A 57,671-nucleotide genomic window follows, 5' to 3' on the forward strand; every position below is an offset into this window, starting at 1 on the left:
GCCCAGCTTGGCAAGGGATTTCATATTCGCCAGCAATTCTTTGACTTCCAGCGGTGTTAATACCGCTGAAGGCTCGTCCAATATGATGATATCTGCACCCTGATGCAGCACCTTGAGAATTTCCACACGCTGCTGCAAGCCGAGAGGACACTCGGATACTTTTTTCCACGGGTCAACCGGCATGCCATATTTCCTGCCTAGTTCGTTCACCTGAGCGGCTGCCTGTTTACGGTCAAACACGCCCGCTGCCGCCGGCTCGCGGCCAATGACAATGTTTTCGGCCACCGTAAAGGAAGGAAACAGCATGAAATGCTGATGCACCATGCCAATGCCGCTTGCCATGGCCTGAGACGGGGTGGCGAAGCTCACCTCGCGCCCGCGGACTTTGATCGTACCTGACGTTGGCTGCTCCATTCCGTAGAGCATGCGCATCAGGGTTGTTTTACCCGCTCCATTCTCACCAACAAGGGCATGAATCTCTCCCTCACGCAAATTAAAACGGATATCCCGATTGGCGGTGAAGCCGCCGTATTTCTTCGTAATCTGATCCATCTCCAACAGCATATCTCGCGTTCGCTCCTCTCGGTCGATATAAGTTCAACTAAAGATATTACACTGGCCACTACGATGACAGAACAACCTTCAGATCACTGTTATCCCCAGATTTTTTGATTCCTTTTTAAAAGGGAAAATCCGCAGATAAACACGAACGCTCCGCTTCTTCAGGTTTTTTCTGTCCTCTGCCGTTGTCTTGTAAACTAGTTGAACATATATAGGTTATTTAATAGCAGCAAAACCGGCTGCCTGATCGGGCAGCCGGCTGATCATTACAATTCCATGAAACAATCAATGCTATTGTTGCAATGGATCTTTCACAACGATTTTGCCGGATACGATATCATCCTTGATTGCTTTCACCTTGTCGATAACCTCTTGTCCAACAAAATCACTCAGTGCGGACTCGCTATCACGTGTAACGAAAGTCAAACCAACACCATCTTCTTTCAGGCCGTAGTTTACAGCGCCTGCTTGGAAGTTTCCTTCCACAAAATCTTTCACGGTTTGATAAGCAACCGTATCTGTTGATTTCAATTGGGATAATACGATATGTTCCGGATCTTCAACGGTACGGTCTGTATCCTGGCCGGAAGTATAGAAGCCTTTTTCCTTCGCTGCTTCAAATACGCCAAGGTCGCCTACAGCAGATGCACCAGCGATGAAGTCAGCACCTTTGCCGAATTGAACCAAAGCCAGCTCTTTCGCCTTGGCTACGTCATTGAATCCACCAACGTAGTTTACGAGGAATTCTGCATCCGGATTAACGGATTCCAGACCTGCTTTGAAACCTTCGGTATATTTCTTAATCAATGGAACGTCCATCGCTGCGATCATGCCGACTTTATCCGTTTTGGTGGACAGTCCGGCAGCCGCACCAAGCAGGTACGCTCCTTCATATTCACGGAAACCAACGCTGCGTACGTTCGGCAGATCAACCGTTGTATCCACGATGGCAAAGGACTTGTCCGGATTCTCGGCAGCCACCTTTTTCAGTGCATCTTCTGCCTGGAATGTTGCCGTAATAATTAGATCATAGTTCTCCGCAACCGCAGCACGCAGATTTTGCTCAAATGCTGCCGGGTCTGTGGATTCAATCGTTTTGGTATCTACCTTAAACTCTTCACCTGCTTTTTTGAAACCTTCATCCATTTGTACAAAGAACGGGTTTACCCCGATTTTTTCAGGAAGTACGAGTGCCATGCGCAGTGATTTTTCACTTTCGCCACCTTGGGCCGATTGTTCGTCTTTGGAAGCCGAAGTCCCACAAGCCGCCAACAAAACTGCCAACATGATGATCGATAAGACGAACGATAAGCCTCTTTTCATTTTGAAAATTCCCCTTTTCCACATTCTTTTTTTATATCCTAGCGGATACTGTCGATCCTTGTCAATAAATCTTTGAGCACAAAGACTCAAATTAAATATAATTGTTTATTTGCATGCCGGGATGCTCTGGAAAGCGCTTTATAACAGGCTTTTTTCCGTTGACATGAAGAGCTTCTCCATGCTAAAGTCAATCCAATTATTAAATCCTTATCGGTTTTGTCAGAATTATAGCGCAAACCACTTCATTTTCCAACCACATATTAAGGAGGCTATTCATTTGAAAAAGATCACCCAGTTCACACTGGCGGCCCTGCTCGCCGCTCCGGTTACCATCGGAAGCCTCAGCTTGCCTGCTTCTGCTTCCGCAGCATCTGCTTCACCCGTCACACCATCTGTATCACAGACTGCAAAAGCAACCGTATCTCCAACTCCATCTGTATACACCGAGAGTGCGGCTGATTACGCCCAGTTTCTGCAAGCCAAGTACGGCATCCAATTGCCGCAGCAGTTAACCAAGGGTGATTTCATTCAGGCCATAGCAGCCATTATTGAAGGGGAGCAAGCTGCTGAAGCTTCGGAAGAAACCAGTGACAGTCAGACCAAGGTTCCTGCCTTTACCGATCTGAGCTCGGGAGATTCAACTTATGATGCAGCTGTTACCTTACATAACAATGGTGTCCTGTCCGGAACGGAAGTTCGTGCTGATGACAACCTAAGCACCTATGCTGCCGTATTCATCGCCGTCAAGGCAGCGGGATTCAAGGAACTTGCGTATACATACCCTGAAGAAAAAACAACAAAGGCTCTCACCAAGCTCGGCATTAGCCCCGGCCGCTTCCAAGGCCAAGCTGCTCAGGAGCTCGCTGCCGCCATTGATACCGGCCTGATTCCGGAAAGTCTGTACCCTGCTCTGCGCAAGGGCGGCGCGGCAAGTTCCGATTTTGCCAACATCCTGCTTGGACGGGTATTGACCAGTCAGGGGAAATACAAGCATGAGATTGGGCGCTCTGGCGATGCCGATATCTATTCGAAACTATATGCCGCTTATCGCACAGCGGATCTGATTGAAGCACCAGAATTAAGAGAGATTGTGGATCAGGCGCTCCGGGATGACCTCGTTACAGGTTACAACCTGAAGGACAGCCGCTTCGATTCCAACTTTATTGATGAGCTGACTCTGACTTACGGACATGACGACATCAAACACGCCGTACAATTGATCGGTCTGCTTCGGAGCGAGGGCATTGACGCCGATGTGCAATTCCAGCCGAAGACATCTGCCTTCATTTATCTGAAGGAATGGGGCGAGCCCAGAGAAACACCGGATTACAAAGTAACCCAAATTGAGAACGGCAATTATATTGCTTATGCCAAGGAATATGACATTCAATTTGAATTCAACAACACGGCGGACAAAACCCGCTTCAACGACATTATTCTAAAGTACGCCAAAAAGAACAGTGACGATGCCTCTGCTCTCATTCATGCCTCTTGGTGGCAGCCGCTGTATTATTCACCGACAGCTATTCAGGACTATCCCGTTATTACCAACAACAAAATCTCACTCGGCAACTATTATGCACAATCCTTCTCATTGAAGGAGAATGCCTCAGCAATCCAGCAAGGTTTCCGGAAACTTGCTCCCAACGCCGACATTACCCGTTACAACTTCTGGGTGGATCAGCCATTCTTCAATTATCTGAACGGGGAATCGGAGTAATAGAATTAGCTTCACCTTAAATATTCTCGTATTTTGGCGTATAAACAGCCATTTTTACCGAACTTCACGATGAAATTCATCCGTTGTTTCGTAAAGATGGCTTTTCGTTTATTTTTTTGCAAAATTCTTCTTAAAAATCAACATCTCTTTGAAGGATTTACCAGTAAAAGGTCGAATAACATAGGTACAACAATAAGAGACCGCAATCAAACATAACTGTATGACAGGAGTTAATCATGGTATATGACGGCATTCTGCTCGGTTTGATCATTGGACTGTTCCGGGGCGGGTACCGGTATGGTCTCCATCAGTTCGCAACACTTCAACTTCGCGGCGGGTGGATTTTTCCCCTTTTACTGCTTGCCCAGTTCCTTATCTTTTTCTTGCAGGAGAGACTGGACTGGATTGCATCCATTAATGGGTACCTTTTTGCGGCAGTTTACGTCACAGGTCTCGCCTTTTTGTGGCTGAACCGACATCACCGAGGTTTTACGCTGATCTGGATCGGCGTGTTCCTCAATTTTATCGTCATGGCGGTGAATGGTGGACGCATGCCTGTTTCCGTGGAGGCTTCCGCTGTACTTGGACCTTATTATGTGGACATGCTTCGCGAAGGTGGAGCGGTATCGAAACACTATATGATGGATGCATCTACCCACCTTTCCTTCCTGGGCGATATCATCCCGCTCTCCAGCCCCTACCCGCGGACCCAGGTGATCAGCATCGGCGATGTGGTCATGAACATTGGTATATTCCTGTTTATCCAGTACATGATGGTGAATCGTTCCGGCAAGGCTGTACCGCCAGCGGCATCCATCCGGCCTGAAGAGATAAGGACAGACTCCAAGGAAGGGAGGTCTTTTCCATGAAAAAATTCGAAGGCATTAAATATTCCCGAATCGTCATCAATGCAATCATCGTAGCTTCTGTCGTTGTCGCGTTGACTTCGGGATACAAGCTGGGCGGCTAGTACATACTCGCCAACCAAGACAAACAGGCTGCCAGCGGCCTGTTTTTTCTTTCTGGATTTTTGCGAAGTAACTTGTTATGTTATACATCTATATAGTACAAACCGATATCTATACATCAAGAGCCGACTAAACCAAGCAGGAGAATTTTTATGAACTTTATTCGTAACCTTATCCATAAAGCAGACCGAAGCAGCATGTACGTTGTTTTGCTGAGCTGCGCAGGCATCGGTATTTTTCTGTATATGAACAAGTTATCTTACCTGCACCTCTCCACGGGGGAATGGGTTATGGTCTATACGATGCTGGGTGCTGCGCTGATCCTGGATTACTTCACCTTCCAGATTCCTCCCAAAGGCAATCAGCAGTCCATGGACTCTTCCGTGTATCTTGCCTGTATCTTCATGTTCGGCGGCGCGTTCAGCCTGTCTGTGCTGTTACCGGTTTCCCTCATTTTGTTAATCAAGGATCGCAAGCTTGCCTGGTGGAAACACATCGTTAATTTCAGCATCTACAGTCTTATGATAGCCGGAGCAGCTTCCGTATTCATATGGACCGGCGGTGTTCCGGGCACACTCGATGGGTATAACCTGCTGCCTTATTTTGCGGCACTCGCAGCATACTTCATCATTAATACGATCACGCTCGGCTTGTTCTTTCATTTCTCCACCAAGGATGCCCTGCAGCAGATGAAGCGTGCCTTCGTGACCGAGTCGCTGCTCGTGTATCTATGTACACTCATACTGGCACTGGTATTGACCATACTGGTCATCCATAACGGCATTCTGGGCCTGCTGCTCTATCTGAGTCTCAGCATTCTGTTATCCCATGCATTCAAACAGTTGTTCCTGATGTATCAGAGCATTGAAGAAAAAGCGAATACGGATCAGCGAACCGGCTTGTTCAACCACAGCCATTTCGAAAACATGCTGGAGAATGAACTGGCGGCTGCCCGTGCTGGAGGAACCCCGCTATCGCTGGGACTGATTGATATTGATGATTTCAAAAAGTATAATGACCGCTTCGGTCACCTGCAGGGCGACAGTCTGCTCGCTCTTCTGGGAGACTTCCTCAACCGCAAGACGGAAGGCACGCAGGTTACCGCGTTTCGTTACGGCGGTGAAGAGTTCACGCTGCTCATGCCAGGCATGGAGCTGGACGAGGCTTATACATTTATGAACAGGCTGCGTAAGCAGCTGAATGATACCCCTTTTGAAGGAGTCGAGGTATTTCCGCACGGCTGCCTCTCCTTCTCCGCTGGTGTAGCGCGATATCAGGTGGATATGTATAACAAATCACAACTCGTGGATCAAGCGGACAAAGCACTCTATTATGCCAAAAAACAGGGCAAAAACAACGTGCACCGTCATGGCAGCAATGACGGCATGGAGCATGAGATTGATCTGGTACAGGATGTGCGGGATATCGAGCAGCAGCTCAACCTGTTCAGATACAAGGATATCGATACATTTAAGCACTCCAAAAGAGTGTACAAATATGCCCTCGACCTTAGCGAGCAGCTGGAGCTCGACAACGTGGAGAAACGGCGGTTTGTACTGGGTGCACTGATCCATGATATCGGTAAACTTGAAATTCCGTGGTCCATCCTGAACAAAAAGGAAAAGCTTACTGCGGAGGAATGGGAAACGATCAAGGGACATGTCACCTGGGGCAAAAAAATGGTGATGACCAACGAACGTTTCACGGATCTGATCCCGTATATTGAATTGCATCATGAGCGGTTTGACGGCAAAGGATATCCCTACGGTTTAAGAGATCGTGAAATTCCCCGCTTGTGCCGAATGCTGACGGTCATTGATTCATTCGATGCGATGACCACCGAACGACCGTATCAGAAAACCAAAACCGTGGATGAAGCGATCAACGAACTTCGGGCATGTTCGGGTTCCCAATTTGACCCTGAGCTGGCGGAGCTTTTCATCCGTTACATTCAGAAGAAGACGGCGCAGCAGCTGCTATCCTAACGTTTACCTAACTACAAAATCCCTAAATAACGCCAAAGCGCTACCCCCGGTCCATTGGGGATAGCGCCATTTTCATTTTATCGTTGGATAAATCATTGAAATCCCGAGCGGTTCCTGAACCGATTCCAATTAACGAGCAGTATTCAGTTCATGTGAAGTTTGATGCAGCTCTTTGATCATCTGCTGCAAAAACATGTTATCCTGGCGACTGATTCCGTGCTGATTGTCCTGAAGAAGCATTTGATGAATATTCTTCTTGAGCAACTCACTACGACGTTCCAATACCTCTTGATTCATGTTGTTGCGTTCACTCCTTAACATGGTTTGTCATAAATTCACGTTCTATATAAGTATAAAGAACCTTCCTCCTCAGGGAAAACGGGCACAGCTCCCCTCTCCCTCATACATCAAGCCTCACACTCCGTGACATTCTGTCACGACATGTCGTTCTTAGATATCCTTCTATATACTCCCTGATCCACCCACAAATCCTTCGAGACCTACAGACTAGGTGCCGGGGACAGGTTGGGTTATAATGGGGCATAGATTCGCACAAAGAGTCGATATCAAAGGAGTTCTGGATGCATGTCCTACAAACAAATCAAGTGGATGATCCTGCTGATCCCCACATTAACCGTTGGTCTATGGGAATACATACGTCACCAATTTTTGATGCCCTATCTCTCCATGGATGCGGGAAATTGGCTGACTCCCGTTATCGTATACCTCGTTAGCGTCACCTTGCTGAGCCGTCTGTTCAAGATGCTGGAAGGCGCAAGAGCAGCGCTGGAACAGGAACGCGCCTCCAAGGCCGCTCTTGAGGCGCGCGACCAGCTGGCTCGCGAGCTTCATGACGGCATTGCCCAATCGCTCTTTCTTCTGTCTGTCAAAACCGATAAGGCCGAGCGTGGATTGGCCGGCAGCGGCCACGAGCATGAAATCCAGGAAATTCGCAAGACCGTGCATGAAGTAAATGCCTATGTCAGGCAGGCCATCGCACAGCTGCGATATGTCCCCGGGAATGCTGCCGTGCTCACAGGGGCCTCTCTACATGAGCAGGCCGAATCATTAATTCAGGAAACTGTACCGGGAGCCCGGATCCATTGGGACCTGGATAGTACCTTTTTTTCACCCAAAGAACAAGTTGAGCTCCTTGCCTGTATTCGAGAAGGCTTAATTAACGTACGTAAACACGCCCAGGCCACCGATGTGCGGGTGGAGGCAGAGGGCAACCCCCTCTCCTGGTCTGTTTGCATTCAGGATAACGGAGTAGGAGTCAGTGGCGATCCGATGCATCTTAAGGACCGGTATGGATTACGGATTACGAAGGAACGGGCCATTCAGATGGGCTGGTCCTTTACTTTGGATTCCAAACCCGGCTTAACAAGAATGACGATTGGTAAGGGGGACGTTTAACATGGAACATGTACGTGTACTGGTTGTCGATGACCACGCCCATGCGCGTGAAGCGATATGCAGCATTCTATCGGAAGACCGTCTGTTTGAAGTGATTGGTACGGCATCGAATGGACAGGAAGCACTGGAGCTGACCGAACAGTGGATGCCTGATCTCATCCTGATGGACGTGCAGATGCCCGATATGGATGGATTGGAGGCTACCCGGCTCATCAAGCTGCGTTTCCCTTACGTTATCATCGTTATGGTGACGGTCTCGGACGATGTAACATATCTGTTCGAGGCACTGAAGCAAGGGGCACAAGGGTATTTGCTCAAAAACCTGTCTCCCTCCACATGGCTTGAATATCTGCGCGCCATTGTGTCAGATGATGCACCGCTCAGCAAGGAACTGGCGTACCGGATACTGCAGGAGTTCCCTGCGCCACGCAGTGAAGATGTGCCGAATAACCCGCTAACTACGCGGGAATTGGAGATCCTTCAATGGGTATCAGCAGGTTATACGAACCGCGAAATTGCTGACCAGCTAGGTATTTCCGATCAAACGGTAAAGAACCATCTCAAAAATATTTTGCAGAAGCTGCAGCTCGAAAATCGGGTTCAACTGACCCGCTATGCACTCGAAAGCGGCCTCGCTGGACGCAAACTGCGCAAGTAGCAAGCATTCATGCTTTTGTCACAATTCATGGAATATAATCGTTTTTTTATAGCCCGATGTAGTCATACGCCGTTATTTTGGACAAAGTTATAATGGTATAGATTGTTATCGGCATCCGAAGAATAACTACAATTCTATAACCCGAGGGTGATGTTTTTTTGAGTTTAGGAAGTTTTACGATGAGATTGGGCAAACGGCACTGGGCCGTAATGGTCTCTCTCCTGCTTCTGTGTTGTCTTGTTATGCCGCAATGGGCATCAGCTCATGCTTATATTGTTAAGGCTTCGCCAGGGGAGAACGAGCAGGTGGCCACTGCTCCAGAGCGTTTGACGCTGGAGTTTAATGAATCGTTGCAGACGGCCTTTTATGATATTAAAATTACCGCCCCTGACGGTACACAGGCCGATGACGGCAATGTACGGATAGATGCAGAGCGTCCCCACGTTCTTGAAACGGGACTGCGCACCGGACTTGGCAACGGTACATATGCCGTCAGCTGGAAAGCTGTATCGGCTGATGGTCATCCCATTCAGGGAGCCTATGTGTTCCATATCGGTGAACCCTCCGGTTCACCTGCTGGTTTGGCAGATCTGACATCCGGCACAAGTCAGACTGGCGGACCGATCAAGTGGATCCTGTCCCTGACCGATTGGATCCAGTATCTTGGATTATCTGTCATCCTGGGCACGCTGGCCTTTCTGCTCTTCCGGATCGCTCCGGCATCCATGGCAAGAGAACCCATGGAAGTGCCCGGCAGTTATAAGCTGTTATGGATCAGCTATGCAGCAGCTTCTGTCGCAGCGATTATCAGTTTGCCGCTGAATACCCTATACGAGTCAGGGGTGTCTATCACCGAATTCAGCTGGGCTTTGATGGGCAGTGCCTTGAAGCTGACGTCCTTTGGCCTAATCTGGATGGCACAGATGCTCATTCTGATGCTGCTTGCAGTCACGATCCTGTCTGGATATGACCGGGATCGTTCTTTGAAGGTTCGCATCTGGTCATCTTACGGTTCACTGCTCCTCGTGCTCGGTTGGCTGCTAACGCATGCCATGACAGGCCACCCTGCCGCAGCCGAGCAGCGTGTGCTCGCCATAACCATGGACTATGTTCACCTGATTGGAGCTGCGTTCTGGATTGGTGCCCTGACGGCTATGGCGGTTTGTCTGCCTCCACTCGCAGATAAACTTCCGCCAAAAGTACGAGGAGAAGTGTACTGGGGAGCCATCCGTCGTTTCACTGCTTGGGGCATTGGCGCCGTTGCCGCTCTTGTTGCTACAGGGATCTATAGCAGTCTGGTCATTTTACCCGAACCTGCACTGACATCCCTGTTCACCACAGCATACGGTTACGTGCTGATCGCGAAGATCATCCTGCTGCTGGTAATGATCGGATTCGCTTGGCGTCATGCCCGCACGGCCAGGCACGGAAAAGGCAACCGTCTGGCAGGCAGTCTTAAGGCAGAACTGGCTGCAGGTGCCGTTGTTCTGGCTCTGGCCGCCATTCTTACCCACCTGTCCCCCGGACAACCTGAGGCTGCTGGCCCTTACAAGGAAGTACAGACAATGGAGGATGGCTCAGCGATCACACTCCAGGTCAGTCCGAATGTAACGGGCGAGAATCAGTTTGAGGTTGGCGTAAAGGGACCTGACGGCAGCATTGTGAATGATCTGGAACAGATCACATTAACGCTGACTCATCTGGATATGGATATGGGTATCTATGAAGTCACCATTCCGAAAAATGATACCGGAGTCTACCAGGCTGAAGAATACATCTCCATGCCTGGACGATGGAGCATTAAGGTTCACCTGCTGACCCGGTCACTGGATTCGCTGGACGCCGAGTTCGAGATCGACACAGCCAATCCATAGTTTCAAAACATTGAGAGGGGTAATTTATCTTGAAAAAAACATCCTGGACTTCCAAACTTACATCCACTATAGCGGCTGGTGCTGCAGCGCTCATGCTGTTCGCCGGCTTCGCAAGTGCCCACGTTACAGTCAGCCCGTCGGCGGCACAGACCAGCGCATGGCAAACGTACACAATCAAAATTCCTTCGGAGAAGGACCTCCCGACAACCAAAATTACGATGAAGGTTCCGGAAGGTGTGGCGTTCAAGCAATATCAGCCACTGGCTGGGTGGAAAATCACAACAGAGAAAAACAGCTCCAACGAAGTGACATCGATTACTTGGGAAGTGGATGGCGATAACGAAGGTATCCTCGCTGGACAATTCCAACAATTTAACTTTGTTGCGCAGAATCCGGATACAGAAACTGAAGTAGCGTGGGATGCATTCCAATATTATAGCGATGGCAGCATTGTAGAATGGACAGGCCAGCCGAGTGACAGCACACCTCACAGTATTACGGCCATTAGTGAAGATCCTGCAGCGGCAGGCAATCAGTCCGCAGCGGGCGGTCACGATAGTGCAGGTACATCCGGAAATGCAAACGATAACGAAGCCACCGCTGGAGACAATAATGCTACCAAGGCTGACGATGATACCACCCTCGGCGATGCATTGAACGACACGGTTACAGGTGAGCCAAATAATACCGATAGTGATCCAGGTACATTGAAGCTGCAACAGGCCACGCTGATCGTATCCATTCTGGCACTGATCATGTCCTTCCTGGGCATCGCGCTCGCTACACGCCGCAAAAAGAGATAATACTTAGTCTTTATATATCTTTGAATGTAACAAAGGAGCCTTGGCATATCTGCCAAGGCTCCTTTTGCAAGGATTTGGACGCTGCTTCCGCTCTCTCTAGGGAAAGTTCAACGTTCCTGGTCCGTTTGAATCATGATCTCAATGTATTGCAGCAAGCTCTTCTTCTGCTGTTCAATCGAATGGATCCGACTGGACAGCCCTGCGAAGAATCCTTCGATCTGCTGCCTGGTGTAGTCGGCCGATTGTCCCTTCCAGTCATTCAGCCGCGCGTACAGGGCCCTGGCTTCCTGCTCATCTGCCTGCAGCTGGGCCAACAGCCGTGTCAGTTCTTTCTCCGCAATCCGAAGATCATTCAGTTCCACCAGCAATTGTCCGCTCACGCCTATCCCCTCCCCTTATGTACGTGTCATCATCGATCTGTCAGCAGTACCTGTTTCTAATTAAAATGAACCGGACTCTCATCAGCCTGGCGGAAAGCATCTGCCTTTTGATCAATGAAGTCGAGGAATTGACTCGTATGCTTCATATGCCATGTACTCAATTCATTAATGGACGCATCGAGCTGGGTCACAATGGGCTCCAATCGGCGACTCCGGCTTGTATGCAGATATTGAGCCATGCGGCTTCGAACCTGATTCAGCTCTGCATTGCACTGCTGTGCATTCTGCTTCCACCGGGAAGCGACGCTTTTCAGTTCTTCCGGCGTTACCTGAATCAGACCGGAAGCGGCTCCCGCAGCTCCCCCGCCCGCTCCTGTTTTCGATAAAACAGGCCCCAGGTTTTTGCTGTACCCACTCAAGTGGTCCATCAGCCGTGGGGAATAACCAATTCTCTCACCGGTGATTGGATCGTACAGATCGTTGGAGATATAGCCATTTTTGAAATTATATTGATCAAGGCTGTGATAGTTTTCACCGCCAAATGAATTCTTGGCTTTGTCTATGACGCTAACACCATCGTTTGCTGAAGCATAGTCGGAATTGATGTAATAGGTTGTTCCCACATGCCGATCATATCCGCCCAGCGTACCACTAGCCACCAGATCGCCAGGATGCGCATAGTTCGTGATCTGGCCATCGAATTTACCCGCTTCAGCCTGCCGACGCACCTCTGGGGTCAAGTTACCCATAACGGATGGGGCACTGAATGTCACGGCAGGAATGCCCGTGTAAGCAGACGCATACTGTGCATTCCCTCCACCAAGGGAATGTCCAGTCATCGAGAAGTTCAGGTCCTTATGCTTATCCTGCATATGATTGGCATAGTTCTCGGCCTGATACATCTGGTTGGCCCAACCTGTTGGAGACACCGTTTTTTCAATATCTTTTACCCGATCGCCAGCCCAGTTCTCAACATCCCGCACTCTGTCTCCGGCCCAATCTTCAACTTTGGAAACACCGGTAAAGTCCTTGACGTTTTCAACGCCTTTATCAAGCCATTCCGGCGTAAGATTATCGACAAATTTGCTGGTCTCCTGCTGACCCTTGCGAATTAATTCCCCGCCCCCAATCCGTCCATCCATGACAAAATCGGGAACAGATCTGTCCAAGGACGCACTTCCCTCTGTACCGCGGTATGAGATTACTGCCTCTTTGGTCTCGGGGTTATAGAATGTCACGGCGTCAAAGCCGGACAATTTGTTGCTTTCAGTCCCTTCAAGCACTTCCCATCCAGGAAGTTCGGTTAATTTATCACCCGTTTTTTGGTCCTGGTAGGCTAAGTCGGATAGCGTTTTATACGTTTCGTCATCAATATTCGGCGGTTTGCTCAACAACTACACCTCCTGTATTTATTTGGCGTACGGGTCATGCCCTTTCGCTTTGATTGCTTCCTCAATCTCCGGGCTTATGACCAGATTTTTGGTAATTTTCTTTTTATAATCATATGATATGCCGAAACTTTGATCTTCATGGTCCTTCACATGCCCTTTCAGACCAATCTGGGACACAGCCATTTCAGGCAAAAGTTCTTTGCTTGTAATCACCACATCCAGTTCAAATTTCTGTTTAAAGTGCTGAACCACACTTGCTTCTGCCTCTTGGAACAACGCTTGTTTCTCGCTTTCCTTCATATTCCCGCAGCCTCCCAAAATTAAAGTCAACATGATGATGAGTGCAATGAAACCTTTAAGCCCTCCTGTACGTTGAATACCAATCCCCCCTTGATCATAAGCAGCAATTCAGGTCCGCCCTATTCTTTTGTTAAGTGAATCATAGTACAAAATCAACATGCCCACATCGGCTCGTGGCATCGTTTTTATATAACTTTCTTCCTAAATGGTTCCATTAAAGTATTCGGGTTACATTACCCAATTTCCTGATTTTTGCAACAATCATTTATCATTTGCATAGATACGCAAAAAAAAGAGCCTACTCATTAAAAAGCGGCCCTACAACTTGGTATGCATATAATCTTATTCCAGTACCATCCTTAATGCAGTCAGCGCAATACCGATGACGAATCCGGTCACAGCACCGTTGATCCGAATCCATTGCAGATCCTGACCTACCTTGTCCTCAATTAACGAGATCAATGAGGCATTATCCATTTTATCAACATTTTCACGAACCAGGTTACCGATCTTGGAATGGTTTTTCTCAAGCAGCGTTGTTACGCCTTCCACAATCTTGGCGTTCATGCCTTCCAGCAATGCATCGTCTGAACGCAAATCGGATAATACCCGTTCGATTGAAGGAAGAGCATATGTCTCCACATACTTCCCATCTTCCATAGCAGCGAGTGCTCTCTCCCTCAGTTGGGTGAGCTTGTTCAGCACGGTTTCTTCGGCATTCCAGCTGCCCAGTATGCTGTCCTTCAACCCGTTGATTCCATCCTGTACACTCTCGCTCATGGCAAGACGTACCGCTTGGGTTCGAACCAAACCTAATACTTTATACCGGAGGGCACTTCCCTCACGCTTCATATCTTCCACTTGGTCAAACAGATATCCCTGCAAAATGCTGCCAAGTCTCTCTTCATTCATATAACCAAGGAAAGCGTTCATGGCAAATTGCATTAAGCCATTCATCTGAATGCCACTAATCGCCTTCATGCCACTCTCACCCAAAAAGGTGATGGTCTCCGGCTTCACCAGCCACTCTTCCGCCTGTTTCAACCCGTAGTCCAGTGCTTTCGCATCATATCCGCGATCGCTCAACTGAATGGACGCCCGTTCCAGGATGGGTCCAAGATCGAAGGCGCCGGCTTGTGATTTGATCTCGCTCGCAACCAGTGGCGCAATCTGCTCCAGAGGCAGGCCTGCCAGGATCCGTTTGCACAGCATATCAATCATCGTTTTAACGCCATCATTGTGAAGTTCCCGCGACATGATATCCAGAAGGGTTTCCGCTGCTTTAAAGCTCGCAATCTTTTCGGTAATGCTTTCTTTATTCAGCAGATTGTTCTCCACCGCAAAGACGAGACCCTCAGTCATTTTGTCCCGGTTCTTCGGCAGCAATGCTGTATGGGGTATCGGAATGCCGAGCGGATGACGGAATAATGCCGTTACAGCGAACCAATCGGCAAGTCCACCTACCAATCCCGCTTCAAATGAACCCACCAGCAGTTTGCCTACGACACTGCCCTGAAACGGCAATGATGCGGCAAAGCCCGCTCCCATTACCACGAGAGACCAGGCTGCTGCTTTTTTGGTTTGTTTAGGTTTAGCCATCACACTTGCTCCTTTATCGTTAATCACACGTCTGAACCCCACCGGACTCATTCGTGCATATCCGTTCTATTTTCAAATGTATTTTATCAAAACTCTTTTATAGCAAGAAGCCTGTGCTTCCATATCCCGTATACTTCATCTTATCACCCACAAGCACCAAAACCAAACCTCTGCCTGCCAAAAAAGAGCAAAAGAAATTCTTTTTCCATAAAAGTGACGTCTATCTTTTTCCATTCCCTAAAACCTTTTAGTATAATCAGGGAAGATGGCCTTTGAATTACGATTGGCCGCCTGGCAGCAGGGTAATTACATATGGAATTCAATGATGGAACAGAGGAGGAATTTCGGAACATGAAAAACGTGCAGGACACAACGACACTCTATAACGGAGTCAAAATGCCTTGGCTGGGTTTTGGCGTATTCAAGGTCAAAGACGGAGAAGAAGTGGTTGAAGCCGTCAAAACAGCCATTCAGGCAGGGTATCGCAGCATTGATACAGCCAAGGCGTATAACAACGAAACAGGTGTAGCCCAAGGTATTCGTGAATCCGGAGTGGCCCGCGAGGATCTGTTCATTACCACCAAAGTATGGAACAGCGACCAAGGGTATGAATCCACATTGGCCGCCTTTGAAGCCAGTATGCAGCGACTCGAACTCGAATATCTCGACCTCTATCTGATTCATTGGCCAGTCAAAGGCAAGTATAAGGATACATGGAGAGCGCTGGAGAAACTGTACAAGGAAGGACGCATTCGCGCCATCGGTGTGAGCAACTTCCAGATTCACCACTTGGAAGATCTGATGATGGATGCCACCATTAAGCCAGCTGTGAATCAGGTTGAGCTGCATCCTCTGCTGATCCAATCGGAGCTGCGAGACTACTGCAGTAAACACCAGATCCAGATTGAAGCCTGGTCTCCACTCGGCCAAGGGAACCTGCTGGAGCACCCGCTTCTCCAGGATATCGCAGCCAAGTATGGCAAATCTCCGGCACAGGTCATTTTGCGCTGGGATCTGCAGAACGGCATCGTGACTATACCGAAATCCGTTACACCGCAGCGTATTCGAGACAACGCTGATTTATACGATTTTGAACTGACTGCCGAAGAAGTCGAATTAATCAATGGACTGAACGAAAACAAACGCTTTGGTTCCGATCCTGATAACTTTAACTTCTAGAAGCATGTACAAGGATACTTGCTTGATGAAGTTCTGGAAAATCAAAAAATCCCGGTTCGGATGCTGTATCCGAACCGGGATTTTGCCATTCATTCGTTGTCAGATTAACCTTTGGAGACCAGCTTGAAATCATCATAGTGGAAACCTGGCGCAACCACACACGTTACCAGCACAGGTTCGTCTCCCAGCGGACGCGCTGTTTGCCATACACCCGCTGGAACAAGCACCTGCGGTGATTGCCCTGCAGCGAGATCCATGCCAAGCACGAGCACTTCCTCATCCCCTGGGTTCTCCCCTTTGCCACCCAGTTTCAATTCAATTGGACTGCCGCTGTGCCACAGCCACAGCTCATCGGACAGGACCGTGTGCCACTCGGAAATTTCATGCGAGTGCAGCAGAAAATAGGTCGAGCTTGCAGAGAATCTTGGGCCCGAATATGCTTCCGGCAGAACGGATTGCGGAATCTGATAAGAAGCCTTCCATACTTCCTTATACCAACCGCCTTCAACGTGAGGCTGCATATCCAGCGCAGCAACCAGAGGCGATAATTCATGTGTCGTCATAACCAGTTCCTTCCTTCCAAATCATATTGGAGACCCCCTATCCAGAGTTTGGCCTCACTCTCCCTACTGTAAAACATCGTTGGTCGTTTGTCACCCTTGAGACCTTTTCATCCCTTTTGTACTCATCATTTGATAGCGTTTACAACAAACTGGATTTTCCGTTATGATATGGATATAAACGTAAAGCAGCCGAAGCAGAGAGGAGTTTGATTATGAGCATTATAGAGGATCGAATCGGACCCAAATATCGCATTGGAGAAAATTCGTTCACCATCGAACATATGCGCAGACATGATGGCAGCGCCATGCCTCAGCCTCACGCTCATCCGTTTTACGAACTGTATTATCTGCTTGAGGGGGAACGGGTGTATTCCATGAATGGTCAGCTCCTGACCGCCAGCAAGGGTGATCTGATTCTCATTAATCCGCATGATGTACATATAACCTCCAGAGGAAACAGGCCCGGATTTGAACGAATCCTCATCGGGTTCTCACCTTCATTTGCCACCGGGATGGAACTCGGCGTGTGTGGTCTGCTCCCATTTGAACGATCAAGGCTCCTTCACTTTCCTGAAACAGAGCAGCAGGAGATGGAACGGATGCTGTGGCAGATGCTGCGTGAATGCAAGGAGCGCCGCCCGCACTATGAAATGGTTGTACGAAGCCTGCTCGCCCAGCTCCTGATTCACATCCATCGGGTGGAGGAGAATAACCGCCTGGTGTCACCCGGCCCCATTCATCCGATGCAGGACAAAATCAGCGAGATTGCCTCTTACGTAAATAGACATTATAACGAACCCCTTACACTTGAAGATGCAGCAGCCCGCTTTTATATCAGTCCATCCTATTTGAGCCGGATGTTCAGTCGGTTTACCGGATTTCGATTCAGCGAATATTTGCGGGTGGTGCGGGTTCGGGAAGCACAGAGGCGTTTGCTGTCCACTCAGGAGCGGGTGCAGTTGATTGCGGAGAAGGTCGGGTTTGAGCACACGGCTCATTTTAACAAAACATTCAAACAGGTTACAGGAACCACCCCTCTGCGCTATCGCAAAGAGCATCGATGATCAGGAACCCATCTTGGCTTCTTCGAGCCGGATTTAAGGCAGAAATATAGGTAGTGGATAGGAAGCCGTGTGGGTAGCCATGCTCAAAAGACTGCGTATCCCTATATCGAAGAAAAATCAGGATTACTGGATATACGGCTACGCCACTGCGGCTGAATTTGAATCATTATAATCGTTCGTTCCTATCGGTGTATGTCAGGGCCTGTTATCTCCGGATGAGCACACCGCTTCTCACCTCAGGTCCGATGGAAATCTGACGTCCCTCTTCATCTGCATCATCTTCCCGGCACACAATCCCGGCAGACTCATGCCCGGTTACAATCAAAAGCCGTCCATCCGCGCCCCTGCCCCGAATTCCTTCTACTTCTGCTCCCCTGCATTGATGCAGATGGATCAGTGAACCTTCGGTAATCTGGGCGTTTAACCCGGCAATTCTCAGGTGCTTCGCATGAGCACAATGTACCCCGTTTCGCGCAGTGACGTTATACCCCTCAATGATCAAACCGTCCAAAGGCATCTCGGGCAGGCCACTTACCAATAAAGCTGTGTCCGCACCTGCACAGACAACATCCGATATGCGAATACCCCTGAACACCGGCGTCTCTTCGCTAATCTCCTGAAACAGATCGCTGCCGCGGGCCGAGCCCTCCAGATTTGCATAGAAAAAGGAAAACGAAATGGCCTCCATAATGATATCTTTCATATAGATGCGCTGTATCTCAATATCTTCGACAACTCCGCCTCGCCCGCGCGCACTCTTGAATCGGAGCCCAATGTCCGTTCCGATAAACGTACAATCCGACACTCTGACATGCCGCACACCCCCAGACATCTCGCTGCCAATCACGAACCCGCCATGTCCGTGATACACCGTACAGTCCCGAATGGTAATATATTCGGATGGCAGACCGAGTTCGCGGCCTTCGGCATCCTTGCCGGATTTCAGGCAGATGGCGTCATCCCCCACATCGAACACACTGCGTTCCACGACAACATAACGGCATGATTCAATATCCAATCCATCCCCATTCTGAGAAAACCACGGATTTCGTACACTCACGTTGCGTATAGTAACATGCTCCGATGCCCAAGGATGCAGATTCCATGCAGGCGAATTCTGAAATGTCGGGCCGTCCAAAAGTACCCGCTTGCATCTGCGCAAACTAACCATGTTCGGCCGTAAAAAGTCTCTGACTCCTTCGTAAGCTGTAAGCTCACGCACCTGCTCCATGTGCAGACGACTCGCTATAGCACCACCTTCGAGAGCCGAAGCAGAAGGCCACCAGATTTCTTCATTTCCGTCTCCGTCTGAACGCTCTACTACTCCACCAGAAGCAACCAATCGATTCCACTGCGAAGTGGTCATCTTGGATCGCTTGACCGGACGCCATGCTTCACCGCTGCCATCCCATATTCCTTCACCTGTAATCGCAATGTCCTCGAGAAGCTCGCCATCGATTGGAGATTGGCACCTCACCACCTGCCAACCCTCAAAGCTTGATGCAATCAGAGGATAATGCTCAAAATGGCGACTAAACGTAACCAATGCTCCAGCCTCTGTATGAAGCTCGGTGCGGCTGCGCAGCACAATCGGACCTGTCAGCCAGACACCCGCCGGGATGATAATTCGACCGCCCCCCGCTTCCGCGCAAGCCGCTATAGCAAGCCTGAACACCTCGGTATTGTCCGTCACGCCGTCTCCTTTTGCTCCATAGTCCGTAATCCGAAAATCTCGAGCAGGAATGACAGGCAGAGCAACCTCATAGGCTTTCATATCCGATTGGAGACCTTCTCCTGTACTTAATGGGGAGTAGTATGTACTCATCGTTCAGAACATCCTCTCTTCTCTATAATTGGGATTGAACTATGATTGATAATTCATAATTTCCATAAATGTGCATTATCCCCATCATATCAACGCGATCTGGTCCAAGGTTGCGCTTTTTTGCCATGTAGAGTTGGAACTTGAGGTTATATGCTCCATTACCTTGGACATATGATGGGTATCAACATCAGTATACTCTATACATCTATTCCAATGGTTGTAAATCAACTAGGATATTCGATTCATTTTTCTGTCAGGATTCGTCACAAACCACTCAATAATATAACAAATACATAACACAAATTCTGGCTACAGCCCTACTTAACCCCATACTTATGTCATGTTTTATCACAAACCAATTGCCATAAGCAGGATGACTATGTATGATTAAATAACTAGTTTCAATTTATTCCTTATTATTCCTTCTCAAACAAGCGCTCGTAGAAAGGATGGGGTGTACTCTTGATTGAATTTAGGGGTGTGCAGAAGCACTTTGGTCATTTTCATGTTCTCAAAGACATTCATCTTCACATTGAAGAAGGAGAGGTCGTTGTCATTATCGGCCCTTCCGGCTCCGGCAAAAGTACGCTGCTCCGTTGTATTAACCGTTTGGAGACCATCACAGAAGGCGAGCTAGTCGTCAGCGGTGTCCCTTTACATCAGAAAAAGGTGGACATCAACCTCTTCCGCCGCGACATTGGTATGGTGTTCCAACATTTCAATCTCTACCCTCACAAAAAAGTCATTGATAACATTACGCTTGCACCTGTCAAGGTGCGTAAACAACCCAAAGAACAGGCAGCCGCCACAGCAATGAAATACTTGACCCGGGTGGGCATTGCCGATAAGGCAGACAGTTATCCCTCCCAGTTGTCCGGTGGACAGCAGCAGCGGGTAGCCATCGCGAGAGGGCTCGCCATGGAGCCCAAAATCATGCTTTTTGACGAACCGACCTCTGCGCTTGATCCCGAGATGATCGGGGAAGTTCTGGATGTCATGCGCTCCCTTGCTCATAACGGAATGACCATGGTTGTTGTCACCCATGAAATGGGATTTGCCCGTGAAGTTGCAGACCGGGTTATCTTCATGGACGAAGGCCGAATCGTGGAAGAGGCCGCTGCCGCCGAATTTTTCGATAACCCGCGAGAAGAGCGGGCACAGCAGTTCCTGAGCCGCCTGATTCATCATTGAGAATTATAGAATATTCCATTTTGAAAGGGGTCTTTATTCATGAAGAATGTATTGAAGTGGCCGGCATTTATCCTTGTGTTGATTCTCTCGGTGGTCTTGTCCGGCTGTAGTACGGGAGAGGAAACAACCAACAGTAGTGGTGGTGGTGGTGAGAATGCTGCTGCCAAAGGAACGATTGAGCAGATCAAGGAGCGCGGCAAACTGATTGCCGGGGTTAAATACGATACAAAGCTCTTTGGCTTGAAAGACCCGGCAAGCGGTGAGGTAGAAGGATTCGACATTGATATCGCCAAAGCACTCGCCAAAGAGATCCTTGGAGACGAAACCAAGGTCGAGCTGAAAGAAGTCACATCCAAAACCCGTATTCCCATGCTGCAAAACGGTGATATTGACATCATCATTGCGACGATGACCATCACCGACGAGCGCAAGGAGCAAGTGGACTTCAGTGACGTTTACTTCGAGGCGGGGCAGTCCCTGCTTGTAAAAAACGATAGTGCGATTACCGGACTGGAGAGTTTGGGAGGTGTGAAGGTGCTTGCCGTTAAGGGCTCAACCTCTGCACAAAATATCCGTGAGAAAGCCCCTGATGCTGAGGTACTCGAATTCGATAACTACCAGGATGCCTTCACTGCGCTCAAAGCAGGTAAAGGTGAGGCACTGACCACGGATAACATCATCCTGATCGGCATGCAGCAAACGGACAACAACTACAAACTGGTGGGCGGCAATTTTACCAGTGAACCTTATGGAATGGCGATTCGCAAAGGCGACTCTGCCTTCGTAGAAGAAGTGAACAGCCTGCTTAAAAGTATGAAAGACAGCGGCGAATACGATACGTTGCATGAGAAATGGCTTGGCAGCAAGCCCGAGTAACCTCGATTAATGATGAGCAAGCGGCGGTTTCATCTGTAAGGAGTCGGATCATCGTCACAGCATAAATCGCTGCTTCGCCATCTGGAGAACGGAGGCTTCGCCTATATGGGCAAATTGGATTTCGATGTACTGTTCAATCATTCAGACCGTTTCTTGGAAGGATTCCTCAATACGATTCAGGTAAGCATCATGGCCTTGATCGGCAGCTTTATACTTGGAGCAATCATGGCGATCTTCCGGATTTCTCCGATCAAACCGCTGAACTGGATAGGTACGGCTTTTGTGGAGTTCATCCGGAACATCCCTCTCCTGCTGGTCGTGTTTTTCTTCTACCTTGGACTCCCTGCACTCGGCATTTCACTGGATGGGTTTGTCTCGGGTACGCTGGGCCTGACCATCTATACGGCAGCTTTTATTGCTGAAGCCATCCGTGCAGGCATTCAGACCGTACCCCGGGGACAGCTGGAAGCTGCGAGGTCTTCCGGTCTTTCCTACGTACAGGCCATGAACCTGGTCATTTTGCCGCAGGCAATTAAGATTGTACTGCCATCGATCGGCAATCAATTTATCAATTTGGTCAAAAACTCATCCATTCTCGCGGTTGTTGCCGGCATGGATTTGATGTATTTTGCCGACCTGGTCAATTCAGATACGTTCCAGCCGCTGAGTGTATACACCATTGTTGCGCTGTTCTATCTGGTGCTGACGCTGCCACTCAGTTTCCTCGTTCATTATTTGGAACGCAGATTCGGACAGAGTGACGCCGAGGCACGCAGTACCAAGGGCAAGCCGAAGAAAAACAAACCAGCAGGACAGGTTACGATGTAATATCAGCCAACTATTCAGCCATTGTTCCACTCACAGAAGGAGGTCGATGTACGATGGACTTTAGCGGGGCCTATGCCTGGCCCAACCTTCGTTTCCTGCTGCACGGATTTCTGATCACCCTGCAAGTCGCAGGGCTGTCGATCGTTTTCAGCTTTGTCCTCGGCACCGTGCTGGGTACCGTCCGCTATACCCGTATTCCGGTCCTGTCTCAGATCGTTGCGGTTATCGTGGATACGATTCGAAATCTGCCGCTGCTGCTGATCATTTTCTTCATTCATATTGTACTGCCTCAGCTAGGGATTAAAATGTCTGTCTTCTGGTCCACTGTTGTTGGACTGAGTCTGTTCGAAGGCGCCATGATCGCAGAAATCGTCCGTAGCGGTCTCAAATCGGTTGAGCGCGGCCAGGTGGAAGCTGCCCGTTCTTCCGGCCTGAGTTACATGCAAACACTGGGCGGCATCATTATGCCGCAGGCTCTCCGCCGTATGTCACCACCGATGGTTAGCCAGTTCATCTCACTCTTGAAGGATACGTCACTGGCAATCATCATCTCACTGCCTGAGCTGATGCACAACGTGCAGATCCTTGGCGGCCAGAGCTTCGATTATGTCATCCCCGCTCTGCTGCTCGCAGCCGTATTGTATTTTGCCATCAACTACACGCTGTCTATCGTAGCCCGGCGCCTTGAGGCAAGGATGAATTAATGCGCTCGACTTGGTGACAGCACACATAAAGAGTCCAGATAAACACACCTCTGTGTCGATCTGGACTCTTTATTATTCGTATTGTTTCGAACTCAAATCGCTGCTCCGTTTCGCCGTAGTTCCTTCTGCAGCAACGTAACCGGAAGTGACAGCGGCTCAAGCTGCATTTGCACTGCCAATGCAGCCGAAGTTCCAGCGGCCTCCCCCGTTGCCATACAGCTAGGAGTCAGCCTTGTCGTAGCATGAGCCTCATGCGTGGTGGAGATGCAGCGTCCTGCTGCCAGCAGATTGCGGATATTGCTGGAGATCAGACAGCGGTATGGGATGTCGTACGCCCCATCTCCTTCAATAAATGCAGCCACCACGCCTTGGCCTGAAGGATCATGTATATCAACGGGATAACCACTTCTGGCGATGACATCGTCAAACTTCCGCCCCGCAACCACATCCTCCCTCGTCAAAGAATAATGCCCAATGATCCGTCTGGATTCACGTATACCAATCTGGGGAGCTACTGCGGATATGGAAGCCCGTTCGAATCCAGGCACATCACGCTGCAAAAACTCGGCAATCAGGAGTACCTGCTTCCTGCCTTCCTGTTCAGCAGAGGTCAGATCCTCTGCATCGGTAGCATCCAATCCCTGAACCCTGGTGCAGTTAATCAACACTTCATCTTCAGCCGGCCCGGTAAAAAATAACACCTGATCGCGGTTAATCGGAACACCCGCCTTCTGCCATTGCGAATAAAAACCACTCACCCCGGTTAACGGAATACGATCCAGCTCTGCGAAAGGTGTCTTGGCGTAGAAATCTTCCGGGTGCTCCATAATATACTGCTTTACTCGCTCAAGGTTTACGCCACGCATCCGAAATTTCATGGTCATGGGCTGGGACTGATGATCTCCATCCCGACCCTTCGCAACAGCAGCGCCAGCAAGATAAGCTGCATCCGCGTCGCCACTGGTATCGACAAATATTTTTGCCTTAAGCTCCATTCGGCCCGACTTGTTTGTCAATCGGACCGCCTCCACCCGATTATCCAGAACAATCACTTCATCCATGAAGCTGTGCAACAGCAGCCGAACGCCTGCCTCTTGAAGCATATCGGCCGCAATAACTTGATAAATGGCCGGATGGTATGGTGTAACGGTATGCACGAACCCAACTGTATCTCGGAGATGCCCTGGAGAGCCACCTCGCTCCTTCAGTCGGTCAACGATCTCCTGGGCAATGCCTCTGATTACCTGTTCACCGCTCTCCGTGTGGAAAGTCATCCAAGGATAGACCATGGCGGCGGTCGACATTCCGCCAACGAACCCATATCGCTCTATCAGCACCGTACGCACACCCTGTCGCCCGGCAGCAATGGCCGCCGCAATGCCCGCGGGTCCGCCTCCCACAATAACAACATCGGCTTGCTCACTCTTCATGCTTATCCGTTTGCTCATGTTCCACTCCTCCTCTCATCGATTAGCCGCCTATTCTTTCAGCCCTGTCATTGCAACACCCTCAATGAATCGCCGCTGCGCAATGAAGAATATAACCAGAAGTGGTACGGTTGCCATAACGGTGGCGCTCATCAGATAATGCCATGCTGTACCCACTTCATCCGTGAACAGGGACAACCCTAGCGGCAGTGTCATCAACTCTCGCGAGTTAATGAAAATCAGCGGATCAAAAAACTCATTCCAAATGGTCACAAAGGTAAAGATCGTTAGAGTCGCCATGCCGGGTTTGGCAATGGGCAGCATAATCCGCGCATATATCCGGAATCGGTTGCAGCCATCAATCATCGCTGCTTCCTCCAGTTCGGTGGGGACTGTAATAAAGAACTGCCGCATCACAAAGATGCCGAATACGCCACCTGCCCCGAAGATGGGAAGTAAAATCAGCGGGAGATGTGTATCAATCCAGCCCAGCTGCCGCATGAACAAAAACATCGGAATTGCCGTCACCTCGTGGGGAATCATCATGGCGCTCAGCAGGATAAGGAACACCACGTTGCGGCCCTTGAATGGAATCTTGGCAAATGCATATCCGGCAAGGGAAGCAAAAAACACTGTACCCAGCACGACCACAACAGCAATATACACACTATTAAGATAGAATCGATGAAACGGAATCAATCGAAAAACATCGATGTAATTCTGAAATCGGAATGGTTCCGGTATCCACTGCGGTGGATACGTGAATATGCTCTGGGGCTCCTTGAATGACGTAGATATCATCCAGATAAACGGCACAATCATAATCAGCGAAATCAGGCTCAGCAACAAATACGTACCAATCGCACCCCCTGCTGTCCGCACAGACGGCTTAGGCATCGCCTTCATTGAATACCCACCTCTTTCGAAGCTGCCATTGCAGCAGCGTCAGGATCAGTACGATAGCAAACAGTACATACGCCAATGCGGAGGCGTAACCAAACTGAAACAGCTTGAACGCTTTTTCCCATATATAGTAGACCAGCACCTTGGTGCTATTGCTCGGACCTCCCTGTGTCATCACATAAATCTGCCCGAACACTTTGAGCGAGCCGATGACCGTCATCACCATGGTCAAAAACACGGTTGGCGTAATCATTGGAAGCGTCACATGGAAAAAAGCCCTCCGCCTGCCTGCACCGTCCAGTGTGGCCGCCTCGTACAATGATCGCGGCACCTGCTGAATGGCGGCTATGAACAATACCATATTCAGGCCAACATTTTTAAGCACACTGGTTACAATAACCGCGGGCATCGCCAGATCCTGATTGTAAAGCCAAGCCGGTCCCTTGATGCCCATCATCATCAGAAGCTGATTGATCAGTCCCGACTCGGTTGCATACATAAGCTTCCATACAATTGCCCACACAATAAGGGAAGTCATAACCGGAACGAAGATGGCTGTACGGAATATTCCGATGCCCCGCAAACTTTTGGATAGCAGCAAAGCGAGCAGCAGTGCCAGTATAATATTCAGCGGAACAAGTCCGGCTGTGAAATAAACCGTGTTTCCCAGTACCCTCCAAAACATTTTATCTGTCATGATCTCGCGGTAGTTATCCAGCCCAATAAAGTGATGATCCCCAAGCAGCGGCCAGTCGGTCAGACTCATATATAACGCGAGGCCCATTGGAAAGAGCAGCAGCAAGGTAAAACCAAGGACCATTGGAGATATAAACAGCCATCCTGCAATCTGGGCCTCTCTTGCGAGCGGTCCTCTTCCTGAATGCTTGCGTGATTTGGTCAACTCTGGCCCTCCTCTTCTCATCCGTCTTCCTTCTACTTCAGTTTCTCCATGGCATTGCGAAACCCGCTAACGGCTTTTCGCAGCTCTTCCTCCGTTTTACCTGTTACGACTGCCCCAAGCATAATCGCCTTAATCCCGGTATCGTGCAGCACCGGCACATCCTCCTGTACCAGTCCCCGCTGGGAAGGGACCAACACGGGAAGCTGTGTTTGCATCACTAACCGGCGATACCGAAGGATATCTGAGAAGCTTAGCGGTGTGCCGTACTCCTCTCCGGGGACAATGGATGCTTCCAACGCGGTAAAACCATAATGAGCTGCCTCACTAACCAGGGAAGGGTCGTAGTGTTCATTGATGGCAAATGTTTTATCCAGACCGAGCTCACCCAACATGAAAGACGGTAAATGATGAGCATATATGGAATAGAAATCAAAACCCAGACCGGAAAGCTTTCCCACATCTTCCTGTCGTGTCCCATCAATGGTACCCGAAGGAACCACCCCAAGCGGACCGGTAAATTGGGATCGGATTGCACGAAAGGTATCGATATATTCATCCAGCGGACCAAAATGGTTTCCACTGGCGCGGTGTCCGACATTGTAATGTACTTTTAGCGCGTCGGCACCTTCTTCAATCGCTGCCTTGGCCAGTGCTGTATCGTTCGCGGGCAGGCTGACGACAAGCAGCATGCGTTGTCCGTTCAGTGCCTCCTTCAATTGCCCCATACCCTTACCTCCTGTATTTATGCCATTACTTATTATTGCAGCAGACCCTGAATCTCTTCCTGCATCTGCTTCAAATTATCCTGAGATGTGGCTAAACGGGCGAATAAACGATCGAAACCTTGCAGCACCGCATTATCGATATCTTGCCAGCGAATATGGCCCGGTATCAAGCGTGCTTTTGGCATTTCATCAATCACTGCCTGAACAATATGTTCCTTGCTTGGATTATTCGGCTGGTTAATGAAAGCATCCGAATTCAGTACAGAGGTGCGCGGAGGGACAAAGTAAGTTGCTGTTGCCTGAATTCCCTGCTCACTGGCGAAAAATTTCAGCAATTTCTTCGCTTCTTCCGGATGCTTGCTATCGTTGAACATGGCATATCCCGCTTGGCCCAGCATGGGCACACTACCCTGTGATCCTGAAGGCATCGGCGCGATACTCCATTCGAAATCCGTAATGTCTCTTGCTTTGGACACATAACTGTAGTTGTCGAAGAACATACCCACATTGCCCGCATCAAAGCTGACCTGCTCACCCGCCTTCGGATGCGATTCATCTGTAAACATCATGCGTTCCAGTAAATCAAAGGTTTGCACACCATACGGATCATTCCAGGTGAACTGACTCATCTCCTCATCGAAAGGCCCGCTGCCATAGGACCAGGAATAGGAGGAAAGAACAGCCCAAGTCTTCCAATCACGAAAAAAGTTGGCACCGTAGATTCGGTTTGTCGCTTCCTTGCTGGTAATTGTTTTGGCTGTCTCTTCAAATCGTTCCCACGTCCATTGTCCTTGTGCAGCAAGTGTGTTAGGGTCGGTCAGGCCAGCCTTGTCGAACAGAGATTTGTTGTAGAACATGACCACCGGAGGCGTGGAGAACGGCAAGCCAAGCAGTTGATCACCGTCCCGAAACAGATCCAGCGTACTAGAAATATAATCATTCAGCTTGAATCCTGCATCATCCTTGAATTCGGATACGTCTGCCAGAATGTGATTGGATTTGAATTGTGGAACCATCCGCTCAGAGACCCAGGCGATATCCGGAAGCGAGCCGCCAGCGGCAAGCACAGAAATTTTTTGCTGGTATTCCGCAAAGGGTACGGATTCCATCGTCACCTTGATACCCGGATTTTCCTGTGTGAAGCTATCTATCAGCTTGTTATACACGTCCATATGCGCCTGATTTCCCCACATCATGAACTTCAGTTCAATCTCTCCATCTCCTGCGGATGCATTCTCAGGATCACTGCCGGAATCAGCACCTGCACAGCCAATTAATGCAACAATGATGAATACGAGCATCAACGTCAGTCCTGCCTTTTTCATGGAAATCCCCCTTATACGCTTAGTGACATACACGTGCAACCAAAGTATAGCGAAAGAATAACTTGTTCCTAAATCACGCCAGCTACAGAAATGGTATGGTTTTTCAAGGACTTAAACGATAGGCACCTGCTACAGCTGTTCATCCGTGCTGAATCGGTTACGATATTCCCCTGCCGTCCAGCCCACCTGCTGTTTGAACACCAGCATGAAGTGTTTGGGACTCTGATGCCCGGACAATCTGGCTACATCATAGATTTTCAGTTGAGTGTTGACCAACAGCCACTTGGCCCGCTCCATGCGCGCCTCAGCGACGTAATCTGAGTAATTTGTTCCCGTTTCATTTTTGAAGAGTTGGCTCAGATAGGTTGGGTTCAGATGAACAAGGGCCGCTATGTTCTGCAGACGCAAATCCCCATCAGGATGGAGCCTGATATATTCCTTTACATCCCGAATGATCTTTCGTGTATCTCCACTGCTACACTCTGCTTCCCCCGGTGTATCCATCGTCTGGCTGGAAGAAACGCCGTATCTCCGGTCCAGCAACAGCTGAATTTTCCGGATCGCGGTTACCCATTCTTGGCGCCCCACTGGCTTCAACAGATAATTCAGTACACCATACTCCATCGCTCTGCGAGCGTACTCAAACTCGCCATAGCCGCTAATAATGACCATCAGCAGATCGGGGTACATCTCCCTTGCTTTGGATACCAGGGTCAGTCCGTCCATTTCACGCATGCGAATATCCGTAATCAGCACATCAGGCACATCACTTCTCAAAAATTCAAGGGCCTCGGTCCCGCCAGCAGCTGTCCCCATAACTCGAAATTGGGGAGCTGTCTGGCTAATCATTTCCCGTAACCCTTCGAGGATGACTTTTTCATCTTCCACAAGCAGCACTTTATACATGCACGTTATCCCCTTTCTCCTGAAGCGGTATCGTAATAGTTGCGGCCAAGCCATGCCCTAAACTTCCGTAGACGCTCAAACTGGCGGCTTGACCATAAATAAGATGGAGTCGCTGTGCGATATTGGTAAGCCCTAAGTTGTCTTCCGCGTTACAGCGCAGGGATTCGCTAGAGGGTATCTGGGATAATGACTCGTTCCATTCATCAATTTCTTCTTGGCTCAGACCTTTCCCATTATCTCGAACGGTAAGCAGCAATTCTTGATCAAACTGTAAGGCCGATATCCAAATCGTTCCCCCATCCTCCTGCCCTTCAATTCCGTGGTAAACTGCGTTCTCCACCAGTGGCTGCAAAATTAATTTGGGGATTGGACAGCTCATTACCTCTTCTTCAATTTCAAAAATCACCTGCAGCCTACCGTCAAACCGTACCTGTTGAATGCGTACATAAGATTGTACAAAAGCTATTTCCTCCTGCAGGAGGACGATCCGATCCACCTTATCAATCGTATAACGAAGCAACTTGCCAAGTGCCGTCACCATATGGGACACTTCTGCATGCTTCCTGCGGATGGCCATCATATTAATAGACTCGAGCGTATTGTATATAAAATGAGGATGGATTTGGCTTTGCAATGCTGACAGCTCTGCTTCCCTCTCCCGAATACCGAGTAGAAAAACCTCGTTAAACAAGCGGTGAATCTCTTCCATCATTCGGTTAAACCCCCGGCTGATCTGTCCGAATTCATCACTGCTGAAGCTCGTCACACGTTGGGTAAAATCCCCCTGCTCCACACGAATCATATTCTGCTTCAAACTAATTAACGGCCTTGTTACTCGGTAGGATAAAAGAGCTGCCAGAATGGCTACTGCTGCCATGCACAGTACAGCGAACCCAAACGTGAACGTAAGCATTTCTCCTGATTCCTTCTGAATGACAGAACTGGGTGTAAGACTAATTACTGATAGCCCTGAATAATTTGAATGGTGCTGTACATACAGATAGGAACTCCCATCCAGTACCACCTTTTGGTTTCCTGCATAACCCTGAAGTTGTTCATGCTGTAACAGTTGGTTGTATGCGGACCGTCCACCGATTGAAGTTCGCTCAAACACAAGGCGCTGCTTGCTGTCCACAATCATGAGACTCGCATTTTCCTCAAAATTCAGATTGGATAACAGCTGGCGGAAGGCGTCCAGCCGGATATCAATCAGAATATATCCCAGCCTTTTGAGGGTGCCTGGATCACGGATCTCTCGAGCAACGGAGATATAGGCTTCTTCATTCTTGCCTGTGTAATAACTTGGATGATGCGGAGGGAGCAGTCGCCACTCCCCCTCTGAACCGCCAAGCTCTGCAAACCAATTATCCTGCCTACTGTCCCATACCGGCTTCACCGCCAATGAATCCAGATTGGAGAACAGGATGCCACTGTTCGAGATCAGGTGGATGCCGCGGATTTCAGGGCGATCATAGGCTTGACCCGAAGTATAGAGCTTCATCTTCAAGTAATCGTCGGACCTTGCCCAGTTGGCTGTTCCCATTGGCGCGTTGTATTTCCCCAGAATACCCAGCACGGTCTGATCATAGAGCGGCAGGAGCGATATACGCTCGAAATCCTTCAACAGCCGATTCAGATTTGTGTTAATCTGGCGGATAATATCAATGGTGAACTGCTCGGTTTTGCGGTCAATCGTCTGTGAAAAATGGTGATAGTTGACCAATCCCTGCAAACTTAGCGGAAGCAAAGTCAGTACCAAAAACAACACCAGCAGCTTGGTGCGCAGGTTCATGTTTCTTTTTGAATAACCTTGTGCTTTGTCCATTCAACGGATCCCTCCCTCTCCCGTCATTCAAGAATCACCTTCGAAAGTCACTGGATATAATTGGCGTTTATCTTATCCAGTTTCAACGATGGAGGGCTATCCTGCCAACATCGGGATTAGTATGGAATTTCAAGATGAAATCCTCACCTCCTCAAAAACAAAAACAGCCGACTGTATCGCTGACAGTCGACTGTTTTATAAACGAATCTGGTCAATCAAAAGGGGAAGCCCTTTATCCAGTAGATGGATGGTATAGCACTGTGTCGTTTTCTCCAACTAAAAAGCCGATTGCATTATGCAATCGGCTGTCTGTTCATATATTGTTGTTGTTTTCTATATTTGAAACGGTTATATTCATTGATCAGTTCGTCCAGTACCATGGATTGTTGAAGGACTTTGTAGTCTTGCATGCCATGATGCTCCGCCAAACGACTTAATTCTTGCCTGTTCCGTTCAATCTGGTCTACAACCTGACTTGGTCCTTTCATAGCATGCACCCCCCTCTTTGTAGACCATTTTAGGATAGATTGCCAAAAAATTCATATTTTTTTCCTTTGCAAATTAAAAAGTTTATTTACATAGTTATTCTTTCATAATCAAGCATTTTGCATCAGTTCTCTAACAAACTCAAAACCATCAATATGTAGATCGAAAAAAAATATAACTGTCCACATATCGTATCCCTGAACGCATTTAATTCATTACTCAAAAAATTTTCTTAGAGAGTTTCACACTTACTAACAGCATTCATTTTGTAATGGTTATTAATTAGTTCGTCCAGTATTCTGGATTGAAGAAGAACTTTATGGTGCTGCATGCCATGATTTTGCACCAAGCGACGCAGCTCTTGTCTGTTCAGTTCGATATGTTCCTTGTGCCATTCTACTTCTTTCATGCCATGCACCCCTTTTTCAACATATTTTAGGGGAAGTTATCACAAGAAAATGTTCTGGAAATAGATGCAAATTGACCAATACGCAAGTAATGAAAAAAGCTGGATGCACAACGATTTCCCCTGAATCTGATTATAAGTCTCATACTCCAAAATGTTGGGTGCTTAGACTATCCATTAGCAAACTATACTGTTTTTCCTGCGAATCACTGGCTTGATTTCTGAACTTTCCATATAAATCAATAGATCTAATAGACATTAAGTCATCATCACTGGCAGATGAGAGCTTCAAACTGATGAGTAAAGTCTCCATTCCTTGTTTGTACTTTTGTTGGCTGAGCCTATATTTCGCAAGTTCATAGTAAAAGCGTATATACCTATGATTCATCACCTGATCAGTATATGTCCCTTTTACATATTCCTCTGTATTGAATTGTTTAATGTAGGGATCGAATCTCTCCAACGCAAAATCGATATCTAGTGCGTGTTGATTAGCTGCTTGTACAATAGTCACGAAGGCAGTTAAAATCTCCTGAGGATGATCATTGAGATAATCCAGATAAGATTCAAGCACCTTATGATTTCCTAACAACATTTGATATAAATATCGATTCCCCTTAGCCCAACTCTGAAAACGTTCTATTAATTCTTGCTCTTCTTCAGTTGGGTTTGGAATTTCAATGACTCGTTCATAAATATCGGTGTATTCTAAAGCTTTTTCATAATCTTGGCGAGCTTCACACACACCTGCCTTCAGTAAGTTTGCATATGCTTTGTACGTAAATAAGGGATAAAACGCAATTCTTTGTCTGCTTTTTCGTCTTCGAGATTGAAGACTAAGCTGAAAATCAACTTTTCTTTCCAGCTCATCAGCCAGATAATAAACCTTATCCCAGAGGTGCATTGTGAGGTATATATTGGCCAAGTCTTTAATTGCATCCAGTTGTATTTCCTCATCCAACTTATCTACGTAAGGTTCCATGTGAACTGCAGCGCTTAGATTATCGAATTTGCTCATGGATTTATTGATTGAAAAAATGCGGTACTGACATAAAGCCAACCGTTCGGAGTGCTGATATTTCTCACTGTCTGCCACGCATTCATACAAAATTAGCGCTGCTTCATTCATCTCTTCGTTATAGATCTTCTCAGCCATTTCAAACAATTCTGAAGTATAAGATCGATCATCTGTTACCTGGACCACAACCTTTTTAATACAATCCAGCTTGTTTAGATCGGCGCACCGATATAAAAAAGGTTCCAAGCGTCTCCAATGTGGGGCAGTTTCCACAAAACATTCCACGCAGTACATCTCATAGAAGTATCCCTTTTCAAGTCCCATACCAGAAGTAATTTGATCCAATTGATTCATGGCTATAGGTCTGCTTCCTTTAAGTATGGCACTCATCGTACCAACATTAACTCCACAGATACTAGAAAATTGTTGAAGTTTGTACCCCTTAACCTTGATATGATTTTCTATATGCGAGCGTATCGTAGGTGCAAGTTGCAAATATCTCACCCCCAACAATCCAAACTTCTTAATGATATGACCATGCATAATAAATGTAATTTTTAATCCTGTATTTTACAATGGTCAATCATCACTACTATAATAAAAACAGCGCGCCCTAAATTTAGGAACCGCACTGTTTTTAATGAAATCTTTTAATAACACACTATTATTTACAAATCTCCTGTTCCATGTTGAGAGGAAAGTGTATGCATAGGAGATGTATTTGTTACTGAGCCTTCCAGGGGAAGGGTAATGAGAAAGAAACTAAGCAAGACTATATACAGGATATTCTTTTTTTTCATAATAATTTTCTACCTCCGTCATTAATGAATGATATTGACTTTCAATTTCCTTACTTGCCTTATTCCTATACTTCTCATATAGAGCCACACAATGAATAATATCAGATTGATTATTTATCTTTATAGCAGAAGCTAAACATTCCATAAGTTGTTTCATGCCTTCCTCGTATCTACCACGAGCAAGGTGATATATGGACAATTCAACTAAAAAAGTTATATAAAGATCCAATTTGACTTGTTTACTATAACCTTGAATTAAGGTATCTACCGATGTCATTTGAACACCAAATTTATCAAGAACCTCATCCACGTCCATATCATACTTGTTCGCTGCCTCCATGATGTTGACCAAGGCAGGTAATAACTCTTTTTGATTTCTTTCAATAAAATCGACATAGGCTGGCAGAACATTTTTATCTCCCATTAATAAATGATAGAGATACGTATTTGCTTCTTCCCAACCTTTGAATTTAATAATATAAAAAATATCCTCATCATCAGGTTCTATAATTTTAATTAAGTCTGCGTATGCCTTTGTATAACGTAAAGCTTCTTCATACTTGCCTAGCCTTTCACTTGCAGTTGCCTTGAGCAGGCTTGAATAGGCTTTGTACACAAATAACGGATATGAAGTTACCCTGCTTGCTTTATCTACATTCTTCTTGGTGTAAGTTTGTATAATTTCCGCTTTACGACCCAATTCATCAGCCAGTGTGAACAACTTGTCCCAATAGCGGAGAGCGGAGTATGTATTCGCCAGATCCTTGATTGCATCCAGCTGTCGCTCTTCGTCCAGCCGGTTAATATACGGCTCGAAGTGAACGGCTGCTCTAAGATTCTCATGCTGGTCCTGGCCCAGAGACAAGGTGAAGATACGATACTGGCACAACGCCAGACGTTCGGAGTGCTGGTACTTCTCGCACTCGGCAACACATTCGTACAACATCCGCGCAGCCTTCTTCTGTCCGCGTTCAAACATGGACTCGGCCAGCTCAAACAATTCGGAAACATAAGAGCGATCATCCGTCACTTGCTGAATCACCCTCTGTATACAGTCCAGCTTGTCCAGCTCGGCACAGCGCAGCAGGAACGGCTCCAACCTTCGCCAGTGCGGCGCAGATTCCACAAAACATTCAGCACCATATATTTCGTAGAAGTGGCCCTCCTCCAGCTTCATGCCCTGGGTGATGAGGTCCAATTGAGCCATGGCGATCGGCCGTGTCCCTTTGATAATCGCACTTAAAGTCCCGGCATTAACCCCCGATATATCAGCAAAGTATTGTAGGGTATACCCTTGTTTCCTGATGTAATCCTCAATATTTGAGCGTATCGTAGTTGTAGGTTCCATGTCTCCCACCTCCACAATGAAAAATCCAGAAATTTGAATTTATATGATATGCACAATTTTAATCCTAAATTTTACAGCGGTCAATAACAATCGTGGCAATTTCCTTCACATTTAGACATTTTTGTTGAATATATTCCTTCTTATAGAAAAAATCCATTAGAAGAATAGAAACGGACATGTTACAGTAAGTTCAACTAATAATATCCTACTATTTCCATAGAATTAAACAAAACAGATTTGCCAATCCCTTTCAAGGAGAAGGTCAGATGAAATTTGCCTTGTTTAGCCTCATGATGAACCTCCCCAATGCGGTAACCGGTGAAGCACTGACCGCACAACAGAAATTCCATAACATTCTGGAACAAGCCAGACTGGCCGAGCGTTTGGGCTTCGATGCATATGGAATTGGGGAACGGCATGGAGCGCCTTTTCTTTCATCCTCGCCGCCTGTTGTACTGACCGCTGTAGCTGCTGCTACCTCCCGCATTCGTTTGCTAACAACCGTCACTGTGCTCAGCGTGTTGGATCCGGTTCGGGTTGCCGAAGATTATGCAACACTAGATCAATTATCCGGTGGGCGGCTGGAGATGATCATCGGAAAAGGCAATGACCCTCGGCACTATCCGTTGTTTGGCATTCGTGAGGAGGAACAGTGGGATTCACTTGGTGAACGCTATGAGCTGCTAAAGCGCCTGTGGACGGAGGAGAATGTAACCTGGCAGGGAACGTATCGCCCGCCTCTCCACGATGTTACCACTTGGCCGCGCCCTCTCCAACAATCCATTCCGATCTGGCATGGCAGCGCATCGAGTACCCTCTCCACCGAGCTGGCAGCGAAATACGGCGAACCACTCTTCTCCTCGAATTCTTTTCACCCACAGGCAAAATACAAAGCGTTGATTGACCACTATCGGGAACGTCTTGATTATTATGGTCATGATGCGAATCGTGCGGTGATCGGTTCCGGAGCGGGGAGCCTGTACCTTGCGAATACACGTGAGGAAGCGATTCGTCGCTATACGCCTTATTATAATGCTTTTCACGCAACCGCTGCCGCCCAGCACAACCAGTCACCCTTCACAGACCTGGAGGATAACATCGCGCGCGGCCCTGTGCTCATTGGTAGTCCTGAACAGGTTATTGAGAAAATCATGGATTACCATGCCGCTTTTGGACATCAGGTGCTCAGCATCAGCGTAGATGGACTCAGTCATAGCGAGCAGCTAGAGCAGGTTGAGCGCTTTGCCCAGGACGTAGCGCCCGTATTACGACGTGAATTACCGAATTCGGTATGGAATGATCCCCCGGTATTAAGCCGGCAAATGCCTTCCCCTGCCTCCCATTCTTCCGCCACATGGCCCTCAGCCATCTCCCCTACATTCCAGATATAAGTCCTCACTCAGATACACATATCAAATTCAGGGTGATTCGTGAGAATCACCCTGTTCCTCCCTTATTCGACGTTCTTTTCTTTTATTTAAGTGGATTTAATCCCTGCAAACAGAGAATTCAAAAGTCTCTCTACAAACTCACTATCCATCGGTTCGCCAGTCACCAACATGCGATAAAAAACCGGCCCGTAAACGAGATCGATGCACAAGCCAATGTCCAAATCACTTTTTAATTCACCTCGCGTTACACCTTTCTCTATAATTCCCCAAGCTTCACGCCGGCGAGGCTGAATGTATCTGGTCCGATATTCTACTGCAAGACCTGGATCTGACTGTCCTTCTCCAATGATCTCAGTAATAGCCTTACCGTCCAGACTTGTCAAAAATTGAATCATATTGCTCGCATGAATGCGTACATCTTCAAATACCGATCCTGTATCCGGAACAGGCAATCTTGCTGTCATGGCAGACATGTAACCGTCCATAATGACAGCCCCTTTGTTGGGCCACCATTTGTATATCGTCGCTTTGCTCACTTGAGCACGCTCCGCTATCTTTTCAACCGTAATCGCTGCAAAACCATGTTCCAGCAGCAGCTCATAGGCGGCTGCAAGAATGGCATTCTGGGTTTCCATGTTGCGGGGACGTCCTCTTTTGGCTGTCATCTGAACCCCTCCTTGATCTAACCATCACCATCAAATTTTCTTAAAAACGATACGTTCATTATACTAAAATGCCCACTACATAAACAGTTTCGCCTTCTCGCAATGGTTACTTACTCAGAATAAAATATTGATGCCTATTTACAATACTAAACGTATCGTTTATTATATGTTTGTAATTAGTAAACGAAACGTTTAGAAATTAATGATTCAAGCTGCTTGACCCATAATGAAACTATTCTAATACCATGTGGAGGAGATAATGATGAACATGAAACACGATACGAAGGCAAAACAGATTCCGAGTTGGCTGATTTTCCTTTTGGCAGCGGCTTGTGGACTTATTGTGGCAAATTTGTATTATGCTCAAACTGTAATCGGCCCGATTAGTGTAACAACAGGATTATCGTCTGCTGCTGCAGGATTGATTGTAACGCTAACCCAGATTGGGTATGTCATCGGATTGCTGTTTATCGTACCCATCAGTGACATTATGGAGAACCGGCGGCTCGTAACTTCCTTTCTGATATTACTAGTAGTTGCCTTGGCTGCAGCTGCGTTCTCCACTCATGCTTTATTATTTCTGACGGCGTCTTTGGTGATCGGCATAGGTTCCGTCGTTGCCCAGATTCTCGTTCCCTACGCCACTTACCTGACTTCGGAAGAACAGCGTGGGCAGGTGGTAGGCAATGTCATGAGCGGGCTTCTTCTGGGAATCATGTTGGCTCGCCCCATCGCAAGCTTCATTACAGATGCATTCGGTTGGCAGGCTGTCTTCATTTTCTCTGCCATTGTCATTGCATTGCTAGCCCTGCTCCTGTCACGTGCTCTTCCTGTACGTCAGCCTCACCCTGCAATGAAATATGGTCAGCTTATTGTTTCACTGGGCACCCTGCTGAAAACCTTGCCCATGCTGCGTCGCCGGGCACTGTACCAAGCCAGCTTGTTTGGTGCCTTCAGTCTGTTCTGGACGACCGTGCCTTTGCGGCTCGCTAATGATTTTGGCATGACCCAGCAGGGAATTGCCTGGTTTGCCCTGGCTGGTGTAGGTGGAGCCATTGCGGCGCCTATCGCAGGTAGATGGGCAGATAAAGGCTTGACCCGGATACTAACCGGAGTTGCCATGGTGATTGCCGCTCTCTCCTTCGGTCTTGCCTATGTATTCCAGGGGCACTCTACCGCTTCTCTTGTGCTGCTGGTCATTGTCGCCATAACTCTCGACATGGCAGTCTCCGGCAATCTTGTTCTGGGACAGCGCATCATCTACTCCCTGGCGAATGAAGCGAGAGGACGGGTAAACGGAATTTTTATGTCGATCTTCTTTATCGGGGGGGCCATTGGCTCATCGCTTGGAAGCTGGTCCTACGCATCGGGAGGCTGGAGTCTGACGACACTGATCGGCCTGATCATGCCGCTGCTGGCGCTTGGCTATTACTTTACGGAAAAGAAAACCAGCGTTGTCAGCAACTCATAACTGCATCACTCAATATAGAAGGGCAGCCTAATCCCGAGGATTAGAGCTGCCCTTTCATTATTTTTTCATATCAGAACAGGCAAATGCTTGTTCACATCGTACTCCACCAGCGGCTCACCTGCATGCAATCTGTGCACCAGATCGGAATTGGCAATAAAGGGCCGGCCAAACGCAGCGAGATGAATGATCCCCTCATTCAGGGCTTCCTCTGCCGCTCGAGCATCCAGATTCCCCACCCCGATAATCGTATGCTCCCACTGTTGCCTGATCACTTCATGAAAGGTCTTCTCTCCTGCCCAGGCTGTTGTATAGCGGTCGGTTGAAGGATGTAGAATCGTAATGCCCGTCTCACGGAACAGGTTAAGATAAGCATCAATCATGGCCGCCTTGTCTGTCCAAGCAAAGGATGGATCATCGTCTTTTTTCTCGGAAAATCGGATTGAAATGCGATCCACGCTGATTTCTTTTTTTACCGCCAGAATGATCTCTTTCAAAAAACGTAATCTCTCCTGGATCCCGCCTCCATATTCGTCTGTTCGATGATTCGTCTTCTCGTTGATAAATTGATCCATCAGATATCCATGCGCTGCATGCAGCTCAATCCCGTCAAATCCGGCCAGCACCGCATTGCGGGCAGCATTCTGAAAATGCTGGATCGTATCCTGAATATCCTGTATGGACATCGCTTCGGGAACCTGATATGGCTTGTGCAATTTATGCACCTTGCCCTCGGCCTGAATGCTTGAAGGTGCCTGCGGCGTTCCTCCGATGAGATCGGAGTGGGACAATCTGCCGACATGCCACAGCTGCGCTATGATCGTACCTCCATGTCTATGGACGGCTTCCGTAACCTTTTTCCATGAAACGGTCTGTGCTTCCGTATACAGTCCAGGTATGCCATAGGTTCCTTTACCCGCCAGGTTGGGGTTAACTCCCTCCGTAATGATCAATCCCACACCATCCCGGGCACGCTGCTCATAGTATGCCACCATCTCTTCTGTTACTGTGCCATCCTCATCATTCGCAAACCCTCTCGTTAACGGAGCCATCACGATTCGGTTCTTAAGGTTCCATTGGTTGATCGTAACCGGGTTGAGTAATTTTATAAGATTGTTCATGCTATCCCTTCTCTCATCGTAATTAGGGATATTGTAGAATGGCTCAGGCATATCGTAAAATGATTAGAATATATGGAAGTATCTCTGTGAGAGATATCATAAGGACTTCAATTTGGCTTTTCGGAGAAATCCCGCAATCAGGAGGAATACGTATGGAATTATCAGATATCGATATCATTCTCGCAGTCGGACGGTCAGGCAAAATCTCGCAAGCCGCCAAAGAATTAAACTATGCCCAGTCCAATGTCACCACCCGCATCAAAAAGCTGGAGCAGGAATACCAGGTACAGCTCTTCAATCGGTTTTCCAAGGGTGTGGTTCCCACTGCCAAAGGAGAGCAGTTTATTGCATATGCCGCTCGCATCCGTAACCTGCTGCATGATCTGGAACAGGATATGATGGATCCCGGGGAGCCTTCAGGCACACTGAAAATCGGGATTGTGGAGACGGCTGCATCAAGCCGCTTCATGGAGATACTGAACGAATACCAGATCACGTATCCGAAGGTTTCCATCTCACTGGTGAACGCCACTTCGCCCAAAGTGCTGCGTCAAAAAATACAGGCGTATGAGATTGATGGTGCGTTCATCAGCGGCGCCTGTGTTAAAGAAGGGTTGAAAGTGGAATACGAAATGCAGGATACGGTACACATTATTTCTAAACGAATGGAAACCCCCGCAGAGAGCCTGTGCCAGGTTTCATGGGTGGTTTTCCCTCTGGGCTGTCCCTATCGTGAAATTACGGAAATGTTTTTGGAGGAAGAAGGGCTGTCTGCCCGCAATATGATCGAGGTCAGTACCATGGAGAACCTGCTCAGCTGTGTGGAGTCCGGGATTGCTTATACGATTATGCCTTGCAGTGTGATTCACAAAAAGCCGGAAGTGTACTCCGTACACGATCTGGCCGAACAGTTCACCCACACTACAACCACCTTTGTTCGCGGGGAGGATCGGTATGTCAGCAGTGCGCTGGATCAATTCGTGAAGCTGCTGAATCAGAAATGCATTACATTTTAATGTCCACGTTATACTTTCGTTAGAATTGGCCACTATCCTTGAGTTATGGATTTCAACTCATCATTCATACGGAGGATAATTAATATGAACCTGAAACATCGTCTTATTCAAAAAACAGCCGTACTCGGCATGGCCGTCGCGATGATTACCGGTACCGCCTCAGCGGCAGCTTCACCTATTGCCAAGGAACAATGGGTGCAGGAGCATGCCCATGAGATTACATCCCTGACATCGGATAATTATAGTGACCTGGCCTTCTTGAAGCCATTACTGAAGGACAAAAAAGTGGTCAGCCTTGGAGAAAACTTTCATCGGGTCGCCGAATACAGCGAAATTAAAACGCGTATGATCAAATTTTTGCATGAAGAACTGGGCTATGACGTTATTGCCTTTGAATCGGGCATGGGAGATGCAGCTGTTGCTTATGAACAAGGAGCGAATCTGACACCTGCCCAGATGATGGAGCTCTCCATTTTCCCCATCTGGCACTCACAGGAAACGCTTGGTCTCTACGAGTATGTGCAGGAACAGAGCAAAACGGATCACCCCCTGATTTTGGCCGGTTACGATATGCAGTTCACAACCGGGTACTTAACGCAATTTATCAGTGACTGGATTGGGAGTATCGACCCCGAAAGAGGTAAAGAGTTCTATGCTTTTGAAATGCAGGGCATCACGGATCTGTACGCCGTCCTTAACACGTATGGAATCGACAGCGATAACAATCCGGAGTTCAAAGCCGCTATCCATCAAGTGAAGGATGCCTATGTGCCGCAATATGAGAAACTGATTCAATGGATCAACGAACACAAACCGGAGCTGGTTAAGTCATTCCCGGACAACCCGAAACTAGCTGACATGATGATTCGCGTGCTGAACGACCGGACCAAATTCATCGAGATGGCAGCCTACGATACACGGGAGAGCTACGAGTTCCGCGATCGTGCCATGGCGGATAATCTGGAATGGCTGATGGACGTGATGTATCCGGACAAAAAGTTCATTCTCTGGGCTCATAATGACCACCTTGCCAAGAGCACATCGACCATCCTTAATCCCCCGATTGGAGAAAGCGATGGAAATTCCGGCCTTTGGCAATCCAGCTTCAAGAGCATGGGCGAAATTATGCATGAAAAACTACAGGACAACATGTATGTGATTGGACTCTATATGAACGAAGGGCAAGCGAGCGAGATCTCCACAGGCAAAACGTTTGATATTTCTCCCATGCCTCGTGGCAGCCTGGAGTATACGCTGATGAAGTCTGGTTATCGTAATACATATATTGATCTTTCCGAAGCCAAAGACGCTACAAATGCTGCAGCCTGGTTGTCCCGCCCGGTCTTCGCTGCCGAGGATGGCATGGTGGATGAAGTGATTCATCCGATGTCGATGAACTTTATCCCTGCAGAACAATACGATGGCATTCTGTTAATTGATAAGGTCAAGGCACCAACGACCACTTATAAAGGCGGATTCAAAGACCAAGCGCAGCAGCAAAAGTAATTCCGTAACAGCTGTGCATTTATCAAGAGAGGCAGGCATCCCATTTGCGATGCCTGCCTCTCTTGATGTTTCTGTTAAGGAGCTATATCACTTGCCTAAATTCAGGATAATCACTGAGTTACCCGCGCAATCTCCGGGCACTCAGTGCGTGATGACCTTGTTGCAGAAAGGTGCTTCGTGTATTCTTCATCAGCTCAATCCGGCGTTCGGCCAGACGGTCTGCGGCAATATAAGTGGCGATGCCTTCGGTTCGGGACGTTTCGAAGATTTTCTCCAAACTGGCGTAGATCTCTCCGATCTTGCTCCACGCACGCTCTGCATTGTACCCATTCAATTCGTCCGCAATGTTGATGACTCCGCCCGCATTAATCACATAGTCCGGAGCGTATACGATGCCCATCTCATGCAGTTTGTCACCATGACGGGTCTCCAGCAGCTGGTTGTTGGCACATCCTGCGACCACTTTGGCTTTGAGTGTTTTAAGCGTATCATCATTAATCGTTCCACCAAGGGCGCACGGTGCATAGATGTCACATTCCACGCCCGTAATGTCTGCTGGATCAACAGCCGTTGCACCAAAGCGATCCACTGCCTGCTTCACGGAATCCTTGTGAATATCCGTCACAATCAAGCGGGCACCTTCCTCATACAAATATTTGCACAGACTCATGGCCACGTTGCCGACGCCTTGAACAGCGACCGTTTTGCCTTCCAGCAGATCCGTGCCGAATGCTTCTTTGGCTGCCGCCTTCATTCCCCTATATACTCCCCATGCTGTTGCTGGAGACGGGTTCCCCGACGAACCGTAGCTTGGGGATATGCCTGTTACATAATCGGTCTCCTGATAGATCAGGTTCATGTCTTCTTCCGAAGTTCCCACGTCTTCTGCGGTTACATAACGTCCGTTCAGACCTTGAATATATCTTCCGAATGCACGGAACATGGCCTCGTTCTTGTCACGGCGCGGATCGCCAATAATAACGGCTTTACCGCCGCCAAAATTTAAGCCGGATACGGCATTTTTATATGTCATCCCCCGCGAAAGGCGCAGTGCGTCTTCGATGGCCGCCTCTTCCGAAGCATACGTCCACATCCGAGTGCCGCCCAGTGCAGGGCCAAGTGTTGTATCGTGAATGGCGATAATCGCCTTTAACCCGGAAGCTTTGTCCTGACATAGGACCAGTTCCTCATAATCATGGTGTTCCATTACATCAAACCAACTCATGTTTAACCGTCTCCTCCAACCATTTTTGCGGGTAATTCGCAAGGTTTCTGTATCTTTGCCATCCTCTATTGTACCTAGATAAGCCAAGAATGTGCAAAATCACATCACTATGTAAGAGTGGCATTTTGCATAAATCCAGTAAGCGAACTCCAATAAACCTTTCTCTCTTCACAGGGAAAAAGGCAAAAATCGTTCATTTTCGAACAGCATTAATGGAGCGTCTCGACCACATTGATTGGATGCAAATCCCCGTCCACGGCAAAAGATGCCTGTCCCGTCTCCTCGGAAACCACGAGCACAACGGCATCCGTCAGTTCACTCAGCCCCAGTGCGGCCCGATGACGAGTTCCGATTTTAAGTTCCCCTGCTACAGCCTGTGACAGTGGAAGGACATTGCCTGCAGAGACGATCTGGTTGCCGCGGATCAGAACAGCTCCATCATGCAGAGGCGCACCCGGAATAAATAGTGATTCAAGCAGTGCATGGGTAACTCTTGCATCAATAGCAACGCCCGAATGAATAATGGGTTCAAGAGGCACCTCACGTTCAATGACAATAAGAGCACCATATCTTCGATCGGACAGATGCTGTACACTAGCGGTCAGCTCAGCAAACTTCTCGGTGAAGGGAGACAGGTAACAATCCAGATAAAAAGAAGAAGCAAGTACCTCAATCTGCTTGATCTCGGTCCGAATCTCGGCGAACTGCCCCAGCAGACAGACACTGTCATTGTCAAAACGGGATAACGTCAGATTCATCCGATCCGCTACACGATGCAGATCTTCCTTCAATCTCTGTCTCATGGACGAGCTATCACAGTCTGCTTGCCGGTTCATCATTCGGAGCCTCCCCTTTCTGTTCTGTATGCCAACATAGTTAACCTATACGTTTCCCCTAGCAATGTTCATTTATACCAAGAGAAATTCACCGTTCACTATGCTGTGCACAGAAAAAGCCTGCCTGCAACGTTACCGTTACAAACAGGCTTCAATCCAATTATCCTTACTCACACCAGCATTTTGCCTAATAAGAAAAATGGTCAGAAGGCGTCAGATTATGGAGTAACTGCGCCATAGGATCCTTTCTTGAACGTAGCTGGATCATACCATTTGTACCCTGCAGCCGGAGCAGACCATGGCTCAAGCTGCGGTTCTGTGGAAGCAGCCGGGGCTTCAATGGCAAGCAGGCTTGTCGGTGTGTCCAATGTCAGACCAGACACCTGTGACAGGCTGGTATAGCTTTCTTTTACCGCGAGCCATTTTACGGTATTGACGAGGAACGTGGCATCATCAGCCTCTTTGAATCCGTCGTAGGTCTTTTTGGAAGCACCCGTCTCTTCACGCAAATACTTTGGAGTCGCGTCTTCCACAGGAGAGGAATCACCAATGAATGCTGCCTTGCCTGCACCTACCTTGGCTATGGCTGCATATGCACCTTCTGCACGTCCGCCGCCATTGTATACGCCCTGATCGACCGCGTTGCCCCATTTGGACACACCGCTTGGCACATAGACCAATCCTTTGGCCTTGTTTGGATCAATAATAGCCACCGTGGATCCTGCGTGCATTGCTACTGCATTCACCCCACCTGTAATTCCAAATGACTGTGACGGAGCAACGATATCTGTGGCATTTACATCACCAAGTGCGTTGTAGCGGAAACGGATGCCGAAGTTTGTTGCCAGCCAGTCCGAGCTGGTAACCCCCTGCATGGCTGGGGATTCGGCTTCTGCCGAAGACATGCCCTTAGCCGGGTTCAGGAATGCCCCGCGACGGTATCCATTAAATACTTCGGAGGAGTCCCAGCGGTTTTTATTGCGGTCTGCATTATAGTGATCGGAGATGAAGAACACGCTGCCGCCATTCTGTACGTATTGCAGCAGTGCAGCCTGCTCTGTCGCTTTGAATGGTACGTTGGCTTCGCCAATGACGAAGACATCATAATCTTTTAATTTATTATAGGTGATGGCCTGCTCACCGAATGTATACGGGATGCTGCGTTCCAGCTGATCCACGGCAAAGCCTGCGTTTCGCAAACCATTTGCAAAGTCCGAAAATGCTCCATCAATGATCCAGTCCGCAGCTCCGGCGGTTTGGGCATGGCTGTTGTCGAACAATACTTTTTTGCCTGTGCCATCCGGCAGTGTCGTGCCTGGGTTTGGTTCAGGATCAGGGTCAGGGTTTGTTGTCCCGGAAGAAAGTGAGATGGAAGTTGGGTTTTTGAGTCCTGCATAACTGTTGTAAGCACCAAGTGATCCGGTTACGATGACCTTCTTGCCTACGAGACCCGGATTGGTAGCCAGTCCATATTGCGAGCGGAATGATGAGGAAACTTGCACATCCAATAATTTAGCGTTTGCCTTCTCTGAAGGGGAGTCCGCAATCAGGAAGTTAAAATCATTGGCGTAAGGAGATGTAAACTTGGCTGTAAGCGAACCGGTGGCATGACCAACAATATAACCTTCGACAGTCGCTGTTCCTCCACCGCTCTGAGCAGCAATGGCCTGAGATACGGTAAGTGGTGCTGCTGCAGCCTGTACCGGACTCTGTGAACCCGGCCCGAGCAATGCAGTTGTCATCATCATGAAGACCAGGAATGCCCCGATCCAGTGCTGCCATAATGCCTTCTTCATGTTCTCCTTCTCCTCCTCAGATTTACCTTATAATGGGTTGTCCACTTTAATTTAATCTTTCATATGATGAATTCCTCTTTGTTTATGTAAAATTTTTGAAAAAAGTTTGCTGCATTACGAACCTGCCCATACTATTTACCAAAAACATGATAAGGGAGAACACATACCATGAAGTTCATATTTTTGCTGCTGCTGATCATCATCCCTCTGGTTATGGTATTTCTGGCTCTTCGTTCCCGGATGGTGGAACGGCTTTTTCATGTCCTGGCTCTCCTCTGTTTCTATAGTGCAGCCACGGTCATTGCCGGAGACGTGTATGCCACAAATGCACATATGACCACCTTTACCACTGAAATTCATCATTTTTTGCTGAATGGCTGGTTCCTTTATCCGTCTGCTTATCTGGGTGTGTACATTCCATATCTGTTATGGATGGGCCTTTTTTCGAAAAAAAATAAGGTAAATCCGTGACTCGGCATTGATTTTTGGTTGAATTCATAGCATAATAAACTTATACGTGATAATGATTATCATTCTTGAGCTTGTCTCTCATTTCATTTCAATCAACTTTACATGAATTACCGATCATATAGCTAAAGGGGAACGAACATCATATGAATACAACTCTGCAAAAAGCATCACTGCAGCTCGACGATTATCTGGATCTTCTGAACCTGGCAACAACCCTGGGTGATACGAAGTGGCAAAAAGAAATCATTCGCAAGCTGGCTTATACTTATCCTGCCGTTCAATGTAAACAACCACAATAACATATCGTTGTTAAAATGGCTCATGACAGATTCAGACCTGAATCTATCATGGGTTATTTTTTTGTTTCAATCGTGATCTGGATACAGGTAGAATGGACTTAATCATGGAACTGGGGGAGTGAAAGTCATGTTAGCGGAGACCGAACGACTGATCTTGCGAGAGATCCGCATGGACGACTGGGAAAGTATACATACGTACACTGTATCACCTGAAGTGACCAGGTATACGGCTTGGGGACCCAACACGGAACAAGATACAACGACTTACATTGAACAGGTTTTGCTAACACAACAGGAAGAGCCAAGAAACCAATTCGACCTTGCTGTCTGCCTAAAAACAGATGGAACGCTGGTAGGCAGCGTAGGCATATACACGGAAGGCACCAATGCGGAAATGGGTTATGTGATGAATCCACAATATCAGGGGAGAGGCTACGCTGCCGAAGCGAGCCTGGCATTGCTCGGTTTGGGTTTTAACACACTCGGTGTGCATCGGATCTATGCCAAATGTCGTCCGAACAACAAGGCATCGGAGAAAGTGATGCAGAAGATCGGCATGCAGTATGAAGGAATGATGCGGGAGCACTGGTTTTACAAGGGAGAATTCCACGATTCATTGGTCTATTCGATCCTCGCCAGGGAATATGCGAGCCTAGTTCATCAAGGTTAGAGAACTAAAAAAAGCTGATGTCGGTTAACCACCGAACATCAGCTTTTTTTCATCTCCGTAACGACCCCAATCGCCAAAGAAGATAATCTGTGGATCCAAAAGCTCTAGTGAAGACTACAGCCGGCATAACTCTGCTGGACAGGTCGGGAATGTAGGACATCCACACATGCAGCGCAAGGCAGCCAGATCCCGGATTACCAATCTGCCCTCCAGTGTGTCTAGGGTACCCTGCTCTTTCCATGCTCCCAGCATCCGTGTCACACTCTCCCGTGTAGCTCCAATCATCTCCGCAAGCTCCGTATGATTCAATTTCATCTCCAGTACAATACCATCAGGAGTGACCTTGCCGTACGAGTTGCTGGCGCGGATCAGTGTCGAAGCCAGAGCACCGGCCTTCCCATAGAGCAGCAGATCCCGGAAACGCGATTGGGTAATCCGCTGTGAAAGTGCCATCCACTGCAGAAACTTCAGAGCAAGGTCCCCATGTTTGCTAAGCACACTCTCCAGATCGCTCAGCGAGATAATCGCAAGTTCGCCTTTTTCCGTCATCTCGGCACTATAGCTATGATTCAGCCCGCCAATACCGCCGAACTCCCCAATGAGATCCCCTTTTTGCTGAATCGAGAGAATGATTTCCTTGCCGTCCTCCGTCGATTTGGTCATTTTCACGCGCCCCGAACGAATGTAGTACAGATATCCGGCTTCATCACCTTCCAGAAAGAGACTATACCCCGACTTCACCCGTTTGGGCTGCATTTTGGCCTCAATCCAGGCCCACTGTTCAGCTGTTACGAACGAAAGTATTCCGCCTGTCTCCCGTGTCATTTTGCTTCCCTCCGCCTGTTCCCGTTCTGTCGCTTGGGTTGTTCTTTCTGTAAATACCGTACCCATTTGTTCGTCCCCCTCGTGTTTCCTTATGAATCTATCTTATCGCGAAACCGGCATAAACGTTATCGGGGGATTACCTGAACCTGGCCGATAAATTCCCTGAATTTGCTGTGAGATAAGTCACATCCTATGATGACATACTCATGTTGTCATGTAGTAAAGTTCTTGCTGCATAAGGATTGAGGGCCGTCTGTTAACCAAGATCAGTAAATTGCAAGACCGAAATCGGGGGATTCCCTGAATTACAACCCGCACGAATGGGACTACAATAGAACTAACATACAAATTTCTATATTTCAGGGCACCTTGGTCAAAGGTTAACGATATGCATTTCACCGCGTCTAAGCTAACGGTATCATTCCAAAAAGGAAGTGTCTCTCATGCACGATGAACTGCCGTCCGGCATTCAGGAGATGATCAACAATCTGCGCCTGAACACATCCGCCGATTTTTGCGGACTTGCCTGTCTGTCCGGGTCCATGCTGCGCTGGAAATATACCTCCGGTGCAACCAACCAACGCGTAACACGCATGGAAATGCGTCCCGGACAAGACCTTGTGGGTACAGCTCTTCGGACAGGCCGCACGTCCCTAGCCGATCAACAGTCCACTGGCAGCCATATGCCGGGCCGTTGTCCGCTGATGATCGCGGAGAAGCTGCTATGTGCAATAGCCGTACCTGTGTTTCACGATGGCAGCGTACCTGATGCGGTGCTGCTTGTTGGCAGCAGACAGCCTTGCACGTTCTCAACGGACATCATCCGGCAAGCGGAGCTGGCAGCCCAAACCGTTGGAGCCTACTCTTTACGGATAAGCCCCTTGGAAGCACAGAAGGAAGAAAAGCTATTCAGAGATTAAACCTCTGGGTGGCTTTTTTTGGTATCATGAAGATAGAACCAAGCAAGCGGACAGGGGGAAAACTAGTGATTCAACTATTGGTTGTCGACGATCATGTCGTTGTACGTTCCGGGCTGATTGCCCTGCTGGACGGCAAGAATGAAATCCGGATCGTGGGCGATGCAGCAGATGGCGACGAAGCCATTGCCAAGGCACAGGAATTGAAGCCGGATGTTGTATTGATGGATTTTAGCATGCCGCCAGGCAAAGACGGGTTAACCGCTACCGCCGAATTGAAAAAGTTGATGCCGGACGTGGCCATTCTCATTTTGACCATGCATGACGATGAAGAGTATCTGTTCCGAGCGATCCATGCCGGAGCTTCAGGGTATATTCTCAAGAGCGCACCACACGAGGAGCTGCTAGCAGCTATCCGCTCCGTAGCAGATGGCAGTGCCTACCTGTATCCCAGTGCCACCAAACGGCTGATGAGTGAATACCTGGACAAATCCAAACAGGAAAACGCCGGGCCATATGACACCCTCTCCGAGCGTGAAAAAGAAATCCTGTCCTGGATTGCGAAGGGTTACGCCAACAAGGAAATTGCCGAGCATCTGGTCATCAGTGTCAAAACGGTCGAATCCCACAAAAGCAACCTGATGGAGAAACTGGGACTGCGGACCAGACCTGAACTGGTCAAGTTTGCCATGAAAAAGGGGCTGTTAAACTTTGAGTAGTGCACGCGAAAACAGACTTAGCGGACTTGCGGAGCAGCCTGTACTACAGCTGCTGGATGAGCTGGACAACCACATCACCGATGACGAATTTCGCAGCAGACTGAAGGGTTCACTGCACCAGCTTAGTGATCTGAAATTTGCACTGGATGAGTCCTCCATCGTAGCCCTCACAGATCGCAAAGGAAAAATCCAGTACGTGAACGATAAATTTTGCGAAATTTCACAATATCAACGAGAGGAACTGATTGGTCAGGACCATCGGATCATCAATTCCGGATATCATGGCAAAACGTTTATGAAAAACCTCTGGGAAACCATCTCTTCGGGACGAGTCTGGAACGGGGAAATTCGTAACCGGGCGAAGGATGGCAGCCACTATTGGGTGAATACGACGATTGTGCCTTTTCTCGACAATGACGGGGAACCTTATCAATATTTGGCTGTCCGCAGTGAAGTGACGAAGCTGAAACGGGTGGAAGGCGAGTTGCAGACGATGATGACCCAGGTCATGAATATTCAGGAAGAGGAACGCCGCCGAATTTCCCGTGAGCTGCATGACGGAATCGGACAGAGTCTCTTCTCACTCGTGATTCAGATGGATCAGCTCCTGGCTGACAAGCCCCATTCCGGTGTGGAAGCATTGCGTAAGCAGGTTACCGGGATTATGGAAGATGTACGGGGCATGGCCTGGGAACTCAGACCTTCCGTACTCGATGACCTTGGTGTCGTTCCAGCCATCCGTACTTATATTGAGAATTATACCCGCCACTACGGCATTGAAGTGGATCTGAGATGCAACCTGCGCAGACGGCTGGAAATGAACCGTGAGATTGCCATGTACCGAATTATTCAGGAAGCCCTCACGAATGTCGCCAAGTATGCCGATGTCGCCGAAGCACAGGTAACAGTGGAAGATTCACAGGAAGGCACGGTTGTAACTATTGCGGATCAAGGTGCCGGATTCAATGTGCAAACCGCAGGTCACGGCGTCGGATTGTTCAGTATGGAAGAACGTGCTCGTGGTGCAGGAGGAACGCTGACGTTATCTTCCGAGCCTGGTGAAGGTACAAGCATTACGTTTCATCTGCCCAGAAGTGTTTAGACCGGTTCGAATGTGGGCCCTTGCCCACAGTGGAGAGAAAAAAGCTGCTCATGGATTTATTCCAAGAGCGGCTTTTTTGGGTTTACTTTTGGTACAAATGACAAAATGAAAGCTCATAATCGGATAAATTCAATATGATGGATAAATATGTTGACTCCAATTACGATTCGTCATTAAAATATGAATGCTGCATGCAAATTGTATTTTTGAAGGGTTACATTTTATATTCCATATACAGAACGAAAAGGATGGTCCATCATGTCAGAAAAACGCTCCTCCAAAGGAGGAGAAATCCCGCAAATGTACAATCTGGACGCGATCGATCGGAAAATTATAGCCGCTCTGCACCAGAACAGCCGGATCTCCTACACGGATCTGGGTACGCAGATCGGTTTGTCCCGTGTGGCCGTACAGGCTCGTATCAATGCTCTAACCGAAAAAGGCATTATCGAACGATTCACGGTGGTGATTAACCCCGGTAAGGTCGGACTTCAGGTCTCCGCTTTTTTCAATGTGGATGTGGAGCCGCCCTTCCTGGACGAAGTGGCCGAGAAGCTGGACGAAGAACCGGCAGTGACAAGCCTCTATCATATGACAGGTCCAAGTACGCTGCATATGCACGGCATTTTTGCAGACATGGAAGAGATGGAGCAGTTTCTGCTGGAGAAGCTCTATAAGATGCCTGGTATCGTGAAGGTTGAATCTCAGTTGTTGTTAAAACGATATAAAAGCCGAATGGGCATGAGACTGTAGGAGGAAAACAGCATGGGTTGGAAAGATTACATCGGTCTTGTTACGGGTATGGTGCGAACCGGGATATTGGGTTATGGCGGCGGTCCTTCGGTTATTCCGTTGATCCGCTATGAAGCCGTCACGCGTTATCAATGGGTGAGTGATGAGGAATTTGGCGAGATTTTGGCGATTGCCAACGCTTTGCCAGGACCTATTGCCACCAAGATGGCCGCTTATCTCGGTTATAAAACCAAAGGCGTGCTCGGCGCCATCGCTTCTGTACTTGCACACATTTTGCCAACAAGTATTGCCATCATCGCTCTGCTCGGCTCCATGTACGCGCTGCGTGAGTCGAAGATCGTTGCAGGCATGGTGGCGGCCGTCCGCCCAGTGATCTTTGTGATGTTGGGAATGATGGCTTATGAATTTGCCAAAAAGGCATGGTCCGGACTGGGTAAAACCTTTGCCGTCCTGTTTGGCGTCATCGCGTTTGTTCTATTGCAGCTCTTGAATATTCATCCCGGAATTGTAGTAGCCGTCTTTCTTGGCTACGGGGTATTTCACCTGGATCTGGTTCAGCGCTTCAAGTCCAAGCGCAGCTCCGACAAGGAGGTGTCCTAAACGATGCTTCAGACGTGGTGGGAGTTGTTTTGGGGATTTTTCGTAGCGAATATATTGGGATACGGAGGTGGTCCTGCCTCCATCCCGTTAATGCAGGAAGAAGTGGTCAACCATTATAAATGGATGACCACAGAACAATTCGGTGATGTGCTCGCCATCGGTAATGCTCTTCCAGGTCCGATCGCAACCAAGATTGCCGCATTTGTCGGTTATCAGGTGGCCGGCTGGTTCGGGGCGGTTATCGCCAGTTTTGCCACAATTGTACCTTCGGCAGCCGCGCTGATTATGCTGCTTCGCCTGTTGAACAAGTATCGTACTTCACCTAAAGTGAAAGGTATGACGCTGCTTGTGCAGCCGGTCATCGCGGTGCTCATGATTCTGCTCACTTGGGAATTCGGCCAAGTATCTACCGCTTCCATCGGGATCTGGCAGACATTAATCATCGCCGGGATTTCGTTATGGGTGATGACCAAGACCAAACTGCATCCTGCTATTTTAATTGTCATTGCATTTGCGTACGGTGCGCTGGTTCTATCTCACACGATGTAATTGATTAGTCAGGGATGACTGATTACTGGTAGGACTCAGAGATAACGGACTGACACGAACAGGCTGCTTTCAATGCTAGACGCAGGAACAGTATACGAATAACCATACAAAAAACGGTGACGCCAGCATCAAGCTGTCATCACCGTTTTTTATTTCACGTTTCACATTAAAAACAAACCTTATTTCGCTTCAACTACGATCGTCACTTTGGTTTTCACGCCAGCATAGCTCACCGTAATAGTCGCTTTACCTTTACCGTTAGCCTGGATGATGCCATCTTTCACCGTTGCAGTTGCAATACGGGAAGATTTCCAGAGTGCCGGTTTGGATACATTCGCTTCACTGCCATCCGCATACGTTGCTGTTGCCACCACGGTAACTTTGTCACCCGGTTTCATGGTCAGGGTTACCTTATCGGTTTGCAGATATTTCAATGTATCTACATCAATGGCCACAGTTACGGATTTGCTGCCGTATTTTGCAGTTACTTTCGCTTTACCTGCTCCAACGGCTTTTACTTTGCCTTTGGTTACCTGAGCTACTTTGTAGCTGTTGGTTTTCCATTCGGCTTTGTCTGTAACGTCACGTTCGCTGCCGTCGTTAAAATAAGCTACAACAGTAATGTCAGCTGTCTCGCCAGATTTCAGGGATACGGCAGGTTCCGATGCTTCAATGCGTGCAATGACGTCCACTTCGATCGCGATCGTCACTTTTTGGGAACCATACTCCGCTGTAATGTTGACTTTACCGCTTCCGTTCGCCGTAACCAAACCTTTTTTAACGTCAGCTACACGAGCGTTACTCGTTTTCCAGGTTGCTTCTGAAGTTACATCCAGCGTATTCCCATCTTCGTCTGTCCCGGTCAGGGTAATTTGCTGCGTCTCTTTGGAAGCCAGTGCGATAAAGTTCACATCCGCTTCGAGCCCGCTTGCCATACCAACCTCAACAGACATGGTCAGTGTTTTGCCATCCACTTTAGCTGTAATTGTTGCTTTGCCGACAGCGATACCTTTGACTTCGCCATCCTTGGATACCTCAGCAATCTTATCACTACTGCTGCTCCACTCTACATCTTCAGTAACAACTTTGGATGTATTGCCATATACAGCAAGGACTTCTGCCGTAAAGGTATCGCCCACACCGATTGATTTTTTCTTGTTTTGCATTTCATATTTGTCCGGCACATCCACGCTTACGGTGATTTTAGCCGTTTTGCCGCCATAAGCGACCGTAATGGTTGCCTGTCCCGATTTGTAAGCGGTAAGTTTACCTTCGGATACATAAACAATATCTTCATCGCTTGAAGTCCACGTTGCTTTGGATGTAACGATCTCCGTAGTTCCATCCACATACTCAGCGTTGACCGTAAGTTCTTTTTCTTTTGTTCCAGTTAGACTCATGGCCAGTTTATCTTCAACATCAACAACGTCCAGATAACGAGCCGTGTCCACATCTACAGTAATTTCAACTGTTTTATCACTGTAACTAGCTTTAATCGTCGTGGTACCTTGACCAATGGCTGTGACTTGTCCTTTATAAACAGTAGCGACTTTCTCATTACTTGATGTCCACACTGCCGTACTGGTTACATCCGCATCTGAACTATCCGGATAAATGGCGGTCAACTTCAGTTGTTTGGAACGATCCGTATTACTCAACTTGAAGAATAACTTTTGCTCATCGATCTTCAGATTGCTCGTCCGGTCCACATCCACATCAATCGAAACCGTCTTAGTGCCGTACTTAGCTGTGATTACAGCAGAACCCGCAGCATAACCCGTGATGGTGCCTTTAAGTACATCAGCAATTTTCTCGTCGCTGGAGCTCCAATCTGCAAGAGAAGTTACATCTCTGGTCGTTCCATCTGGATAGGTTGCCGTTATAACGACTTTGTCACTTTTGTTCAACAGCAGGTTCACTTGCTTTTTGTCTGTATCGATCCGCTTCACGACTTCGACATTTACCTCAACGGTAACAGACTGTTTCCCCACCTTACCTGTAATTAGGGCAGTACCCGCACTTTGTCCGGTAACCTTACCGTTAACTACAGTCGCTACCTGATCGTCATCAGAAGACCATTCCGCGATATCGGACACCGACTCAGAAGTATTATCACTGTATGTTGCCGTCAGTGTGATCTGATCGGATTCTCCTGTACGAATATCAAGGGTTTGCTTGTCCTTCGTCAATGCCTTAACCTTTTTGGTTACATTCACCTGAATGGATTGTGGCTTATTTTCATAGGATACGATGACAGTTGCCTGCCCTTCACCCTTGGCTGTAATTGTTCCGTTATATACCGTAGCCACCGCAGTGTCATCACTGCTCCAGCTTGCATTTACTGTAATATTGCTTGTCGAAGCATCCGTGTAGACTCCTGTAGCCGTCACCGAACTGGATTCTCCTACTTCAAGCGCCACTTCATTTTTGGAAACTACAATCTTGGACAGTTCCTTATCTGCCGCAGCGGCCAAGCCTACGTTGGAAATACTCAGCACCAATACCAGCATCATCACCATGTACTTGGTCAATCTTGGCTTTAACATCATTTCCCCCCGATTATCATCATTTTTTTCCTTAAAGTTAATGTCGGCAAGTTCTTTCCAGATGTTTAGACTTTCAGCGATTTTTCAGGAAAATGATTGGAAATGAATTCTCAAAACTGTCTTTTTTCCAAGGAATCATACCTGCCAGCATTCCGCATAACCTATCTATATTGCTATCTCATAAGCGCCGAGCGACTGAATTTGTACATGATGGGAGGAGAAACATGCGACAGCCTTTTGATTACATCGGATATTGGGAGCAAACGTACCGTTCCGGGGAAACTTCTGGACGTGGATCTTATGGGGTTCTGGCTGAATTCAAGGCCGAGGTCGTGAACGGATTGATCCAGCGAGAGGGTATTACCAGCGTTATCGAGTTTGGGTGTGGAGACGGCAATCAGCTGCAGTATATGAATTATAAAGAGTACCTGGGTGTAGATGTCGCTGCCTCTTCAGTACGCCTGTGCGCCTCGAAGTTTGCCACCGATTCCTCCAAAAGCTTCATGCTGTATACACCTGGTCTGTGGATTAACCGTGGCTTTCTGATGGCTGACCTTACCGTGTGTCTGGATGTGCTCTACCACATCACGGATGAGACCGATTTTCGCAATACGCTCTATGATATTCTGCATTCATCGAAAGATTGGGTGGTACTGTACACACGGTTGAAAGAAAACGGCAATCCGGGTGTCGCCACAATTCAGGATCGGAACCTGTTCCATTACCTGTTCGATTATCCCGACTTCAAGGTGCAAGAGATCATCCCTCAGCGATATCCCGATCAGTCTTCAGCTGACTTCGTCATCCTTAGACGCGTTCCTTCAAGCAAAAACAACTAAATGGAGCAAGCGAGAAAAACCACCCAACAACAGTCCAATGGAAACTTGACTGTTTCAGGTGGTTTCTTATTTGAGCATTTTGCATAAATCCAATAAGCGACTTCCAATCTTCAATATATAGATCGAAATGGTCCTATTCGTCTATATTGTACCTCGGAGCGAGTGGAATCGAATGATGCAAAATGCTGAATAATGAGGAATCAGGCGGATCATCCATTCATTTCCCTGTGAATAGCGCGATCATTGGATAATTCAATTCCTGAAATGTTGGCGTTAAAATAAACCTGGACGCCCGCGCAGCTTCGCCAGCGCCTCCATATAAAAATAGTCGCCGTATATGATCGGCACATTCAATCCCCGCCCTTCCGGGTAATGCACCGTTCCCTGCATAATCATCCCCTCTTCAGCCGCTGACTCGCCTGAGCTGTAGCGCTCATGCAGTCCGCGAACGATGCGCTCCCCCGCTGCGGCATATTCATCCCCGCGCGGCGACAGCTTCGCCAGCTCCAACAGACCGCTCGCTGCAATGGCTGCAGCGGACGAGTCCCACGCCACCTGATGCTCCGCTGGTGCGCGAAAATCCCAGAACGGCACGATATCTTCGCCAAGCATGGCGAGGAAGAAATCGGCCGCGCGTTCCGCTGTCTCCAGATAGCGGGCTTCGCCCGTATACCGGTAAGACAGCGCAAAACCATGCAGCGCCCAGGCGGTACCCCGCGCCCAGGCGGAACCCGGAGCATGGCCCTGTCCGCCATGCTCGCGCAGCTTCTGCCCCGTGTGGGGATCGAACTCCACCACGTGGCAGATGGACCCGTCCGCGCGGATGAACTCACGCGCCACGGTGTCCGCATGTGCTTCCGCCAGCAAGCGGAAGCGGGGGTCGCCGCTCTGCTCGGATGCCCAGTAGAGCAGGGGCAGATTCATCATGCTGTCAATGATGGCTACGCCGCGTGTATCCATGGTGGACGAGTTGAAGTTCCAGGCACGGATGAACTGGCCGCGCACGTTGAAGCGAGCGGCAAACAGATTGGCAGCAAGCATCCCCCGCCGCCGGCTGTCCATGCTGCCAGTCTGGCGGT

The 57,671-nt window shown here is 48.2% G+C and carries 55 protein-coding genes (2 of these 55 only partly in view); 27 read left to right on the forward strand and 28 right to left on the reverse strand.

Annotation, left to right across the window (positions count from 1 at the left end):
• Positions 1-564 carry the beginning of an ABC transporter ATP-binding protein gene (locus AB3N00_RS25905; RefSeq protein WP_413037140.1) on the reverse strand. The gene continues 936 nt to the left of window position 1, outside the view, so only the first 564 of its 1,500 coding nucleotides appear in the window; it begins with the start codon at positions 562-564; its stop codon lies off the left edge, out of view.
• Positions 565-852: 288 nt separating this feature from the next.
• A complete protein-coding gene (locus AB3N00_RS25910) occupies positions 853-1,884 on the reverse strand; it encodes a BMP family lipoprotein (protein WP_413037141.1) in 1,032 nt (343 codons plus the stop codon).
• 277 nt (positions 1,885-2,161) lie between these two features.
• Here AB3N00_RS25910 and AB3N00_RS25915 point away from each other — a divergent pair, with 277 nt between their 5' ends.
• The 3 genes from AB3N00_RS25915 (at position 2,162) to AB3N00_RS25925 (ending at position 6,557) form a co-directional block, all read left to right on the forward strand.
• Positions 2,162-3,604, forward strand: a complete 1,443-nt coding sequence (locus AB3N00_RS25915; protein WP_413037142.1) for a hypothetical protein — start codon at positions 2,162-2,164, stop codon at positions 3,602-3,604.
• Positions 3,605-3,840: 236 nt separating this feature from the next.
• Entirely contained in the window at positions 3,841-4,473 is a 633-nt protein-coding gene (locus tag AB3N00_RS25920; RefSeq protein WP_413037143.1) for a DUF5317 domain-containing protein, read from the forward strand.
• A 251-nt stretch (positions 4,474-4,724) separates the two neighbouring features.
• Complete coding sequence (locus AB3N00_RS25925; protein WP_413037144.1) at positions 4,725-6,557, forward strand: diguanylate cyclase; 1,833 nt, start codon at positions 4,725-4,727, stop codon at positions 6,555-6,557.
• Positions 6,558-6,686: 129 nt separating this feature from the next.
• Here the strand turns inward: AB3N00_RS25925 and AB3N00_RS25930 are convergent, their stop codons facing one another.
• Positions 6,687-6,854, reverse strand: coding sequence for a hypothetical protein (locus AB3N00_RS25930; protein ID WP_175395869.1), 168 nt, complete (start codon positions 6,852-6,854; stop codon positions 6,687-6,689).
• A gap of 288 nt (positions 6,855-7,142) precedes the next feature.
• On the opposite strand from AB3N00_RS25930, the gene AB3N00_RS25935 reads away from it, so the two are divergent.
• From AB3N00_RS25935 to AB3N00_RS25950, 4 genes are all read left to right on the forward strand, one after another.
• Complete coding sequence (locus AB3N00_RS25935) at positions 7,143-7,973, forward strand: sensor histidine kinase (RefSeq protein WP_413037145.1); 831 nt, start codon at positions 7,143-7,145, stop codon at positions 7,971-7,973.
• 1 nt (position 7,974) lies between these two features.
• A complete protein-coding gene (locus tag AB3N00_RS25940; RefSeq protein WP_175395871.1) occupies positions 7,975-8,631 on the forward strand; it encodes a response regulator in 657 nt (218 codons plus the stop codon).
• 179 nt (positions 8,632-8,810) lie between these two features.
• Positions 8,811-10,505 carry a copper resistance protein CopC gene (locus tag AB3N00_RS25945; protein WP_413037146.1) on the forward strand — a complete coding sequence of 565 codons (1,695 nt, stop codon included), beginning with the start codon at positions 8,811-8,813 and terminating at the stop codon, positions 10,503-10,505.
• A 29-nt stretch (positions 10,506-10,534) separates the two neighbouring features.
• Complete coding sequence (locus AB3N00_RS25950; protein ID WP_413037147.1) at positions 10,535-11,308, forward strand: YcnI family protein; 774 nt, start codon at positions 10,535-10,537, stop codon at positions 11,306-11,308.
• Between the two features lie 107 nt (positions 11,309-11,415).
• On the opposite strand, the gene AB3N00_RS25955 is transcribed toward AB3N00_RS25950, so the two are convergent.
• The 4 genes from AB3N00_RS25955 to AB3N00_RS25970 all read right to left on the reverse strand — a co-directional run bounded on the left by AB3N00_RS25955 (position 11,416) and on the right by AB3N00_RS25970 (position 14,978).
• Complete coding sequence (locus AB3N00_RS25955) at positions 11,416-11,688, reverse strand: hypothetical protein (protein WP_413037148.1); 273 nt, start codon at positions 11,686-11,688, stop codon at positions 11,416-11,418.
• Between the two features lie 56 nt (positions 11,689-11,744).
• Complete coding sequence (locus AB3N00_RS25960) at positions 11,745-13,079, reverse strand: hypothetical protein (protein ID WP_413037149.1); 1,335 nt, start codon at positions 13,077-13,079, stop codon at positions 11,745-11,747.
• Between the two features lie 18 nt (positions 13,080-13,097).
• A complete protein-coding gene (locus AB3N00_RS25965) occupies positions 13,098-13,379 on the reverse strand; it encodes a hypothetical protein (protein WP_413037150.1) in 282 nt (93 codons plus the stop codon).
• Positions 13,380-13,721: 342 nt separating this feature from the next.
• Positions 13,722-14,978, reverse strand: a complete 1,257-nt coding sequence (locus tag AB3N00_RS25970; protein WP_413037151.1) for a DUF445 domain-containing protein — start codon at positions 14,976-14,978, stop codon at positions 13,722-13,724.
• Positions 14,979-15,329: 351 nt separating this feature from the next.
• On the opposite strand from AB3N00_RS25970, the gene AB3N00_RS25975 reads away from it, so the two are divergent.
• A complete protein-coding gene (locus AB3N00_RS25975) occupies positions 15,330-16,157 on the forward strand; it encodes an aldo/keto reductase (RefSeq protein WP_413037152.1) in 828 nt (275 codons plus the stop codon).
• Positions 16,158-16,261: 104 nt separating this feature from the next.
• On the opposite strand, the gene AB3N00_RS25980 is transcribed toward AB3N00_RS25975, so the two are convergent.
• Positions 16,262-16,720: a cupin domain-containing protein gene (locus AB3N00_RS25980; protein WP_175395877.1), complete on the reverse strand. Its 459-nt coding sequence runs from the start codon at positions 16,718-16,720 to the stop codon at positions 16,262-16,264.
• A 212-nt stretch (positions 16,721-16,932) separates the two neighbouring features.
• Between AB3N00_RS25980 and AB3N00_RS25985 the strand changes: the two genes are divergently transcribed.
• The gene (locus AB3N00_RS25985; RefSeq protein ID WP_413037153.1) at positions 16,933-17,784 is read left to right on the forward strand and encodes an AraC family transcriptional regulator; all 852 of its coding nucleotides are present in this window, start codon (positions 16,933-16,935) and stop codon (positions 17,782-17,784) included.
• Positions 17,785-17,989: 205 nt separating this feature from the next.
• Here the strand turns inward: AB3N00_RS25985 and AB3N00_RS25990 are convergent, their stop codons facing one another.
• Positions 17,990-19,609, reverse strand: a complete 1,620-nt coding sequence (locus AB3N00_RS25990; protein ID WP_413037154.1) for a glycoside hydrolase family 28 protein — start codon at positions 19,607-19,609, stop codon at positions 17,990-17,992.
• 462 nt (positions 19,610-20,071) lie between these two features.
• On the opposite strand from AB3N00_RS25990, the gene AB3N00_RS25995 reads away from it, so the two are divergent.
• The 4 genes from AB3N00_RS25995 (at position 20,072) to AB3N00_RS26010 (ending at position 23,208) form a co-directional block, all read left to right on the forward strand.
• Positions 20,072-20,800, forward strand: coding sequence for an amino acid ABC transporter ATP-binding protein (locus tag AB3N00_RS25995; RefSeq protein WP_175395880.1), 729 nt, complete (start codon positions 20,072-20,074; stop codon positions 20,798-20,800).
• A gap of 39 nt (positions 20,801-20,839) precedes the next feature.
• The gene (locus AB3N00_RS26000) at positions 20,840-21,676 is read left to right on the forward strand and encodes an ABC transporter substrate-binding protein (protein ID WP_413037155.1); all 837 of its coding nucleotides are present in this window, start codon (positions 20,840-20,842) and stop codon (positions 21,674-21,676) included.
• A gap of 105 nt (positions 21,677-21,781) precedes the next feature.
• Entirely contained in the window at positions 21,782-22,504 is a 723-nt protein-coding gene (locus AB3N00_RS26005) for an amino acid ABC transporter permease (RefSeq protein WP_413037156.1), read from the forward strand.
• A 53-nt stretch (positions 22,505-22,557) separates the two neighbouring features.
• Positions 22,558-23,208 carry an amino acid ABC transporter permease gene (locus AB3N00_RS26010; RefSeq protein ID WP_413037157.1) on the forward strand — a complete coding sequence of 217 codons (651 nt, stop codon included), beginning with the start codon at positions 22,558-22,560 and terminating at the stop codon, positions 23,206-23,208.
• A 92-nt stretch (positions 23,209-23,300) separates the two neighbouring features.
• Here AB3N00_RS26010 and AB3N00_RS26015 read toward each other — a convergent pair whose 3' ends face one another.
• The 11 genes from AB3N00_RS26015 to AB3N00_RS26065 form a co-directional block, all read right to left on the reverse strand.
• Positions 23,301-24,656 (reverse strand): FAD-dependent oxidoreductase, encoded by a 1,356-nt coding sequence (locus AB3N00_RS26015; RefSeq protein WP_413037158.1) that lies wholly within the window; start codon positions 24,654-24,656, stop codon positions 23,301-23,303.
• A gap of 30 nt (positions 24,657-24,686) precedes the next feature.
• Positions 24,687-25,541: a carbohydrate ABC transporter permease gene (locus AB3N00_RS26020; protein WP_413037159.1), complete on the reverse strand. Its 855-nt coding sequence runs from the start codon at positions 25,539-25,541 to the stop codon at positions 24,687-24,689.
• Positions 25,525-26,358 (reverse strand): carbohydrate ABC transporter permease, encoded by an 834-nt coding sequence (locus AB3N00_RS26025; protein ID WP_413037218.1) that lies wholly within the window; start codon positions 26,356-26,358, stop codon positions 25,525-25,527. Before AB3N00_RS26025 ends, AB3N00_RS26020 begins: the two co-directional genes overlap by 17 nt.
• 113 nt (positions 26,359-26,471) lie before the next feature.
• A complete protein-coding gene (locus AB3N00_RS26030) occupies positions 26,472-27,164 on the reverse strand; it encodes a hypothetical protein (RefSeq protein WP_413037160.1) in 693 nt (230 codons plus the stop codon).
• Between the two features lie 32 nt (positions 27,165-27,196).
• Positions 27,197-28,489, reverse strand: a complete 1,293-nt coding sequence (locus AB3N00_RS26035) for an ABC transporter substrate-binding protein (RefSeq protein ID WP_413037161.1) — start codon at positions 28,487-28,489, stop codon at positions 27,197-27,199.
• 129 nt (positions 28,490-28,618) lie between these two features.
• Positions 28,619-29,395 (reverse strand): response regulator transcription factor, encoded by a 777-nt coding sequence (locus AB3N00_RS26040; protein WP_413037162.1) that lies wholly within the window; start codon positions 29,393-29,395, stop codon positions 28,619-28,621.
• Positions 29,388-31,220, reverse strand: coding sequence for a cache domain-containing sensor histidine kinase (locus tag AB3N00_RS26045; RefSeq protein ID WP_413037163.1), 1,833 nt, complete (start codon positions 31,218-31,220; stop codon positions 29,388-29,390). Before AB3N00_RS26045 ends, AB3N00_RS26040 begins: the two co-directional genes overlap by 8 nt.
• Before the next feature lie 293 nt (positions 31,221-31,513).
• Complete coding sequence (locus AB3N00_RS26050; RefSeq protein ID WP_413037164.1) at positions 31,514-31,708, reverse strand: Spo0E family sporulation regulatory protein-aspartic acid phosphatase; 195 nt, start codon at positions 31,706-31,708, stop codon at positions 31,514-31,516.
• 230 nt (positions 31,709-31,938) lie between these two features.
• Positions 31,939-32,115, reverse strand: a complete 177-nt coding sequence (locus tag AB3N00_RS26055) for an aspartyl-phosphate phosphatase Spo0E family protein (protein WP_175395889.1) — start codon at positions 32,113-32,115, stop codon at positions 31,939-31,941.
• Between the two features lie 139 nt (positions 32,116-32,254).
• Positions 32,255-33,625, reverse strand: coding sequence for a transcriptional regulator (locus AB3N00_RS26060; RefSeq protein WP_413037165.1), 1,371 nt, complete (start codon positions 33,623-33,625; stop codon positions 32,255-32,257).
• 267 nt (positions 33,626-33,892) lie between these two features.
• Positions 33,893-35,278, reverse strand: coding sequence for a transcriptional regulator (locus AB3N00_RS26065; RefSeq protein ID WP_175395891.1), 1,386 nt, complete (start codon positions 35,276-35,278; stop codon positions 33,893-33,895).
• Positions 35,279-35,544: 266 nt separating this feature from the next.
• Here AB3N00_RS26065 and AB3N00_RS26070 point away from each other — a divergent pair, with 266 nt between their 5' ends.
• Positions 35,545-36,669, forward strand: a complete 1,125-nt coding sequence (locus tag AB3N00_RS26070; RefSeq protein WP_413037166.1) for an LLM class flavin-dependent oxidoreductase — start codon at positions 35,545-35,547, stop codon at positions 36,667-36,669.
• Between the two features lie 86 nt (positions 36,670-36,755).
• Here AB3N00_RS26070 and AB3N00_RS26075 read toward each other — a convergent pair whose 3' ends face one another.
• On the reverse strand, positions 36,756-37,334 hold the full coding sequence (locus AB3N00_RS26075; RefSeq protein WP_175395893.1) for a TetR/AcrR family transcriptional regulator: 579 nt from the start codon (positions 37,332-37,334) through the stop codon (positions 36,756-36,758).
• A 262-nt stretch (positions 37,335-37,596) separates the two neighbouring features.
• Between AB3N00_RS26075 and AB3N00_RS26080 the strand changes: the two genes are divergently transcribed.
• Positions 37,597-38,805 carry an MFS transporter gene (locus tag AB3N00_RS26080; RefSeq protein ID WP_413037167.1) on the forward strand — a complete coding sequence of 403 codons (1,209 nt, stop codon included), beginning with the start codon at positions 37,597-37,599 and terminating at the stop codon, positions 38,803-38,805.
• Between the two features lie 65 nt (positions 38,806-38,870).
• Here the strand turns inward: AB3N00_RS26080 and AB3N00_RS26085 are convergent, their stop codons facing one another.
• Complete coding sequence (locus AB3N00_RS26085; protein ID WP_413037168.1) at positions 38,871-39,923, reverse strand: alkene reductase; 1,053 nt, start codon at positions 39,921-39,923, stop codon at positions 38,871-38,873.
• Positions 39,924-40,075: 152 nt separating this feature from the next.
• Here AB3N00_RS26085 and AB3N00_RS26090 point away from each other — a divergent pair, with 152 nt between their 5' ends.
• Positions 40,076-40,939 (forward strand): LysR family transcriptional regulator, encoded by an 864-nt coding sequence (locus AB3N00_RS26090; RefSeq protein WP_413037169.1) that lies wholly within the window; start codon positions 40,076-40,078, stop codon positions 40,937-40,939.
• An 84-nt stretch (positions 40,940-41,023) separates the two neighbouring features.
• Positions 41,024-42,445, forward strand: coding sequence for an erythromycin esterase family protein (locus AB3N00_RS26095; protein WP_413037170.1), 1,422 nt, complete (start codon positions 41,024-41,026; stop codon positions 42,443-42,445).
• A gap of 118 nt (positions 42,446-42,563) precedes the next feature.
• Here AB3N00_RS26095 and AB3N00_RS26100 read toward each other — a convergent pair whose 3' ends face one another.
• The 3 genes from AB3N00_RS26100 to AB3N00_RS26110 form a co-directional block, all read right to left on the reverse strand.
• On the reverse strand, positions 42,564-43,670 hold the full coding sequence (locus AB3N00_RS26100) for a Glu/Leu/Phe/Val family dehydrogenase (RefSeq protein WP_413037171.1): 1,107 nt from the start codon (positions 43,668-43,670) through the stop codon (positions 42,564-42,566).
• A gap of 209 nt (positions 43,671-43,879) precedes the next feature.
• Positions 43,880-44,509 carry a sporulation-specific diadenylate cyclase CdaS gene (gene cdaS, locus AB3N00_RS26105; RefSeq protein ID WP_413037172.1) on the reverse strand — a complete coding sequence of 210 codons (630 nt, stop codon included), beginning with the start codon at positions 44,507-44,509 and terminating at the stop codon, positions 43,880-43,882.
• Positions 44,510-44,724: 215 nt separating this feature from the next.
• Positions 44,725-46,254: a DUF6359 domain-containing protein gene (locus AB3N00_RS26110; RefSeq protein ID WP_413037219.1), complete on the reverse strand. Its 1,530-nt coding sequence runs from the start codon at positions 46,252-46,254 to the stop codon at positions 44,725-44,727.
• A 216-nt stretch (positions 46,255-46,470) separates the two neighbouring features.
• Between AB3N00_RS26110 and AB3N00_RS26115 the strand changes: the two genes are divergently transcribed.
• The 3 genes from AB3N00_RS26115 (at position 46,471) to AB3N00_RS26125 (ending at position 47,742) form a co-directional block, all read left to right on the forward strand.
• Positions 46,471-46,773, forward strand: a complete 303-nt coding sequence (locus AB3N00_RS26115) for a hypothetical protein (RefSeq protein WP_413037173.1) — start codon at positions 46,471-46,473, stop codon at positions 46,771-46,773.
• Positions 46,774-46,916: 143 nt separating this feature from the next.
• On the forward strand, positions 46,917-47,072 hold the full coding sequence (locus tag AB3N00_RS26120; RefSeq protein ID WP_175395901.1) for a hypothetical protein: 156 nt from the start codon (positions 46,917-46,919) through the stop codon (positions 47,070-47,072).
• A 127-nt stretch (positions 47,073-47,199) separates the two neighbouring features.
• Positions 47,200-47,742 (forward strand): GNAT family N-acetyltransferase, encoded by a 543-nt coding sequence (locus tag AB3N00_RS26125; protein ID WP_413037174.1) that lies wholly within the window; start codon positions 47,200-47,202, stop codon positions 47,740-47,742.
• 114 nt (positions 47,743-47,856) lie between these two features.
• Here AB3N00_RS26125 and AB3N00_RS26130 read toward each other — a convergent pair whose 3' ends face one another.
• Positions 47,857-48,633 (reverse strand): Crp/Fnr family transcriptional regulator, encoded by a 777-nt coding sequence (locus AB3N00_RS26130; protein WP_413037175.1) that lies wholly within the window; start codon positions 48,631-48,633, stop codon positions 47,857-47,859.
• Between the two features lie 377 nt (positions 48,634-49,010).
• Between AB3N00_RS26130 and AB3N00_RS26135 the strand changes: the two genes are divergently transcribed.
• The 6 genes from AB3N00_RS26135 (at position 49,011) to AB3N00_RS26160 (ending at position 53,207) form a co-directional block, all read left to right on the forward strand.
• Complete coding sequence (locus AB3N00_RS26135) at positions 49,011-49,487, forward strand: GAF domain-containing protein (RefSeq protein ID WP_413037176.1); 477 nt, start codon at positions 49,011-49,013, stop codon at positions 49,485-49,487.
• 65 nt (positions 49,488-49,552) lie between these two features.
• On the forward strand, positions 49,553-50,203 hold the full coding sequence (locus AB3N00_RS26140) for a response regulator (protein ID WP_175395905.1): 651 nt from the start codon (positions 49,553-49,555) through the stop codon (positions 50,201-50,203).
• The gene (locus AB3N00_RS26145) at positions 50,196-51,305 is read left to right on the forward strand and encodes a PAS domain S-box protein (RefSeq protein WP_413037177.1); all 1,110 of its coding nucleotides are present in this window, start codon (positions 50,196-50,198) and stop codon (positions 51,303-51,305) included. The genes AB3N00_RS26140 and AB3N00_RS26145 overlap by 8 nt, the downstream gene beginning before the upstream one ends.
• A gap of 258 nt (positions 51,306-51,563) precedes the next feature.
• Entirely contained in the window at positions 51,564-52,058 is a 495-nt protein-coding gene (locus tag AB3N00_RS26150) for an Lrp/AsnC family transcriptional regulator (RefSeq protein ID WP_413037178.1), read from the forward strand.
• 12 nt (positions 52,059-52,070) lie between these two features.
• On the forward strand, positions 52,071-52,658 hold the full coding sequence (locus AB3N00_RS26155) for a chromate transporter (RefSeq protein ID WP_413037179.1): 588 nt from the start codon (positions 52,071-52,073) through the stop codon (positions 52,656-52,658).
• A gap of 3 nt (positions 52,659-52,661) precedes the next feature.
• Positions 52,662-53,207, forward strand: coding sequence for a chromate transporter (locus AB3N00_RS26160; protein WP_413037180.1), 546 nt, complete (start codon positions 52,662-52,664; stop codon positions 53,205-53,207).
• Positions 53,208-53,386: 179 nt separating this feature from the next.
• Here AB3N00_RS26160 and AB3N00_RS26165 read toward each other — a convergent pair whose 3' ends face one another.
• Positions 53,387-55,753, reverse strand: a complete 2,367-nt coding sequence (locus AB3N00_RS26165; RefSeq protein WP_413037181.1) for an Ig-like domain-containing protein — start codon at positions 55,751-55,753, stop codon at positions 53,387-53,389.
• Between the two features lie 224 nt (positions 55,754-55,977).
• On the opposite strand from AB3N00_RS26165, the gene AB3N00_RS26170 reads away from it, so the two are divergent.
• Positions 55,978-56,592 carry a class I SAM-dependent methyltransferase gene (locus AB3N00_RS26170; protein WP_413037182.1) on the forward strand — a complete coding sequence of 205 codons (615 nt, stop codon included), beginning with the start codon at positions 55,978-55,980 and terminating at the stop codon, positions 56,590-56,592.
• A gap of 273 nt (positions 56,593-56,865) precedes the next feature.
• Here the strand turns inward: AB3N00_RS26170 and AB3N00_RS26175 are convergent, their stop codons facing one another.
• Positions 56,866-57,671: the 3' portion of a glycosyl hydrolase gene (locus AB3N00_RS26175; protein WP_413037183.1), read on the reverse strand. 331 nt of this gene lie beyond the right edge of the window; 806 of the gene's 1,137 nt are visible here — the last part of the coding sequence; the start codon falls outside the window, past its right edge; its stop codon occupies positions 56,866-56,868.

Origin of the sequence: Paenibacillus xylanilyticus (genome assembly GCF_047246825.1) — a bacterium.
Taxonomy (GTDB): Bacteria; Bacillota; Bacilli; order Paenibacillales; family Paenibacillaceae; genus Paenibacillus; species Paenibacillus xylanilyticus_B.

Excerpts from the sequence above, each read along its gene's own strand:
- AB3N00_RS25910 (WP_413037141.1), bottom strand. The coding sequence starts at position 1,884 with ATGAAAAGAGGCTTATCGTTCGTCTTATCGATCATCATGTTGGCAGTT.
- AB3N00_RS25920 (WP_413037143.1), top strand. The coding sequence starts at position 3,841 with ATGGTATATGACGGCATTCTGCTCGGTTTGATCATTGGACTGTTCCGG.
- AB3N00_RS25925 (WP_413037144.1), top strand. The coding sequence starts at position 4,725 with ATGAACTTTATTCGTAACCTTATCCATAAAGCAGACCGAAGCAGCATG.
- AB3N00_RS25930 (WP_175395869.1), bottom strand. The coding sequence starts at position 6,854 with ATGAATCAAGAGGTATTGGAACGTCGTAGTGAGTTGCTCAAGAAGAAT.
- AB3N00_RS25935 (WP_413037145.1), top strand. The coding sequence starts at position 7,143 with ATGTCCTACAAACAAATCAAGTGGATGATCCTGCTGATCCCCACATTA.
- AB3N00_RS25940 (WP_175395871.1), top strand. The coding sequence starts at position 7,975 with ATGGAACATGTACGTGTACTGGTTGTCGATGACCACGCCCATGCGCGT.
- AB3N00_RS25945 (WP_413037146.1), top strand. The coding sequence starts at position 8,811 with ATGAGATTGGGCAAACGGCACTGGGCCGTAATGGTCTCTCTCCTGCTT.
- AB3N00_RS25965 (WP_413037150.1), bottom strand. The coding sequence starts at position 13,379 with ATGAAGGAAAGCGAGAAACAAGCGTTGTTCCAAGAGGCAGAAGCAAGT.
- AB3N00_RS25970 (WP_413037151.1), bottom strand. The coding sequence starts at position 14,978 with ATGGCTAAACCTAAACAAACCAAAAAAGCAGCAGCCTGGTCTCTCGTG.
- AB3N00_RS25975 (WP_413037152.1), top strand. The coding sequence starts at position 15,330 with ATGAAAAACGTGCAGGACACAACGACACTCTATAACGGAGTCAAAATG.
- AB3N00_RS25980 (WP_175395877.1), bottom strand. The coding sequence starts at position 16,720 with ATGACGACACATGAATTATCGCCTCTGGTTGCTGCGCTGGATATGCAG.
- AB3N00_RS25985 (WP_413037153.1), top strand. The coding sequence starts at position 16,933 with ATGAGCATTATAGAGGATCGAATCGGACCCAAATATCGCATTGGAGAA.
- AB3N00_RS25990 (WP_413037154.1), bottom strand. The coding sequence starts at position 19,609 with ATGAGTACATACTACTCCCCATTAAGTACAGGAGAAGGTCTCCAATCG.
- AB3N00_RS26000 (WP_413037155.1), top strand. The coding sequence starts at position 20,840 with ATGAAGAATGTATTGAAGTGGCCGGCATTTATCCTTGTGTTGATTCTC.
- AB3N00_RS26005 (WP_413037156.1), top strand. The coding sequence starts at position 21,782 with ATGGGCAAATTGGATTTCGATGTACTGTTCAATCATTCAGACCGTTTC.
- AB3N00_RS26010 (WP_413037157.1), top strand. The coding sequence starts at position 22,558 with ATGGACTTTAGCGGGGCCTATGCCTGGCCCAACCTTCGTTTCCTGCTG.
- AB3N00_RS26015 (WP_413037158.1), bottom strand. The coding sequence starts at position 24,656 with ATGAGCAAACGGATAAGCATGAAGAGTGAGCAAGCCGATGTTGTTATT.
- AB3N00_RS26020 (WP_413037159.1), bottom strand. The coding sequence starts at position 25,541 with ATGAAGGCGATGCCTAAGCCGTCTGTGCGGACAGCAGGGGGTGCGATT.
- AB3N00_RS26025 (WP_413037218.1), bottom strand. The coding sequence starts at position 26,358 with ATGGTCCTTGGTTTTACCTTGCTGCTGCTCTTTCCAATGGGCCTCGCG.
- AB3N00_RS26030 (WP_413037160.1), bottom strand. The coding sequence starts at position 27,164 with ATGGGGCAATTGAAGGAGGCACTGAACGGACAACGCATGCTGCTTGTC.
- AB3N00_RS26035 (WP_413037161.1), bottom strand. The coding sequence starts at position 28,489 with ATGAAAAAGGCAGGACTGACGTTGATGCTCGTATTCATCATTGTTGCA.
- AB3N00_RS26040 (WP_413037162.1), bottom strand. The coding sequence starts at position 29,395 with ATGTATAAAGTGCTGCTTGTGGAAGATGAAAAAGTCATCCTCGAAGGG.
- AB3N00_RS26045 (WP_413037163.1), bottom strand. The coding sequence starts at position 31,220 with ATGGACAAAGCACAAGGTTATTCAAAAAGAAACATGAACCTGCGCACC.
- AB3N00_RS26050 (WP_413037164.1), bottom strand. The coding sequence starts at position 31,708 with ATGAAAGGACCAAGTCAGGTTGTAGACCAGATTGAACGGAACAGGCAA.
- AB3N00_RS26055 (WP_175395889.1), bottom strand. The coding sequence starts at position 32,115 with ATGAAAGAAGTAGAATGGCACAAGGAACATATCGAACTGAACAGACAA.
- AB3N00_RS26065 (WP_175395891.1), bottom strand. The coding sequence starts at position 35,278 with ATGGAACCTACAACTACGATACGCTCAAATATTGAGGATTACATCAGG.
- AB3N00_RS26070 (WP_413037166.1), top strand. The coding sequence starts at position 35,545 with ATGAAATTTGCCTTGTTTAGCCTCATGATGAACCTCCCCAATGCGGTA.
- AB3N00_RS26075 (WP_175395893.1), bottom strand. The coding sequence starts at position 37,334 with ATGACAGCCAAAAGAGGACGTCCCCGCAACATGGAAACCCAGAATGCC.
- AB3N00_RS26080 (WP_413037167.1), top strand. The coding sequence starts at position 37,597 with ATGAACATGAAACACGATACGAAGGCAAAACAGATTCCGAGTTGGCTG.
- AB3N00_RS26085 (WP_413037168.1), bottom strand. The coding sequence starts at position 39,923 with ATGAACAATCTTATAAAATTACTCAACCCGGTTACGATCAACCAATGG.
- AB3N00_RS26090 (WP_413037169.1), top strand. The coding sequence starts at position 40,076 with ATGGAATTATCAGATATCGATATCATTCTCGCAGTCGGACGGTCAGGC.
- AB3N00_RS26095 (WP_413037170.1), top strand. The coding sequence starts at position 41,024 with ATGAACCTGAAACATCGTCTTATTCAAAAAACAGCCGTACTCGGCATG.
- AB3N00_RS26100 (WP_413037171.1), bottom strand. The coding sequence starts at position 43,670 with ATGAGTTGGTTTGATGTAATGGAACACCATGATTATGAGGAACTGGTC.
- cdaS (WP_413037172.1), bottom strand. The coding sequence starts at position 44,509 with ATGATGAACCGGCAAGCAGACTGTGATAGCTCGTCCATGAGACAGAGA.
- AB3N00_RS26110 (WP_413037219.1), bottom strand. The coding sequence starts at position 46,254 with ATGATGATGACAACTGCATTGCTCGGGCCGGGTTCACAGAGTCCGGTA.
- AB3N00_RS26115 (WP_413037173.1), top strand. The coding sequence starts at position 46,471 with ATGAAGTTCATATTTTTGCTGCTGCTGATCATCATCCCTCTGGTTATG.
- AB3N00_RS26120 (WP_175395901.1), top strand. The coding sequence starts at position 46,917 with ATGAATACAACTCTGCAAAAAGCATCACTGCAGCTCGACGATTATCTG.
- AB3N00_RS26125 (WP_413037174.1), top strand. The coding sequence starts at position 47,200 with ATGTTAGCGGAGACCGAACGACTGATCTTGCGAGAGATCCGCATGGAC.
- AB3N00_RS26130 (WP_413037175.1), bottom strand. The coding sequence starts at position 48,633 with ATGGGTACGGTATTTACAGAAAGAACAACCCAAGCGACAGAACGGGAA.
- AB3N00_RS26135 (WP_413037176.1), top strand. The coding sequence starts at position 49,011 with ATGCACGATGAACTGCCGTCCGGCATTCAGGAGATGATCAACAATCTG.
- AB3N00_RS26150 (WP_413037178.1), top strand. The coding sequence starts at position 51,564 with ATGTCAGAAAAACGCTCCTCCAAAGGAGGAGAAATCCCGCAAATGTAC.
- AB3N00_RS26155 (WP_413037179.1), top strand. The coding sequence starts at position 52,071 with ATGGGTTGGAAAGATTACATCGGTCTTGTTACGGGTATGGTGCGAACC.
- AB3N00_RS26160 (WP_413037180.1), top strand. The coding sequence starts at position 52,662 with ATGCTTCAGACGTGGTGGGAGTTGTTTTGGGGATTTTTCGTAGCGAAT.
- AB3N00_RS26165 (WP_413037181.1), bottom strand. The coding sequence starts at position 55,753 with ATGTTAAAGCCAAGATTGACCAAGTACATGGTGATGATGCTGGTATTG.
- AB3N00_RS26170 (WP_413037182.1), top strand. The coding sequence starts at position 55,978 with ATGCGACAGCCTTTTGATTACATCGGATATTGGGAGCAAACGTACCGT.